The organism is Butyricicoccus pullicaecorum, from assembly GCF_002160355.1.
Classification (GTDB): Bacteria; Bacillota; Clostridia; order Oscillospirales; family Butyricicoccaceae; genus Butyricicoccus; species Butyricicoccus pullicaecorum.
Genome location: NZ_NFKK01000002.1, coordinates 1 through 57671, shown reverse-complemented (window position 1 = coordinate 57671; position 57671 = coordinate 1). Strand labels below are relative to the sequence as shown.

49 protein-coding genes, 2 tRNA genes and 1 other annotated feature (1 of these 52 running past the window's edge) are annotated in these 57671 nt (G+C 54.3%); of the genes, 8 read left to right on the top strand and 43 right to left on the bottom strand.

Annotation, left to right across the window (positions count from 1 at the left end; genetic code table 11):
• Window positions 1-3517: the 5' portion of a DNA-directed RNA polymerase subunit beta' gene (gene rpoC / locus B5F17_RS01970; RefSeq protein ID WP_407922584.1), read on the bottom strand. Its footprint begins 14 nt before the window's first position; the window shows 3517 of its 3531 coding nt (coding positions 1-3517); its start codon is at window positions 3515-3517; its stop codon lies beyond the left edge, outside the window.
• Between the two features lie 25 nt (window positions 3518-3542).
• Window positions 3543-7268, bottom strand: a complete 3726-nt coding sequence (rpoB, locus tag B5F17_RS01965; RefSeq protein ID WP_164470495.1) for a DNA-directed RNA polymerase subunit beta — start codon at window positions 7266-7268, stop codon at window positions 3543-3545.
• A gap of 265 nt (window positions 7269-7533) precedes the next feature.
• On the opposite strand from rpoB, the gene B5F17_RS01960 reads away from it, so the two are divergent.
• Window positions 7534-8673: a polysaccharide deacetylase family protein gene (locus B5F17_RS01960; protein WP_087370223.1), complete on the top strand. Its 1140-nt coding sequence runs from the start codon at window positions 7534-7536 to the stop codon at window positions 8671-8673.
• A 101-nt stretch (window positions 8674-8774) separates the two neighbouring features.
• Here the strand turns inward: B5F17_RS01960 and B5F17_RS01955 are convergent, their stop codons facing one another.
• The 5 genes from B5F17_RS01955 to B5F17_RS01935 all read right to left on the bottom strand — a co-directional run bounded on the left by B5F17_RS01955 (window position 8775) and on the right by B5F17_RS01935 (window position 12344).
• Complete coding sequence (locus B5F17_RS01955; RefSeq protein WP_087370222.1) at window positions 8775-9170, bottom strand: hypothetical protein; 396 nt, start codon at window positions 9168-9170, stop codon at window positions 8775-8777.
• 18 nt (window positions 9171-9188) lie between these two features.
• Window positions 9189-9644 (bottom strand): hypothetical protein, encoded by a 456-nt coding sequence (locus B5F17_RS01950; protein WP_087370220.1) that lies wholly within the window; start codon window positions 9642-9644, stop codon window positions 9189-9191.
• A 296-nt stretch (window positions 9645-9940) separates the two neighbouring features.
• Window positions 9941-10663 carry an amino acid ABC transporter ATP-binding protein gene (locus B5F17_RS01945; protein ID WP_016147584.1) on the bottom strand — a complete coding sequence of 241 codons (723 nt, stop codon included), beginning with the start codon at window positions 10661-10663 and terminating at the stop codon, window positions 9941-9943.
• Window positions 10650-11435 carry an amino acid ABC transporter permease gene (locus B5F17_RS01940; protein ID WP_242968689.1) on the bottom strand — a complete coding sequence of 262 codons (786 nt, stop codon included), beginning with the start codon at window positions 11433-11435 and terminating at the stop codon, window positions 10650-10652. Before B5F17_RS01940 ends, B5F17_RS01945 begins: the two co-directional genes overlap by 14 nt.
• Window positions 11436-11534: 99 nt before the next feature.
• A complete protein-coding gene (locus B5F17_RS01935; protein WP_087370218.1) occupies window positions 11535-12344 on the bottom strand; it encodes a basic amino acid ABC transporter substrate-binding protein in 810 nt (269 codons plus the stop codon).
• Between the two features lie 332 nt (window positions 12345-12676).
• Between B5F17_RS01935 and B5F17_RS01925 the strand changes: the two genes are divergently transcribed.
• Window positions 12677-14104, top strand: a complete 1428-nt coding sequence (locus B5F17_RS01925; RefSeq protein WP_162608048.1) for an MBOAT family O-acyltransferase — start codon at window positions 12677-12679, stop codon at window positions 14102-14104.
• A 12-nt stretch (window positions 14105-14116) separates the two neighbouring features.
• Window positions 14117-15175 (top strand): phosphoheptose isomerase family protein, encoded by a 1059-nt coding sequence (locus B5F17_RS01920; protein ID WP_087370212.1) that lies wholly within the window; start codon window positions 14117-14119, stop codon window positions 15173-15175.
• Between the two features lie 65 nt (window positions 15176-15240).
• On the opposite strand, the gene B5F17_RS01915 is transcribed toward B5F17_RS01920, so the two are convergent.
• From B5F17_RS01915 to B5F17_RS01870, 10 genes are all read right to left on the bottom strand, one after another.
• On the bottom strand, window positions 15241-16998 hold the full coding sequence (locus B5F17_RS01915) for a [FeFe] hydrogenase, group A (RefSeq protein WP_087370210.1): 1758 nt from the start codon (window positions 16996-16998) through the stop codon (window positions 15241-15243).
• Window positions 16992-18827, bottom strand: coding sequence for an NAD(P)-binding protein (locus tag B5F17_RS01910; protein WP_087370208.1), 1836 nt, complete (start codon window positions 18825-18827; stop codon window positions 16992-16994). The genes B5F17_RS01915 and B5F17_RS01910 overlap by 7 nt, the downstream gene beginning before the upstream one ends.
• A 75-nt stretch (window positions 18828-18902) precedes the next feature.
• Window positions 18903-19580: a Crp/Fnr family transcriptional regulator gene (locus B5F17_RS01905; protein WP_087370206.1), complete on the bottom strand. Its 678-nt coding sequence runs from the start codon at window positions 19578-19580 to the stop codon at window positions 18903-18905.
• Between the two features lie 512 nt (window positions 19581-20092).
• Window positions 20093-21427 (bottom strand): MATE family efflux transporter, encoded by a 1335-nt coding sequence (locus B5F17_RS01900; RefSeq protein ID WP_242968688.1) that lies wholly within the window; start codon window positions 21425-21427, stop codon window positions 20093-20095.
• A gap of 45 nt (window positions 21428-21472) precedes the next feature.
• Window positions 21473-21982 carry a hypothetical protein gene (locus tag B5F17_RS01895; RefSeq protein WP_087370204.1) on the bottom strand — a complete coding sequence of 170 codons (510 nt, stop codon included), beginning with the start codon at window positions 21980-21982 and terminating at the stop codon, window positions 21473-21475.
• Window positions 21983-22055: 73 nt separating this feature from the next.
• Window positions 22056-22646, bottom strand: coding sequence for a hypothetical protein (locus tag B5F17_RS01890; RefSeq protein WP_087370202.1), 591 nt, complete (start codon window positions 22644-22646; stop codon window positions 22056-22058).
• A 21-nt stretch (window positions 22647-22667) separates the two neighbouring features.
• Window positions 22668-23039, bottom strand: a complete 372-nt coding sequence (locus tag B5F17_RS01885; protein ID WP_016147595.1) for a type II toxin-antitoxin system PemK/MazF family toxin — start codon at window positions 23037-23039, stop codon at window positions 22668-22670.
• Window positions 23040-23137: 98 nt separating this feature from the next.
• A complete protein-coding gene (gene alr / locus B5F17_RS01880) occupies window positions 23138-24262 on the bottom strand; it encodes an alanine racemase (protein ID WP_087370200.1) in 1125 nt (374 codons plus the stop codon).
• An 18-nt stretch (window positions 24263-24280) separates the two neighbouring features.
• Entirely contained in the window at window positions 24281-24829 is a 549-nt protein-coding gene (locus B5F17_RS01875; protein WP_087370198.1) for a hypothetical protein, read from the bottom strand.
• 27 nt (window positions 24830-24856) lie between these two features.
• Window positions 24857-25705 (bottom strand): NAD(P)H-hydrate dehydratase, encoded by an 849-nt coding sequence (locus B5F17_RS01870; RefSeq protein ID WP_087370196.1) that lies wholly within the window; start codon window positions 25703-25705, stop codon window positions 24857-24859.
• Window positions 25706-25832: 127 nt separating this feature from the next.
• Here B5F17_RS01870 and B5F17_RS01865 point away from each other — a divergent pair.
• Window positions 25833-25909 (top strand) — tRNA-Pro (locus B5F17_RS01865).
• 376 nt (window positions 25910-26285) lie between these two features.
• Here the strand turns inward: B5F17_RS01865 and B5F17_RS01860 are convergent.
• Window positions 26286-26918, bottom strand: a complete 633-nt coding sequence (locus B5F17_RS01860) for a class I SAM-dependent methyltransferase (protein WP_087370194.1) — start codon at window positions 26916-26918, stop codon at window positions 26286-26288.
• Window positions 26919-27147: 229 nt separating this feature from the next.
• Window positions 27148-27410 (top strand) — a binding site (T-box leader).
• Between the two features lie 75 nt (window positions 27411-27485).
• Between B5F17_RS01860 and B5F17_RS01855 the strand changes: the two genes are divergently transcribed.
• Window positions 27486-28871 carry a TrpB-like pyridoxal phosphate-dependent enzyme gene (locus B5F17_RS01855; protein ID WP_087370192.1) on the top strand — a complete coding sequence of 462 codons (1386 nt, stop codon included), beginning with the start codon at window positions 27486-27488 and terminating at the stop codon, window positions 28869-28871.
• A 40-nt stretch (window positions 28872-28911) separates the two neighbouring features.
• On the opposite strand, the gene B5F17_RS01850 is transcribed toward B5F17_RS01855, so the two are convergent.
• A complete protein-coding gene (locus tag B5F17_RS01850; protein ID WP_087370190.1) occupies window positions 28912-29778 on the bottom strand; it encodes a DMT family transporter in 867 nt (288 codons plus the stop codon).
• A 120-nt stretch (window positions 29779-29898) separates the two neighbouring features.
• Between B5F17_RS01850 and B5F17_RS01845 the strand changes: the two genes are divergently transcribed.
• A tRNA-Leu gene (locus tag B5F17_RS01845) sits at window positions 29899-29985 on the top strand.
• 87 nt (window positions 29986-30072) lie between these two features.
• Here B5F17_RS01845 and B5F17_RS01840 read toward each other — a convergent pair.
• The 16 genes from B5F17_RS01840 to B5F17_RS01765 form a co-directional block, all read right to left on the bottom strand.
• Window positions 30073-30771 (bottom strand): N-acetylmuramoyl-L-alanine amidase, encoded by a 699-nt coding sequence (locus B5F17_RS01840; protein ID WP_087370188.1) that lies wholly within the window; start codon window positions 30769-30771, stop codon window positions 30073-30075.
• Between the two features lie 14 nt (window positions 30772-30785).
• Window positions 30786-36881: an LPD38 domain-containing protein gene (locus B5F17_RS01835; RefSeq protein ID WP_087370186.1), complete on the bottom strand. Its 6096-nt coding sequence runs from the start codon at window positions 36879-36881 to the stop codon at window positions 30786-30788.
• Window positions 36882-36927: 46 nt separating this feature from the next.
• Window positions 36928-39513 carry a hypothetical protein gene (locus tag B5F17_RS01830; protein ID WP_087370184.1) on the bottom strand — a complete coding sequence of 862 codons (2586 nt, stop codon included), beginning with the start codon at window positions 39511-39513 and terminating at the stop codon, window positions 36928-36930.
• Window positions 39514-39519: 6 nt separating this feature from the next.
• Window positions 39520-39966 (bottom strand): phage holin family protein, encoded by a 447-nt coding sequence (locus tag B5F17_RS01825; protein WP_087370182.1) that lies wholly within the window; start codon window positions 39964-39966, stop codon window positions 39520-39522.
• 12 nt (window positions 39967-39978) lie between these two features.
• On the bottom strand, window positions 39979-40407 hold the full coding sequence (locus B5F17_RS01820; RefSeq protein ID WP_087370180.1) for a putative ABC transporter permease: 429 nt from the start codon (window positions 40405-40407) through the stop codon (window positions 39979-39981).
• A complete protein-coding gene (locus B5F17_RS01815) occupies window positions 40373-40930 on the bottom strand; it encodes a hypothetical protein (protein WP_087370178.1) in 558 nt (185 codons plus the stop codon). The genes B5F17_RS01820 and B5F17_RS01815 overlap by 35 nt, the downstream gene beginning before the upstream one ends.
• Window positions 40931-40938: 8 nt before the next feature.
• The gene (locus B5F17_RS01810) at window positions 40939-43140 is read right to left on the bottom strand and encodes a glycine-rich domain-containing protein (RefSeq protein ID WP_087370176.1); all 2202 of its coding nucleotides are present in this window, start codon (window positions 43138-43140) and stop codon (window positions 40939-40941) included.
• Window positions 43141-43307: 167 nt separating this feature from the next.
• A complete protein-coding gene (locus B5F17_RS01805) occupies window positions 43308-45185 on the bottom strand; it encodes a hypothetical protein (protein WP_087370174.1) in 1878 nt (625 codons plus the stop codon).
• Complete coding sequence (locus tag B5F17_RS01800; RefSeq protein ID WP_087370172.1) at window positions 45182-45589, bottom strand: hypothetical protein; 408 nt, start codon at window positions 45587-45589, stop codon at window positions 45182-45184. Before B5F17_RS01800 ends, B5F17_RS01805 begins: the two co-directional genes overlap by 4 nt.
• A 155-nt stretch (window positions 45590-45744) precedes the next feature.
• Window positions 45745-46830 carry a chitobiase/beta-hexosaminidase C-terminal domain-containing protein gene (locus B5F17_RS01795; RefSeq protein ID WP_087370170.1) on the bottom strand — a complete coding sequence of 362 codons (1086 nt, stop codon included), beginning with the start codon at window positions 46828-46830 and terminating at the stop codon, window positions 45745-45747.
• 170 nt (window positions 46831-47000) lie between these two features.
• Entirely contained in the window at window positions 47001-47960 is a 960-nt protein-coding gene (locus B5F17_RS01790; protein ID WP_087370168.1) for a hypothetical protein, read from the bottom strand.
• Window positions 47961-48142: 182 nt separating this feature from the next.
• Window positions 48143-49819: a hypothetical protein gene (locus B5F17_RS01785; RefSeq protein WP_087370166.1), complete on the bottom strand. Its 1677-nt coding sequence runs from the start codon at window positions 49817-49819 to the stop codon at window positions 48143-48145.
• Window positions 49819-50160 carry a hypothetical protein gene (locus tag B5F17_RS01780; RefSeq protein WP_143287649.1) on the bottom strand — a complete coding sequence of 114 codons (342 nt, stop codon included), beginning with the start codon at window positions 50158-50160 and terminating at the stop codon, window positions 49819-49821. The genes B5F17_RS01785 and B5F17_RS01780 overlap by 1 nt, the downstream gene beginning before the upstream one ends.
• Complete coding sequence (locus tag B5F17_RS01775) at window positions 50147-51526, bottom strand: phage terminase large subunit (RefSeq protein WP_087370162.1); 1380 nt, start codon at window positions 51524-51526, stop codon at window positions 50147-50149. The genes B5F17_RS01780 and B5F17_RS01775 overlap by 14 nt, the downstream gene beginning before the upstream one ends.
• Window positions 51523-52023 carry a hypothetical protein gene (locus B5F17_RS01770; RefSeq protein WP_087370160.1) on the bottom strand — a complete coding sequence of 167 codons (501 nt, stop codon included), beginning with the start codon at window positions 52021-52023 and terminating at the stop codon, window positions 51523-51525. Before B5F17_RS01770 ends, B5F17_RS01775 begins: the two co-directional genes overlap by 4 nt.
• A 193-nt stretch (window positions 52024-52216) precedes the next feature.
• Complete coding sequence (locus tag B5F17_RS01765) at window positions 52217-52792, bottom strand: Uma2 family endonuclease (RefSeq protein ID WP_162608047.1); 576 nt, start codon at window positions 52790-52792, stop codon at window positions 52217-52219.
• 497 nt (window positions 52793-53289) lie between these two features.
• Here B5F17_RS01765 and B5F17_RS01755 point away from each other — a divergent pair, with 497 nt between their 5' ends.
• Window positions 53290-53511 (top strand): hypothetical protein, encoded by a 222-nt coding sequence (locus B5F17_RS01755; protein ID WP_087370154.1) that lies wholly within the window; start codon window positions 53290-53292, stop codon window positions 53509-53511.
• The gene (locus B5F17_RS01750; protein WP_242968687.1) at window positions 53508-54245 is read left to right on the top strand and encodes a BRO-N domain-containing protein; all 738 of its coding nucleotides are present in this window, start codon (window positions 53508-53510) and stop codon (window positions 54243-54245) included. The genes B5F17_RS01755 and B5F17_RS01750 overlap by 4 nt, the downstream gene beginning before the upstream one ends.
• 12 nt (window positions 54246-54257) lie before the next feature.
• Here the strand turns inward: B5F17_RS01750 and B5F17_RS01745 are convergent, their stop codons facing one another.
• The 8 genes from B5F17_RS01745 to B5F17_RS14765 form a co-directional block, all read right to left on the bottom strand.
• Complete coding sequence (locus B5F17_RS01745; RefSeq protein WP_087370152.1) at window positions 54258-54851, bottom strand: recombinase family protein; 594 nt, start codon at window positions 54849-54851, stop codon at window positions 54258-54260.
• Between the two features lie 180 nt (window positions 54852-55031).
• Window positions 55032-55337, bottom strand: coding sequence for a hypothetical protein (locus B5F17_RS01740; RefSeq protein ID WP_087370150.1), 306 nt, complete (start codon window positions 55335-55337; stop codon window positions 55032-55034).
• Between the two features lie 33 nt (window positions 55338-55370).
• On the bottom strand, window positions 55371-56207 hold the full coding sequence (locus tag B5F17_RS01735) for a rolling circle replication-associated protein (RefSeq protein WP_087370148.1): 837 nt from the start codon (window positions 56205-56207) through the stop codon (window positions 55371-55373).
• Between the two features lie 57 nt (window positions 56208-56264).
• Entirely contained in the window at window positions 56265-56453 is a 189-nt protein-coding gene (locus tag B5F17_RS01730) for a hypothetical protein (protein WP_087370146.1), read from the bottom strand.
• A gap of 162 nt (window positions 56454-56615) precedes the next feature.
• Complete coding sequence (locus B5F17_RS01725; protein WP_087370144.1) at window positions 56616-56816, bottom strand: hypothetical protein; 201 nt, start codon at window positions 56814-56816, stop codon at window positions 56616-56618.
• The gene (locus B5F17_RS15195; protein ID WP_275532104.1) at window positions 56816-56950 is read right to left on the bottom strand and encodes a hypothetical protein; all 135 of its coding nucleotides are present in this window, start codon (window positions 56948-56950) and stop codon (window positions 56816-56818) included. The genes B5F17_RS01725 and B5F17_RS15195 overlap by 1 nt, the downstream gene beginning before the upstream one ends.
• Before the next feature lie 177 nt (window positions 56951-57127).
• Window positions 57128-57445 carry a nucleoside triphosphate pyrophosphohydrolase family protein gene (locus B5F17_RS01715; protein ID WP_087370140.1) on the bottom strand — a complete coding sequence of 106 codons (318 nt, stop codon included), beginning with the start codon at window positions 57443-57445 and terminating at the stop codon, window positions 57128-57130.
• Window positions 57442-57671 (bottom strand): hypothetical protein (locus B5F17_RS14765; protein WP_162608046.1); only part of this gene is annotated, 230 nt, incomplete at its 5' end. The genes B5F17_RS01715 and B5F17_RS14765, both read right to left, overlap by 4 nt.

The following is a 57671-nucleotide window of genomic DNA, read 5'->3' as shown; positions in this document are numbered from 1 at the left end:
CGGTCTGCTCGTAGTGGCCTTCGCAGTACTCGCTCATACCGGAACCAGCCGGGATCAGCTTACCGATAATAACGTTCTCCTTCAGGCCGAGCAGCGGGTCAACCTTACCCTTGATCGCAGCCTCGGTCAGGACACGCGTGGTCTCCTGGAAGGAAGCGGCAGACAGGAAGGATTCGGTTGCCAGCGATGCCTTGGTGATACCCATGAGGGTCGGGCTGCAGGTTGCCAGCTTGAGATCGGTCTCGCCAGCGTCGATGCGTGCCTGTACCTCATTGTTGTAATCCTCGAACTCGAGCAGGTCGATGACAGAACCAGGCAGTACCTTTGCGTCGCCTGCGTCCTCAACCTTAACCTTGCGCATCATCTGACGAACGATAACCTCAATGTGCTTATCGTTGATGTCTACGCCCTGCTGGCGGTAAACCTTCTGGACTTCCTTAATCAGGTAGTCATGAACGGCACGCGGATCGCGTACACGCAGGATATCGTGCGGGCTGAGTGCGCCGTCGTTGAGCTGCTCACCCTGCTCGACGTACTGACCATCCTCGACACGGATGCCGGAGGAAGAAGCCAGCTGATAAGAACGGGTGTCGCCGTTCTCGGTGTTGACGATGTTGACCGTCTTGAGCGTGGTACGCTTGGACTCCTCGATGTTGACACGGCCGGAGATCTCTGCCAGCGTTGCAACCTTCTTGGGCTTGCGTGCCTCGAACAGCTCCTCGACTCGGGGAAGACCCTGGGTAATATCCGAACCTGCGACACCACCGGTATGGAAGGTACGCATGGTCAGCTGGGTACCGGGCTCACCGATGGACTGCGCAGCGATAATACCAACTGCCTCGCCCAGGCCGCACGGATCGCCGGATGCCAGGTTCATGCCGTAGCAGTGGGTGCAGACGCCCTTGCGTGCGCGGCACTCCAGAACCGAACGAATCTGAATGCGGGTGATGCCCATTGCGATGATCTTGTCAGCGTCAGCCTCGGTCATCATGTGATCCTTGGAGATGACCAGGTTGCCGTCGTTATCGTACAGGTCGTCAACCAGGTAACGACCGATGAGACGCTCGTGGAACGGCTCGATGGTCTGGTTGCCTTCCTTAATATCCTCAACCCAGATGCCCTTGGTTGCGCCGCAGTCATCCTCACGGATGATGACATCCTGCGAAACGTCAACCAGTCGACGGGTCAGGTAACCGGAGTCTGCAGTACGCAGTGCGGTATCGGCCATACCCTTTCGAGCGCCTCGTGCAGAGATGAAGTACTCGAGTACGGACAGACCCTCACGGAAGTTCGACTTAATCGGGATCTCGATGGTTTTACCGGAGGTAGATGCCATCAGGCCGCGCATACCTGCCAGCTGACGAATCTGGTTGATCGAACCACGCGCACCGGACTCTGCCATCATGTGAATGGGGTTGTAGCGCTCCTTCTTCATGTTGTCCTGAAGCTTTGCGGCAACCTTCTTGGTGGTCTCTTCCCACTCGTGTACAACCAGACGGTATCTCTCATCGTCAGTGATGAAACCGCGCTTGTACTTGCGGTCGATCTGTGCAACCTTCTTCTCGGACTCCTGAACCATGAGCTGCTTCTCGTCCGGAACCAGCATGTCGGCGACGGCTACGGTCAGTGCACCCTTGGTCGAGTACTTGTAGCCCATTGCCTTGATGGAGTCCAGAACCTCAGCGGTCTTGTTGAAGTCGTGTACACGGATGCAGCGGTCGATGATCTTACCGAGCTCCTTCTTACCGCAGGTAAACATAATCTCGAGATCGAGCAGGTTCTCGTCGTTTCTCTCGACGAAGCCCAGATCCTGCGGGATGCGTGCGTTGAAGATCAGACGGCCAACGGTTGCGTCAACCACGCGGGAGACAGTCTGACCGCCGATGACGCGGGTCATACGAACCTTGATCGGTGCATGGATGCCAACGACGCCGTCGTCGTATGCCAGCATAGCCTCATCAGGCGATGCAAAGATCTTGCCTGCGCCCGGCTCGTCCGCCTTGTCGATGGTCAGGTAGTAAGAACCGAGGACCATATCCTGCGACGGAACGGTAACCGGCTTGCCGTCCTGCGGCTTGAGCAGGTTGTTCGCAGACAGCATAAGCAGGCGTGCCTCGGCCTGTGCCTCAGCGGACAGCGGTACGTGAACTGCCATCTGGTCGCCGTCGAAGTCCGCGTTAAATGCAGTACATACCAGCGGATGCAGACGGATTGCACGACCCTCGACGAGCTTGGGCTCGAATGCCTGGATACCCAGACGGTGCAGGGTCGGTGCACGGTTCAGCATGACCGGATGGCCCTTGATAACGTCCTCAAGAACGTCCCAGACCTCGGTCTTTGCGCGCTCGACCATCTTCTTAGCCGACTTGATGTTGGATGCCAGACCGTCCTTAACCAGACGCTTCATGACGAACGGCTTAAACAGCTCGAGCGCCATTTCCTTCGGCAGACCGCACTGCCAGATCTTCAGATCCGGACCGACGACGATAACCGAACGGCCAGAATAGTCAACGCGCTTACCGAGCAGGTTCTGACGGAAACGACCCTGCTTACCCTTCAGCATGTCGGACAGCGACTTGAGGGCGCGGTTGTTCGGGCCGGTAACCGGGCGGCCGCGGCGGCCGTTATCGATCAGGGCGTCAACTGCTTCCTGCAGCATACGCTTCTCGTTGCGCACGATGATGTCGGGCGCACCCAGCTCGAGCAGACGCTTCAGACGGTTGTTACGGTTGATGACTCGACGGTACAGGTCGTTTAAGTCGGAGGTCGCAAAGCGGCCGCCGTCCAGCTGTACCATCGGACGGATTTCCGGCGGGATGACCGGAACAACGTCCATAATCATCCACTCGGGCTTGTTGCCCGACAGGCGGAAGGATTCAACAACCTCCAGGCGCTTGATGATGCGCATGCGCTTCTGGCCGGAAGCGTCGCGGAGCTCATTGCGCAGCTCCACGGACAGCTTCTCAAGATCCAGCTGCTGCAGCAGCTTCTTGATGGCCTCAGCACCCATCATTGCCTCGAAATCCTCGTCGTACTTTTCGCGCATGTCGCGGTACTCGGTCTCGGTCAGGATCTGCTTGAGCATGAGCGGGGTGTCACCGGGATCGGTGACGATATAGTTTGCAAAGTACAGCACCTTCTCCAGGATGCGCGGGCTGATGTCCAGAATCAGACCCATGCGGGAGGGGATGCCCTTGAAATACCAGATGTGGGAAACGGGCGCTGCCAGCTCGATATGACCCATGCGCTCACGGCGCACCTTGGCACGGGTGACCTCAACGCCGCACTTATCACAGATCTTGCCCTTGTAGCGTACCTTCTTGTACTTACCACAGTGGCATTCCCAGTCCTTGGTCGGTCCAAAGATGCGCTCGCAGAACAGGCCGTCGCGCTCGGGCTTCAGGGTGCGGTAGTTGATGGTCTCGGGCTTCTTGACCTCGCCGTAAGACCACTCACGGATCAGCTCGGGCGAAGCCAGACCGATTTTAATGGCATTGAACGTGTTATATCCCATAATTTAGAAAGCTCCTCCTGTATCCGCGTTATTCGTCAAAATCGCCGTCGCCGTAGTTGTCCTCTCCGGCGAAATCATCGTCTTCACCGGCTTCTACAGCTGCGCTGTCGAATGCGTCGAGATCGGTGTCTCCATCTTCCGCGTCGTTGATGGCAAAGCCCGCTGCTGCGAACTCCTCATCCGAACCGCTTGCCGGAACCTCAGCCATCGGACGGCCGAAATCTACCTCGTCGTCCTCATCCTCGGACAGCTCGATGACTTCCATGTTCTCGTCGAGTACCTTGATATCCAGGCACAGCGACTGCAGCTCCTTAACCAGAACCTTGAAGGACTCCGGTACACCAGGCTGCGGAACGTTGTGACCCTTGACGATTGCCTCGTAGGTCTTGACACGGCCGGTGATATCGTCCGACTTAACGGTCAGGATCTCCTGCAGGGTGTAAGCGGCGCCGTATGCTTCGAGCGCCCAAACTTCCATCTCACCGAAACGCTGGCCGCCGAACTGTGCCTTACCACCCAGAGGCTGCTGGGTAACGAGCGAGTACGGACCGGTCGAACGTGCGTGGATCTTATCATCAACCAGATGGTGCAGCTTGAGATAATACATATAACCAACGGTAACGCGGTTGTCAAAGCGCTCACCGGTACGGCCGTCGTACAGCCAGCTCTTGCCGTCTGCATCGTAGCCAGCCTTGACCAGCATTTCCTGAATGTCTTCCAGAGTTGCGCTGTCGAATACCGGGGTCTCGACCTTCCAGCCCAGCTTCTTAGCTGCAAAGCCCAGATGCACCTCAAGTACCTGACCGATGTTCATACGCGAAGGTACGCCCAGGGGGTTCAGGACGATGTCAAGCGGGGTGCCGTCTGCCAGGAAGGGCATATCCTCCTGAGGCAGGATGCGCGAGATAACACCCTTGTTACCATGTCGGCCTGCCATCTTATCGCCGACCGAGATCTTACGCTTCTGAGCGATGTAGCAGCGGACAACCATGTTAACACCGGGTGCCAGCTCATCGCCGTTTTCACGGGTGAATACCTTAACGTCAACGACGATACCGGACTCACCGTGCGGTGCACGCAGCGAGGTATCACGAACCTCACGTGCCTTTTCACCGAAGATTGCGCGCAGCAGGCGCTCCTCGGCGGTCAGCTCGGTCTCGCCCTTCGGGGTAACCTTACCGACCAGGATATCACCAGCGTGAACTTCCGCACCGACGCGGATGATGCCGCGCTCGTCGAGGTCGCGCAGTGCGTCCTCACCGACGTTGGGCACGTCACGGGTGATCTCTTCCGGTCCGAGCTTGGTGTCACGTGCTTCGGACTCATATTCCTCGATGTGGATCGAGGTGTAAACGTCATCACGTACCAGACGCTCGTTCAGCAGAACGGCGTCCTCGTAGTTGTAACCTTCCCAGGTCATAAAGCCGATCAGTGCATTCTTACCGAGTGCGATCTCGCCCTTATCGGTCGAAGGACCGTCAGCCAGAACGTCGCCCTTCTTGACACGCTCGCCCAGATCAACGATCGGACGCATGTTGATGCAGGTCGACTGGTTGGATCGCAGGAACTTGGTCAGGTGGTAGGACTTCTCCTCACCGTTGTCGTAGCGGACAGCAACCTCGCGAGCGGTCGAACGGGTAACGACACCGTCGCCCTCGGCCAGCGGGATGATACCCGAGTCAACTGCTGCCTTGTACTCCATACCGGTTGCAACAACCGGAGCCTCGGTCTTGAGCAGCGGCACAGCCTGACGCTGCATGTTCGCGCCCATCAGTGCACGGTTTGCGTCATCGTGCTCCAGGAAGGGGATAAATGCGGTTGCGACCGATACCATCATGCGGGGCGATACATCCATGAGGTCTACATCCTTGCGGTCGACCTCGATGATCTCGTCGCGCATACGGCAGGTGATACGCTCGTTCTTCAGGCAGCCGTTCTCATCGAGCGGCTCGTATGCCTGACATACGATGAACTCATCCTCGACGTCAGCGGTCATGTAGCGAACCTCGTCGGTGACGCGGCCGGTTGCCTTGTCGATGATGCGGTAGGGTGCTTCGATAAAGCCGAAGTCGTTGATGCGCGCATAAGTTGCCAGGTACGAGATCAGACCGATGTTCGGACCTTCAGGGGTCTCGATCGGGCACATACGGCCGTAGTGGCTGTAATGTACGTCTCGAACTTCCATCGATGCGCGGTCACGCGACAGACCGCCGGGGCCCAGTGCGGACAGACGGCGCTTGTGCGTCAGCTCTGCGAGGGGGTTGTTCTGATCCATGAACTGCGACAGCGGAGAAGAACCGAAGAACTCCTTGATTGCTGCGGTCACAGGACGGATGTTGATCAGAGACTGCGGGGTGACGGTATCCATATCCTGGATGGTCATGCGCTCGCGGATGACGCGCTCCATACGGGAGAAGCCGATGCGAACCTGGTTCTGCAGCAGCTCACCAACGCAGCGCAGACGACGGTTGCCCAGATGGTCGATGTCGTCGGTTACGCCGACACCATTGCCGATGTTGAGCAGGTAGCAGATGGTTGCCAGGATATCGTCGACGATGATGGTCTTGGGGATGAGGTCGTGAATGCGGGTCTCAACCGTCTGCTTGAGCTCATCGCCGGTCACGCCGGAATCGATGATCTCCTTGAGGACGGTGAAGCGAACCTTCTCCTTGATGCCCAGATCGTCAGCCGTCATACCGCCGAGGTAATCGCTGAAATCATTGACATCAACCATACCGTTGCCGAATACATGTACCGGACGGCCGTCGGAGGACTCCAGAATGACAGAGTTTACGCCGCGTGCAGCAACGTTGACTGCCTGCTCACGGGTCAGGATGGTGCCTTCCTCTGCCAGAATCTCGCCGGTCATCGGATCGACTGCCGGGGTCAGCAGCTTGCGGCCAACCAGACGGCGTGCAATGTTCAGCTTCTTATTATACTTGTAACGACCAACCGCAGAAATGTCATAGCGGCGGGTGTCGAAGAACATAGCATCCATCAGGCTGGTAGCCGACTCAACAGAGGGCGGCTCGCCCGGACGCATCTTCTTGTAGATCTCGATCAGTGCTTCCTCAGCGGTCTTGGACGGATCGCGCTCGAGGGTTGCCAGAATGCGCTCGTCCTCACCGAACATCTCGAGGATCTCGGCGTCGGTCTTGACGCCCAGCGCACGGATGAGCGAGGTAATCGGAATCTTACGGTTTTTATCGATACGAACGTAGAATACGTCGTTCATATCGGTCTCGTACTCGAGCCAAGCGCCGCGGTACGGGATAACCGTTGCCGACAGGATTGCCTTGTCGGTCTTGTCGAGCTCACGGCCGTAGTATACGCCGGGAGAACGAACGATCTGCGAAACGATTGCGCGCTCCGCGCCGTTGAAGATGAAGGTGCCAGACTGGGTCATGCGCGGGAACTCGCCCATGAAAATCTCCTGCTCCTTGATCTCGCCGGTCTCCTTGTTGCGCAGACGAACGCGCACCTTGAGCGGGCATGCATACGTTGCGTCTCTTGCCTTGCATTCCTCGATGCTGTACTTCGGCTCGTCGAGCGAGTAATCAAGGAAGGTCAGTTCGAGGTTGCCGGTGTAGTCGGTGATCGCAGAGACGTCCTCAAAGACCTCGCGCAGGCCGGTGGCCAGGAACCACTCATAGGACTTCTTCTGGATTTCGATCAGGTTGGGCATCTCGAGGATTTCCTCGATGCGCGCGAAGCTCTTTCTTGTGGTCTTGCCGTGCTGTACGTCTTTCACCATCATGTTGAACCCATCACTCCGTTTCTGAATTTCCGTGGACTTCATACGCCCGGAGGCGTGGCTATTTTTTCTCAATAACTCTTGCGCTCTTTTGAAAAGCGTGCTATTATGAAAATGGTTATCGGAAAATTTATCTTCATTTCGATAAGCGATTTATTATACCATATTTTCCAAGGTATAGTCAAGTGTATTTTAGACAAAAATACAGACGGTTTTCTTGCGGAAACCGTCTTTTTTGTTGCATTTTCAGGAGGTATGAACTGTTTTGCGTCTTTCCCGTCCCCTTGCACTGGTCTGTGCAGCCATCCTGACAGTCTCTTCGGCTTCTGCACTGACCGCTACCCGTTCGAATCAAAACATCTACGTTTATAACCAAAAATCCGACCTTTCTTCCTACGATGTAAACGGAAATAATTACGTCCGCGCCCGCGATTTTGCACGCGTCACCGGCTGCTCGCTCGTGTATGATCCGGACACCTCTTCTATCTCCCTGACCTCGGGTGAATCTTACGATGCGTCGGTCGAGAGCAACCCGGTCGAGACCGCATCCAAGGCCTACGCCCGTCCAACCCTGCAAACGGTCTATATCAACGGCCAGAAAACCGACATTCAGGGATACAGCATCTCGGGCTATAACTACTTCAAACTGCGCGACCTCGGCCGTGCGTTTGACTGGTCGGTAGTCTACAACGGCGCGCAAAAGCGCGTCGAGCTCAACCCCGAACGTCCTTATTTTGAAAAGCAGGGCAACACCATCGTCTATATGTATCACGCTTTCACCGAAGACCCCAACCTGCTCGCTGCACACCCCGATCTGTACACATCCCCGTGGAAGCTGCGCTGCGATATCCGCGACATGCGTGCGCTGGGCTACGAGCTGATTTCGCTCGAAGATTACTATGAAGGCAAGACACAAGCCAATAAAAAATACTTTATCATCACGATCGACGACGGTTATATGAACAACTACACCCTCGCCTATCCGGTTCTGGTCGAAGAGAAGGCTCCGGCTTCCATCTTCACCATCGTCCGTGAGATGGAAAACGAGCAGGGCAACTACTTCACCGCCGCACAGGCCAAGGAAATGGAAGAAAGCGGCTACGTGAAGGTGTACAGCCACAATATCGATCACATCGACTGTACCACGGTCAGCGGCCCGGAATTCAACCGCGAGCTGGAACGTGCTTACGAGTCGCTGCGCTCGGTACTGGGCGCGAAGGAGTTGTTCTTTGCCTACCCCTACGGCGCGTACAATACCAGCACCTACGTCAACGTCCGTGACAACGGCTTCCGCTTGCAGATGGTGCAGAAGCGCAAATTTGCAGCCGATGATATTCTGGTACGCCAGAATGTATGGTACACCAGCAATATGGCATCACTGGTCAAGAAAGCACCGAAAAACTAAAGACAAGAAAAGAGCGTGGACGCAATCAGTCCACGCTCTTTCATTTATACCAAATGTCTTTTCGTCTGTCCAACCTCCTGGCAGACATTCACCTCTACCGTTTACGGATTCCCGATTTGTTTACTACCGATTACAGTTTTACCATCCGATTCATAGATCGGAATTTCACCTGTACGCTGCATATCTTCTCGCAGGACATACCCAGTCTTTCCATCATCGGTTACCGTCGCAATCAAATCTGGTCTCTCATTGTAAATATCCGGTCCATATGTTTGTCCACTTTCATTTACCTGCCACTGTGGATAATCACTCAAATCAATCACCGCAGTATCCGAGTTGCGAATCACTACAAAAGATTGCGCATCCCCCTCACTCTGCGCCTGTCCTGTACTTTCAGACGATGTATGCAACATCGTCATTGATGCAACATGAACACCAATATCTACACACAGCAACACGCAAAGTACGATACCTAAGATAGCAAATCGACGGTTCATATCCATCCCTCTCTATTATCACTTAACATCAAAATACGGTGTCTTTTTACCCTGAATGATACGTGTTTTTCCTGTTGTTGGATCATAAATATCCGCATGTGCCTGACTATAGTAGGAACCAGGCTTGGTTACATTTTCTGTGATAGCATTTGCATTTTTATTATAACTTGCATTAGGAACCACATCCGACCATGCTACCTGATTTCCTCTACCATCATACAGAACCGCTTGTACTCGCATATATCCCTCCGGCATCCCTTTACTGCTAGAACAAGATGCCCCTGCATAAACACCGCCATTAGAGGAGTAATTGATATGAGAGTACAGGGTATATGTAACCCCATCAACAACAATCTCAGTAGCACCACTCACCGATCTCGTATCCACACCAGTTGCTGTTGCAGTTACGACTCCCAAAAACGCACATGTTAAGATACATAATGCAATGAATCTCGTCTGAAAAAACTTTTTCATCAAAAACACCTCCTATTCTTTATATCCTGCCACTATATCAATTTTACATACTAAGACCTCATGTTCACCTCTTTTCTCATAAGCTTAATTTTATATTTATCTTTGTTAGGTTTAGGTTATCACAGCGCAAAATCTATGTCAATATTTATTTCTCTTCATTTCTCTTTTTATAAGCTTTGTACAAAGAAACTTTTCTATTTTTATATAAATTTACATATAACATCACTAATCATATGGAGTATAAAAAACCGCGCTCCGATTACTCGAAGCGCGGTCTATCAATACAAGAAGAAAAATTAGAGCACCTGGGACAGGAATTCCTTGAGTCTGGGGTGCTGAGGATTTTGGAAGAAGGTCTCAGGGTCGTTCTGCTCTGCAATCACGCCGCCGTCCATGAACAGCACACGGGTTGCAACCGAACGCGCAAAACCCATCTCATGGGTAACAACGACCATGGTCATACCCTCGTCTGCGAGCTCCTTCATCAGGTTCAGAACCTCACCGACCATTTCCGGGTCAAGTGCCGAAGTCGGCTCGTCAAACAGCATCACGTCAGGATTCATCGCCAGCGCACGTGCGATCGCGATACGCTGCTGCTGACCACCGGACAGCTGCTTAGGGTAAGCATTCGCCTTGTCCGGCAGGCCGACACGCGCGAGCAGCTCGAGTGCACGCTTGTCCGCCTCTTCCTGGCTCATCAGCCCCAGCTTAACCGGTGCCAGCTTGATGTTTTCCTTGACGGTCAGGTGCGGGAACAGGTTGAACTGCTGGAACACCATGCCCATCTTCTGACGCATCTTGTTGATATCGTTCTTGGGGTCGGTGATATCAACACCTTCAAAAGTGATGGTACCACCGGTCGGCTGCTCGAGCAGGTTCAGGCAGCGCAGGAAGGTCGACTTACCCGAACCGGACGGCCCGATGATAACGACCTTTTCGCCCTTTTCGATGTGCTCGTCGATGCCCTTGAGCACGCAGTGCGAACCATAGGCTTTTTCCAGCTTTTTAACGTCGATCACTTTCGCGCAGCCTCCTCTCAAAGATTGCCAGCAGCTTGGTCATAATCAGAACGATGACCAGATAAATCAGCGCAAGGCTGATGTAGGGTACCAACGGCAGATAGGTCTTGCTGGCAATAACCTTTGCTGCCTGGGTCAGATCCTGTACCGAGATGACCATAACAACCGAGGTCTCCTTGACCAGGGTAATCATCTCGTTGCCCAGTGCGGGCAGAATGTTCTTGATTGCCTGCGGTACGATAATGTAGCGCATGGTCTGGACGTAGTTCAGACCGAGCGAACGGCCGGCCTCCATCTGTCCCTGATCGACAGACATGATACCCGAACGAACGATCTCAGCAACGTAAGCGCCCGAGTTGATACCGAACGTAATGACCGCGCAGACGGTCGCCTCAGCCGAACCCAGCTTGGGTACCATGATAACAAAGCCCATCAGCAAGAGCTGAACCATGACAGGGGTACCACGAATGACCGTCAGGTACAGCTTGCACACTGCATTGAGCACGCGGAGTACAACACCCGGACGGGTGCGCTTGGAGTCGTGCGCCGAACGCACAACCGCAATGAGAATACCGACAACAACGCCCAAAATCAATGCGCCGAGCGCAATGATAAAGGTCGTCTTCAGGCCATTGAGCCAGAATACGCGCCAGCGGTCTTCAAAGACAAATGTCTGAAAAATCTGATAGATGATATTTTGCAGACCCTCAGGCAATCCCTGCACCCAAGCGGGCATGGTCGTTACCCAATCTGCAAACGTTACAAATCCCACCGATTCATACCTCCTTTTTTCTATTTCCGGGAAATGTTAAGGGACGGAACAAGGGGCGGCATGAGCCGTCCCTTGTTTTTGCTGCTATTTTTGTGCAAATTACTCGTGGATGTAGTTTGCAATGATCTCGTCGATGGTGCCGTCAGCCTTGAGCTCTTCCAGAGCGGAGTTAACCTGATCGAGCAGCTCGGTGTTGCCCTTCTTGACAGCTGCTGCATAGTCCTCAACAGCGTACTCGGTGTCCAGAATCTTCAGACCCTGGTTTGCCTCAACGTAAGCCTTTGCCGGCTCGTTATCGATAACAACTGCATCGATCTGACCGTTTACCAGAGCCTGGGTTGCAACAACACCGGACTCAAAACGCTGTACATGCTCCTCACCCAGATCGCCGGTGCAGTAGATGTCGCCGGTGGTACCGGTCTGTACGCCTACGGTCTTGTCTGCCAGATCCTCAACGGTTGCAATGGTGGAGTCTTCCGGAACGATGATGGACTGGATACCGGTTGCGTAGGACTCGGTGAAGTCAACCTGCTCCTGACGCTCGGGGGTTACGGTCATGCCAGCCAGAACGATATCGATCTGATCTGCGCCCAGTGCCGGAATCAGGGAGTCAAACTCCATGTTGACGATCTCGAGCTCCTTGCCCAGCTTATCTGCAACTGCCTTTGCAATGTCAGCGTCGATACCAACAACGTTGTTGTTCTCGTCTACGGTCTCGTAGGGCGGGAAAGTTGCGTTGGTACCCATGCGCAGGGTGCCGCCCTCAGCGCCGGTGTTTGCCTCGGTGCCCTCGGTCTGGGTCTGATCTGCGGTGCTGTCCTCAGCCGGGGTCTCGCTGCCGCCGCAAGCGGTCAGTGCACCAGTTGCCAGCAGGGACATTGCGAGCAGTGCTGCTAACTTCTTCTTCATTGTATTTTCCTCCTTGATAACATCCTCAATGTTTGATCGAGTATTATTATACACCCATTTACATAAATTGCAACCGCTTTTTGCACAAGTTTTACCGCCAAAGAGACAGTTTTTACAAGGAATTTCCGGTCAAAATCGGCGTTTTTTACAAACATCCCCGGCTTTTTTCCGGAAACCGCATTTTTTCTGTATAAATATTCATTCGTTGTATTCTTTTCCTCACCGTATGCGTGCACAAAAACCTATCCCTGCACCCAGTTTTATGATATAATGAGAAATATTCTGTAAAATACGCGCCGGAGGAGATCATGTTATTCAATTCTTATTTATTCATGCTGATTTTTCTGCCGCTGTGTACCGCAGGCTGGTATTTTTGCGCAAAGCGCGGCACGCCGCGTCTGGGCACACTCTTTCTGTTGGCACTGTCCCTGTGGTTCTACGCCGCAAATGACGTGCGCGGTCTTATCCTCCTGCTCGTCAGCGCTGTGGTCAACTGGCTCATCGGACGTCGGCTGACCCAATCGCCCAAAAAGCCGCTGCTGGTTTTGGGACTGATCTTGAACCTTGGCACGCTGGGTGTGCTCAAGTACACGAACTTTGTGCTCGAAAACGTGTCCAGCCTCACCGGTACCACGATCGGCCCGGTGTCCCTGCTGCTCCCGCTCGGCATCAGCTTCTTCACTTTCCAACAGGTCGCCTATCTGGTCGACGCCTATCAGGGCAAAGCCGAGCGCTATACATTAGATGAATACGCGCTCTTTGTCTCCTTCTTCCCCTATGTCACGAGCGGTCCGATCGCCTTTCACAGCGAGATCATCCCGCAGCTGCGCGATCCCAAGCGCCGCACACTGGATTGGGAGAACATCGCACGCGGACTGACGCTGGTCAGCTACGGTCTGGCTAAGAAAGTTTTGCTGGCTGACACGCTCGGCAAGGCAGTCAGCGCTGCCTGGACCGATGTCAGCAGCCTGTCCACCTCAACTGCGCTGGTTGCCATGCTGTCCTACACCTTCCAGCTCTACTTTGATTTCTCCGGCTACTGCGATATCGCCACCGGTGCCGCCCGCATGATCGGTCTGGATCTCCCGCGCAACTTCGATTCCCCCTATCGTTCGTGCTCGATCACCGCATTCTGGAAGACCTGGCACATGACCATGACCCGCTTTTTCACCCGCTATCTGTACATCCCGCTCGGCGGTTCGCGCCGCGGATTTGTGCGCACCTGCATTAACACCTTGGTTGTCTTTCTGGTATCCGGTCTGTGGCACGGTGCAAGCTGGACGTTCATTATCTGGGGCGGTCTGCACGGTCTGGCGCTGACGCTGTCCAAGATTCGCGACCGCTACACTGACAAGCGTCTGCCCCGTCCGCTCGGCTGGCTCATCACCTTCCTGTTTGTCAATATCGCATGGGTCTTCTTCCGTGCACCCAGCCTGACCGCAGCGCTGACCTTCCTGTCCAAGTTCTTCTCCGGCTGGACACGCCTGCCCTATACCTTATATTCCTGCTTTATGACCACCGAACTCAAGGTCGTCAATCAGGTGCTCGGTCTGCAAAGTGAGACGCTCGGTCTGACCGCAACCGTCTTTTTCCTGGTTCTGTCGCTTGTGCTCTGTCTCATGCCGCGCAACGCACTCGACCGTACCCTCGGCGAGCGCTTCCAGCCATCCGGCATCCAGCTGGCCGTATCGTCCATTCTGCTCGTCTGGGCAATCCTGTCCTTCACCGGCGTGAGCACCTTCCTGTACTTCAATTTCTAAAGGAGGCCAACCATGTATCGAAAGTATGTCCTTCGCCTGATCGGTGTGGTCGTCGGCCTGCTTTTGCTGTCCGCGGCGACCGTCCTTGTGCTCGACCCGGCGTTCCAGTATCACCTGCCCCTGCCCGGCATCGAAGCAACCTATACCAATGAGCGCTATCAGAATGCCGGTCTGATTAAAAATCAGGACTATGACTCGGTGTGCATCGGCTCATCGGTCACCTCCAACTTCCGCGCAAGCTGGTTTGACGAACGGTTTGGCGGAAAAACACTCAAAGCCAGCTATCCCGGCGGTACATTCGCGGACTTCGACATTGCACTCGAAACCATCTACGCCACCCACGACATTGAGCGCGTCTACTGGAGTCTCGACCCCCGTCTGCTGGCTGCCGACCCGCAGGACAGCGAGTCCATGCCCACCTATCTCTACGACTTCAACCCGCTCAACGATATCCAGTATGTACTCAATAAGGATATCCTGCTCGAGTCCTGTGCACAGACCGTCCTGGCTACACTGACCGGAACCCATACCGATCTGGACGAGGCCTTTGTCTGGGAGACCGAGGACACCAAGTACGGTCTGGATGTCGCCATCGCGTCTTACGAGCGTCCCAAGGATATCGGATTCCAGTACGACCGCCACGTCTTCAACGAGGACCTGCGCAAGAATCTGGAAATCATCGATAAATGGGTAGACGGTCACCCCGAAACCACCTTCTACCTCTATTTCCCGCCGTACTCGACGCTGTACTTTGACAGCATCAAGCGTCAGGGTCAGATCGACGCCATGATGTTCCTGCTCTACGACACAGCAAACCGCTATAAGGATAAGGAAAACGTCAAGTTCTACAGCTTCATCGATCAGAACGCCATTACCACGAACTACGACAACTACACCGACATGGTGCACTACCGCAGCGAGGTCAACCGCTACATTGTCGATTACATGGCCGACAATCCGCCGCTTGACGCTTCGGGTGTCGAGGCGATGGCAAGCCATCTGCGCTCGCTCATGGCAAACTACGACTTTGACAGTCTCTATCCCCCGTCTGTACAAGATAAATATAAGTAAACGCAAAAGGAGTGCCGCACAATCTCGTGCGACACTCCTTTTTGATAGGAAGTAGAAGTAATCGATTAGCGCTTGTTATAGTCGGGATGGGTCGGCATGAACCAGCCGCTGTGCTCGGTGTGCAGCAGCGTCTCGGCCAGTTCGGACAGCGGCCGTCCCAGATACTCGCGGTAGAGCGCCTGCACATCGGGGTTTTCATGCGAGAAGCGCAGGTTTGCGACCTCGTCCAGTCCGTACAGCACCGAACCACGGCTGTAGGCCAGCTCTTCGCCGTCGTGGATGGGCTGACCGCCGCCGCCCGCGCAGCCGCCCGGACATGCCATAACTTCGACAAAGTCATACCGGACGCGCTTTTCGCGCATGGCTTCGATCAGTCTGCGGGTATTGCCCAGTCCGCTGACCACTGCAACATGAATGGGTGTGCCTGCGATGTCAAAATCGGCTTCACGCCAGCCCTTGTCACCGCGCACATCGCGGAAGGCATCGGCAGGCGGGTTTTCACTGGTAACCATATAATAAGCGGTACGCAGCGCGGCTTCCATAACACCGCCGGTCGCGCCAAAGATCACGCCCGCACCGGTGCCCGTGCCGAGCGGCGAGTCGCACGCCTCCTCGGGCAGATTTTTAACGTTGATCTGATCGGCACGCAGCATGCGGTCGACCTCACGCGTGGTCAGTACCAGATCGACGTCCTTGCCATAGTCCTCATTCTGCATGGTGCTGAGATCGCACTCGGACTTTTTCGCCAGACAGGGCATGATGGAGATGCAGAACAGTTTCTTGGGATCAACGCCGATCTTCTTGGCAAACCAGGTCTTGGCCGTCGCGCCGAACATCTGCTGCGGCGACTTGGCCGAGGACAGAAGTGCGGTCATGTCGGGATACTGCGACTTGAGGAAGCGCACCCAACCGGGACAGCACGAAGTAAACATGGGACCGTTGCGCAGTGCGCCGCTCTTGAGGCGCTCGAGGAATTCTGCGCTCTCCTCCATGATGGTCAGGTCAGCCGAGAACGTGGTATCAAAGATATAGTCAAAGCCCATCCGACGCAGGGCCGCAGTCAAACGGGCAACCGTCGCCTGCTCAGGTGCCAGACCAAAGGCTTCGCCCCAAGCTGCACGCACAGCCGGTGCAATCTGGACAACGGTCACGATATCCGGATCAGCCAGCGCATCCAGCGCGCGCTGTACGTCGTCGCGCTCGCGCAGCGCACCGACCGGGCAATGGGTGATGCACTGGCCGCACAGGGCACAGTCGGCATCCTTGATGCGGCGGTTATACGATACGTCGATGGTCGAGCGGCCGCCCGAACCGGTCAGCTCCCAAATGCCGAGTGACTGCATTTTCTCACACACCTGCACACAGCGCATGCACTTGATGCACTTCTTGGCATCGCGGTACAGCGGGAAGGTGGTCGTCCACATGGCGTGGATGCCGTGCGGCAGGTCTTCCTCGTAGGGATTGACCAGAATGCCCAGATCGTTCGCGAGCTCCTGCAATTTGCAGTTGCCCGAGCGCACACAGGTTGCACAGTGGCAATCATGCTGGGACAGGATCAGCTCAACATTGACTCTTCTGGTCTCACGAGCGCGGGGCGAGTTGGTATGTACGACCATGCCCTCACGCACCGGATTGTTGCAGGCGGTCACCATACGGCGTTCGCCCTCGACTTCGACGCAGCACACACGGCACGCGCCGATCTCGTTTAAGTCCTTGAGGTAGCACAGGGTGGGAATGACGATTCCGGCCTGCGCCGCCGCTTCCTTGATGGTCGTGCCTTCGGGCACGGATACGGTGATTCCGTTGATCGTTACGTTTACCATCTTTCCTGTCTCCCTCCCTTGAAATTGCCGTAGCCAAAGTGATCGCATCGCAGGCAGCGCGAAGATTCCTGCATGGCCTCGCCCTCGGTCATGCCGAGAGACGCCAGCTCAAAATCGCATACGCGCTCGGCTGCCGGACGGCATCCGGGCTGCACGCGGCCGCAGGCCGGGGTGTTGGTCAGACGAGCAGGCGGAACGGTCACGTCCGCGCTGATCTCGTGATGGAAGCCCAGGAATGCGTCGATGTTGGCCGCCGCGACCTTGCCGGCAGCGACAGCGCGAATAACGGTTGCAGGGCCGGTGACTGCGTCGCCACCGGCAAAGACCTTGGACTTTTCCTTGACGAAGGAGTCGGGCAGCGCCGAAATCGCGCCGCGCACAGTCGGAATACCGGCCTCCTCGAAGGTCTTGGAGTCAATACCCTGACCGATGGCCACGACCACGATGTCGCAGGGCGTGTGCAGGTCGGGCAGACCGGCGTTAACCGGACGCGGACGGCCATCCTTGCCCACCGGGCCGATCTGCTGGGGACGGGTGACAATCGCGCAGACGTTGCCCTGTTCGTCGGCTTCAATGGCAACCGGTGCCTGAAGCGGCATGATCTCGCAGCCTTCCTCGGCTGCCTCGGCGATCTCGTCGGCCAGCGCGGTCATGTCCTCTACGCGGCGGCGGTACATACAGGTGACCGAAGCCGCGCCCAGACGGCGCGCGGTGCGGGTTGCGTCCATAGAGACGTTGCCGCCGCCGATGACGACGACGTGTTTGCCCGTGAAGTCGGGTGCTTTTCCGCTGCCGGTTGCGCGCAGCAGCTCGACTGCCGACAGCACACCCTTGCTGTCCTCGCCCGGAATGCCAATCTTTTTATCGTTCTGTGCGCCGATGGACAGATAAATTGCGTCAAACTCATCTTCCAGACGCTCAAAGGAGATATCTTCGCCAATGCTCACACCGGTATGTACCTCGACACCGGTGGACAGGATGCAGTCAATGTCGGCATCGAGCACAGCCTGCGGCAGGCGGTAATCGGGAATGCCGTAGCGCAGCATACCGCCGAGCTTTTCCAGACGGTCATAGACCACGACCTGATGCCCCATCAGCGACAGGAAATACGCTGCGGACAGACCGCCCGGGCCGCCGCCGATGACCGCGATGCGTTTGCCCGTCGAGGGTGCGCAGGCCGGAGCCGGAACCACACCCGCGTGCTCGACCGCGTAGCGCTTGAGGCCGCAAATGTTGATCGGTGCGTCCACCATGCTGCGGCGGCATCTTGCCTCGCAGGGATGCTCACAGACGAATGCACAGGTGCTCGGGAACGGATTGTCCTTGCGAATGAGGCGTACCGCATCGGCGTAGCGCTTTTCGTTGATGAGCGCGATATAGCCCGGAATATCCACACCTGCCGGACACAGAGAGACACAGGGTACCGGCTGCGTCAGTCCGGTGATACAGCGATGATTGACCACGTGCTCAACGTAATCCTCTCGGAAGCCCTGCACGCCGCGCAGCACCATCTCGGCTGCCTCGGCGCCGATGGCACAGTCGGACGAAGCGGCAATGACACGTGCGGTCTTTTCGATCAGGTTGATGGTTTCGAGGCTTGCCTCACCGTCGAGTACCGACTCGACCAGTCGGGTCAGCTGACCCAGACCGATACGGCAGGGCGAACACTTACCGCAGGTTTGCGCGTGGCACAGGCGCAGGAAAGAGAGCGCCATGTCGACCGGACACAGTCCCGGAGGGCTGGCGGCAATGCGGCGTTCTACGTCACGGTAGAGCCCTTCCACCACGGTCTGTGCGCGGCTGGGCGTCTCGATGTACATTCTGCTCATAAGCCAAAGATTTCCCCTTTCGCTCTAAAATATTTTCTCTCCATTCTCGTTGTGATAAACAGAACACCGGCACAATCAGGACTCTGATCGGTCGGTGAACAACGTAAAATGACTGCGCTGGAAATCCAGCAGTCCTTCCCGTTTCATACAGCTGAGCACCTGAGACAGGGCGCTGCGGTCAACAGACAGGTAGTCGGCCAGCTCCTGGCGGTTAAACGGAATATCAAAACTGGAACTGCCCTGCGCTTCAGCCTGATCGGACAGATAAGCGAGCAGTTTCTCTCGGGTCGTGCGTCGGGAAAGGTGATCGATCTTGCGGGAAAGCATCAGATTTTTGCCTGCAAGAATGTGCATGAGGTTGTTGACCAGACGCACATGGAATGCACAAACGTGGGTGCACATGGTCAGTGCCTGCGCGATGTTGATGAAGAGCACCTCACAGTCCTCGGCTGCAATGACGCTCACAGTGAGCGGTGTGCCGGGTGCACAGGCGTAGGATTCTCCGAACAAGTCGCCCGCAGCAGACTCGCCCAAAATACTCCGATTGCCCCAGAAGTCATCGCGCAGGATGACCGCTCTGCCGCTCAGCACCAGTCCCACACTCTGTACCCGCTCGCCCTCATGCCAGATCACCGCATCCTTCGGATAGGTACGGCGCACCGGCCGCAGACAGCCGAGCAAAGCCTCTATTTCCTGCTGTGTAATCCCTGCAAACAGGGCACAGTGCTGTAAACGCTCGATCATATCGCCCATCTCTCCCTCTCGCTCTGACCTGTTTTTCCCAGTATACCGCGTTCCCGCAGGCATGTAAAGTAATTTTTGACCAAATGGTAAAATTCTTTGTGAGAAACAAGCGCTCATCTGTTAAATTTGCAACAAAGTCTTTGCAGCTGTCCGCAGCATCTATACGCGGCACAGTCTCAAAATAGACAGTAAGATGCAATCGATTCCCCATTGTGAAAGACCTGACAAAAACGAACAAAGCCACCGGGCAAACCGGTGGCTTTGTCACAAGGATTTTAGAATTTGAGGATGATTCAGGGGGTAGAACATGTTCCCACGCGTTCATACAGTGGGAGCATATCAAAGAGGGGGATGGTCAGGAGTTGGCACGCATCCGATTCAAGGGGTTCCGGACGCCTCCTGACTACGGTTATTATTATATCATGTCTTTTTCTTTTTGCAAGCGCTATATAACCAAATATTCTCCAAAATTTTTGCACGCGTTTTTGTTATATTGTACAACATTCGTGTATTTCCTCGACTTAACCACCATACGGGTATATCCGCCGATAGCGCCACACGCAGAAAATGGACACGCAAAGCGCCAATCCCTCGGCAATCGGTGCGGCAAACCATACGCCCGTCACGCCAAACAGCGCTGCCATGAGGATGATACTGCCCGACAGGAAGAACAGCGTGCGCAGGAAGGACAGGAACGCCGAGACGCGCCCATTGCCGAAAGCAGTGAACAGTGCCGAAGCAAACAGGTTGCATCCCTTACACAGATAGCTCAGACCATAGCAGCGCAACCCCTCGACCGCAAGTACATATACCGCGCTGCCTGCCGGCGTGAACACGGTTGCCAGCGTACCACCGAATAAACGCGTGCCCAGCGTCATACAGACACCGACACACAGGCATAACAGCACGCTCAGACGGAAAATCTTGCGAATATTGGCCTTGTCCCCTTTTCCGTAGTTGTAGCTGATAAGCGGTGCAACGCCCATCGCATAGCCTAGACTGACTGCGACCAGTACAAAGTCTAGGTACAGTACGATCGCGACCGCGGCCACGCCGTCCTGTCCCAGCAGGCGCATCATGGTGATGTTAAACAAGAAGGTGGTCACGCTCTCGGATAAATAGCTGACCATCTCGGACGATCCGTTTGCCGCCGCGTGCGCCAGCTGCTTCCAGTTGCGGGTCGGACGCACCAGACGAAAAGCTGCCTTGGAGTAAAAGCGGAAATAGCACAGGCCGAAAATCGCCGGAATGCAGAAACCGATTCCAGTCGCGAGGGCTGCGCCAGAGATGCCCCATCCAAAGACACCCATAAACACCAGATCGAGCACGACATTGACAATGCCGCTGCCGACCGTCAGAATCAATCCGATCTGCGGCTTGCCTGCGGCCACGATCAGGGTCTGAAACTGAATTTGCAGCATGCTCATGGGCAGAAAGCAAACGACCGGGAATGCGTAACCGTAGCAGTACGGGAACAGCACGTCATTGGCACCCAGCATGCGGATGATTGGCCGCAAGAAAATGAGCACCAGAGCGGCGAAGGCAATGCCGATGACGATGGTGACCGACAGGACGAAGGAGAAAATCTCATTGGCTCCCTTCTGGTCGCCCTGTCCCAGTTTGCGCGAGACAATCGCGGTCGTACCCGTTCCGAACATGGTGCCCAGGGCGACCACAACGCCCAGAATGGGATACACAACATTGATGGCTGAAAACGCCTCGGTTCCGACCAGATGCGACACCAGTGTACCGTCGACCACGGTGTACATGGACAGTACAATCATCATAACGATGGATGGCAGCGTAAAGCGCAGCAGAAATGTCGGTGTGATCGGGTGATCCATTGCATGTTTCACGGAGGCTCCTCCTTTTCTTTCTGTTCTGTCCTCCTATTCTATCATCTACCGCCCTGCTTGAAAAGGGACAGACTTGCGGCGTACATGCAAAACCGCCTGACCGTCTGCAACCGTGCAGGCGGTCAGGGCAAAGGCCAACGGACACGCCTGCCCTGCGGCAAAAGGGGCTTGTATGCAGAATCCTCCGTCTTCCGGCTGACAACGCACCACACCGTTCATAATCAGCGCGTCCAGCTTGACATCTCCGGTCACAGCCGGTCGGCTTTCTGCCAGTTCACTGCCCTCCCCGGTATCCAACACATAGCGCGTGGGCAGGCTGTCTGCCGTGTATCCTGCCGTGCGCAGCGCATACCATGACAGCGTGCGCTGGACGCGCAGGCTGTCCCCCACCGGTTCGGCCACGTCAATGCGCAGCGGCGCACAGCCATCCCGCAGACCGTATAACCGCAAAATGTCATTGGTCTGCACCCGGCATTCGGCCACAAAGCGCACGCCGTCATCCTGCACCTCGACCTGTATCTGGCCTACCGTCTGTCCTCGGTACGATACCTCCATGCGCCGCCCTCCCCTTTCCGCGCATACAAAAAGCGCGTATCTACTTCTCATAGATACGCGCCTTGCATTCTTTTTATGCCACCGAATAATCGCCCGAGATCAGCACCTTGGTGCGCTCGGTCGCCTGCAAGCCCGCCGACTGGGTGGTCGCCGTGTACAGGGCGTACAGGTCAAGCGCCTCGCCCTCGGACAGCTCGCCCACCTCGGACAGGTTGACCAGTCCACGGCCGCCGCTCTCGACACAGGTCGCCGCACCGCTGCGTAGTACGACCTCTGCCCCGGCTGCGAGATAAACCTTCTGTCCCGCCGACAGCGTCAGCGACTGCCAAGTGCCGCTGTCCGCCGCCGTGCCGCCGCCTGCGGCCGACACACGCTTTAAGAAGGTCTCATCCGACGCAACCGCTGCCGCTGCCGCTGTGATGCTCTCGTTGAGCTTCTGTGACAGCTCATTGATGCGTGCCGACAAGGTATTGGCCTGTGCGTTTGCCGCGTTCTCAGCCGTCTGCATGGCCTTGGGCGTGATGACCGCATCCAGATAGCTCTGCGTCACCAGCGGATCGTCCGATGACCCTGACTGCGCCACCGCGAAATAACCCGATACCAGCAGGCAGACCATAAGCACGGCTGCGGTCGAGGTGATAAATCTCTGTTGTTTTATCTTCATCCCATTCACTCCGTTGTCTGTTTATCCCTGCGGCGCGCCCGATGCGCCCAGCCCAAAGCTGACCGCCAGTGCCTGATCGATCCGCCGCATGTGATCTGCGTCCAGTGTACCCATTTTCTCGCGCAGGCGCTTTTTGTCCAGCGTGCGGATCTGCTCCATCAGGACAACCGAATCCTTGGTCAGTCCGAACGAGCGCGCACCGAGCGAGATATGTGTGGGCATTTTTGCCTTGTTGACCTGCGAGGTGATGGCGGCTGCAATGACGGTCGGGCTGTATCGGTTGCCCACGTCATTCTGGACAATAAGTACCGGCCGGATACCGCCCTGCTCACTGCCGACCACCGGACTGAGATCAGCATAGTAAATATCTCCGCGTTTGACTTTATGTTCCACGCTGTTCAACCTCCGTTTTCTCAATAGGACTTTGTACTCCTATTTTCCCCGCATCGGAGGCAGATATAACCGTACCAAACCGGAATTTTTTAGGTGTCTTATAAGTACACACGCGGGATGCGGTGCGACACCGCGCACAGCACCTCGTAGGAGATCGTACCCGCCGCTTCTGCGAGGGTGTCTGCGGTCACTGCCGCGTCACCGAATACGGTCACAACGTCGCCGCGTGCCGCCTTCACGCCCTCAGGCAGGCGCACCATGAGCATATCCATGCACACACGTCCGATGACCGGAACGGCCTGTCCGTCCACGACAACAGCCGCACGGCCCGAGCAGGCACGCAGATAACCGTCGGCGTAGCCGATAGCAACAACCGCCTCACGGATGGTCTCCTCGGTGCGGTAGGTGCAGCCGTAGCTGACCAGACGATCCTTTTCCAGCTCACGCACCTGCACGATGTGGGTCTTGACCGTCATGACCGGACGGACGTTGATGCGCACCGGATTTGCCGGGTCGGGCTGATAGCCATACAGGATGATACCCGCGCGCACCATGTCCAGATAGCTGTCGGCATACTGCACGACACCGCCGCTGTTGGCACAGTGCTTGATGGGCAGCGGCAGACCGGCCTGTTCCAGACCGTCGCAGACCTTACGGAACAGATCGAGCTGCTTGTGAGTGAATTCAATGTCCTCGGGCGCTGCCGTATCCGCAACCGCGAAGTGCGTAAACGCACCGCTGACCTCGATGCCGGGCAGCTTGGCGATCTCCAGCAGCTCGTCGATGGTCTGCTGGGTGCGGTTTGCCTGGAAGCCCAGACGAGACATGCCGGTGTCCAGCGCAAAATGTACCTTGATCGGCTTGCCCTCTGCGACAGCCGCCTGTGAGAACAACTCGGCGGTCTCACGGTCATAGACCGGGACGGTGATCTCATGGCGCACGATGGCCGGCATATCAATGACATCGACATAGCCCAAAATAAGAATCGGCGTGCGGATACCTGCCGCGCGCAGCTCGAGTGCCTCGTCACCGGTTGCGACGCCAAAGTACGCCGCACCGCGCCGTTCTAGACAGTGTGCGACCGGCACCGCACCGTGTCCGTACGCATTCGCCTTGACGATGCACAGCACCGGACGGCCTGCATGTTTTTGGATGACGTCAAAATTATGTTCCAGAGCGGACAGATCAATCTCTGCCCATGCCCGGTTCTGATTCATTGCCATTTCGGTTCTCCTCGTTGTTCACTGGAATTGCTCAAAATACAGCGTCAGCTGTTTGTCCCCATCGCAGTACAGTTCGGCACAGACCGGCGCCATGGTGTCAGGATTTACCCAGACGGTCTTGGCGATAGCCGGGCTTTGGTCGGCGGTCTCGTAGTGCAGGCGCACTGCAGTGATGTCTCCGACCGGCTCGGTGCTGACCTCGGTCGGCTCACCTGTGCGCAGATCGTACAGCAGATCGGCGATGGCATCCGCCGGTGTCAGTCCGGGGATGTTGTCCCCGCCAAACATCAGCTCGGCCTCGGCATAGCGCAGCGTAAACGCGTCCGCATGCTCGCCCGAGATCTCGACCTGTACGCCCGCAATACTCTCCGGGGCAGTGATTGTCAGTAAATCGTTATCCTCTTTATTATACTCGTAATCGACCTCGTATTCCAGCGCAGAATCACCGAAATCTGATAAAATTTTAGCGTGTGTTTGCGCTGATTGTAACCCCTCATAATACGCACGCACGGTCTCCCCTGCCGGCGGGGCAGAACTGCCGCAGCCTGTGAGCAGAACGAGCAGCAAAACACACCCAAATAATCGCTTCAGCCGTCACCACTCCCTTGTATTGTACTCGTGCAGTACCTCGGGCAGGACACCCAGCATGTCAGTCGGTGTCATGCCGTATTCACTCAGGCGATTGGCGCACACATCACCACAGCGTCCATGCAGCCATGCACCGACTCGCGCTGCGTCTGCCGGACGCAGTCCCTGACCGATGAGCGACAGGATCATACCAGCCAGCACATCGCCGCTGCCGCCCTTGGCCATACCCGGGTTTCCGGTCGTGTTGCACGTCACCGTACCGTCTGGCGCGGCTACGACCGTCCGGTGCCCCTTGAGCAACATTACACAGCCGTAGCGCACGGCAAACGCCGCCGCGTCCTCTGCCGTCGGATGGTCAATGCCGGTCAGGCGTGAAAACTCACCCGCGTGCGGTGTCAGCACAACCGGGTACGCGGTACTGCACAACTTATCTATATGTCCGCCCAGCGCGTTTATGCCGTCGGCATCCAAAACGATTGGACAAGGAAGCGAGGTTAGTGCAGTCAAGGTCAGTTCCCGGAACGCGGCAAAGTGTCCCAGACCGGAACCGATCAGACAAGCTGCACTGCGCTCTGCGCGATGCAGGGCGTCCTGCCAGCGATCTTCAGTATAGGGATAGATGACCGGCTCGTTGAGCTTGACTGCCAGAATGGGATAAATGTCTGCGGGAACGGCCAGCGTCACAATGCCGCTGCCCATGCGCACCGCACCTTGGGCGGCAAAGTACGGCGCACCGGTATAGCCGCTCGAACCGCAGAACGCCCACACCCGACCATAATCATTCTTGCTCGTCTCCGGCTTTCGACCGGGCAGTAAGGCATCTGCCTGTGCCTTGGTAAAGCGCTCTATTTGCATCAAAAATCGCCCTCCAAAAAAATCCAAAAAAATTTTAAAAATAGTGTTGACAAAAAGGCCTGTTATAGATATAATAAAGAAGCTGTCAGCGAGAGTCAAGAAAAAACGACAGCGAACAACAAAAAATCGAGGTGTGGCTCAGCTTGGTAGAGCGCTTCGTTCGGGACGAAGAGGCCGCAGGTTCGAATCCTGTCACCTCGACCATCTTAACAGCATTCAGTAAATCTGGATGCTGTTTTTTCATTTCTGCATAAATTTTTCGTCAGGATTCGAACCTGCTTTTAATCGCGCCGCGAGCCGAAACCACACCGAAGGTGTGTGTTTCGAATCCTGTCACCTCGACCTCGTCGCTGTGGACGTCGTATCCCTCGCAGCGACTTTTTCAAAGTCACTTCTCGCTCACTTTGTCACAGCTCCTCTTCCAACACGACCCGCTGCGCTGGGCTCGTGTCGGAGCCTATTACAGCATTCAGTAAATCTGGATGCTGTTTTTTCATTTCTGCATAAATTTTCGTCAGCATTCGAACCTGCCTTTCAATCGCGCCGTGAACCGAATTCACACAAGCGCCATTTTTACGAATCAGGAGTCTTCCCGCATCGCCAACACACAAAGCCAATGTTTTTTCTGATTGTGATATACCGTGACATCGGAAAATCCAGCTTCTTTCAGAAAGCCTGACAGCTGCGCTTGGTTGAAAATTCGCAGTCCATCGATCGCAGACAACCACTTGTCATCTCCGGCCTTCATCCCATCCGACTCATTCACGATCAGGAATGTTCCACCCGGCTTTAAAATCCGATACACTTCCCGAAAACTCTCGGTCGGACCAGGCCAGAAATACACCGTTTCAAACGCGGTAACCAGATCAAACCTTGCATCCTCAAAAGGTAATTTGGACACATCCCCCTGCACAATGCGGCAGCGTCCTTTTTGTATCTCGCGCCGATTGACCCGTCTGGTTTTTTCCACGGAGATTTCCGAGTAGTCCAGCGCAGTCACTTTGGCAGTCGAATATCTCTGCAAAAGTGCCCTGACATTTCGTCCACCGCCGCAGCCTAACTCTGCGATCTCCGCAATTCCTGTTTGCGGCAGATATTGCATTCCCCAATCCGCAACTTCAGCATGTGCACGATTCATACCGGCAACCATCCACCTGCCCAACAAACCTTCCGGCTTGCGGGTATTACCGAAAAATAATTTCAAAATTTCCATAATAACCTCCAAAAATTATTTTTAGTTAGTCCCCGCTAACTTATATTTACTATACCCTCTTCCCGCAGAAAAAGCAACTAAATATACGCTGTATGTGATGCAAACAATCTTTTATGAACACTTTCAGTATTTGCTGTCAATTTATAAATTCTTCTGTTATCTCTTGAATTTTTTCAAAAAAATGCTTGACAAATCATGTTTCCGCTTATATACTGTACTCAATTAAATTCCTAAACCGATGAAAAAGAAGAGTACCCGAAATTCGGATTCGCACAGAGAGCCGCGGCATGGTGGGAGCGCGGTCGAGGATGGTTCGGGGAATGGACTTTGGAGGGCAGATCGAACGGGTCAAATTTTGACCTCAGTAGTGCGACGGGGACTCCGCCCGTTATCAGTGGAGCCTGCATTGATCTCGATGCAGAATTTGAGCGGACGTATTTTATGCGTCAATCCGGGTGGCACCGCAGAGGTTTCAGCGCCTTTGTCCCAGAATTGTTCCTTGGGACGATGGCGTTTTTTTCATGCCTTCTTCCCACAATCAACTGATTTTCAAAGGAGTGTATGAACATGACCAAGATTCCCCATCGCCTGTATTTGACCGAAGACCAGATGCCCAAGCAGTGGTTCAATCTGCGTGCGGTCATGAAGGAACAGCCCGACCCGATGCTACATCCGGCAACCCTCCAGCCCATGACCGAGCGCGATCTCTACCCGATTTTCTGCGAAGAACTCGCCCGTCAGGAGCTGGACGAAACCCATGCTTATATCGATATCCCGGAAGAAATCCAGGAAATCTACAAAATGTACCGTCCTTCCCCGCTGATTCGTGCCTACGCACTGGAAAAAGCACTGGGAACTCCGGCTAAGATCTACTACAAGTTCGAGGGCAACAACACCTCGGGCTCACACAAGCTCAACTCGGCAGTTGCACAGGCCTACTACGCCAAGCAGCAGGGTCTGTCCGGCGTGACCACCGAGACCGGTGCCGGTCAGTGGGGCACCGCGCTGAGCGAAGCGTGCAGCTACTTCGATCTGACCTGTGACGTGTTCATGGTCAAGTGCTCCTATGAGCAGAAGCCCTTCCGCAAGGCAGTCATGCGCGTCTTTGACGGCAGCATTACCCCTTCCCCGTCCACAACCACCGAGGTCGGCCGCAAGATTCTGGCCGAGCACCCGGACACCACCGGCAGCCTGGGCTGCGCGATCTCGGAGGCCGTTGAGGCTGCTGTCAAGAGCAACGGTTCCAAGCGCTATGTATTGGGTTCGGTGCTCAATCAGGTACTGCTGCACCAATCCATCATCGGTCTGGAGAGCAAGATTGCCATGGAGCAGCTGGACGAATACCCCGACATCGTCATCGGCTGCGCAGGCGGCGGCTCCAATCTGGGCGGTCTGATCGCGCCGTTCATGGCTGACAAGATCACCGGCAAGTCCAATCCCCGTATTATCGCCGTCGAGCCCGCTTCCTGCCCGTCTCTGACCCGCGGCAAGTACGCATACGACTTCTGCGACACCGGCAAGGTCACCCCCATGGCGCGCATGTACACGCTGGGCTGCGGCTTCATCCCCTCTGCCAACCACGCAGGCGGTCTGCGCTATCACGGCATGAGCCCCATCCTGTCTAAGCTGTATCACGACGGCTACATGGAGGCGGTCTCCTACGAGCAGACCAAGGTATTCGACGCCGCCGTTCTGTTTGCAAAGCGCGAGACCATCCTGCCCGCGCCCGAGTCCGCACACGCCATCCGCTGCGCGATCGACGAAGCACTCAAGTGCAAGGAGAGCGGCGAGGCCAAGACCATTCTGTTCGGTCTGACCGGCACCGGATACTTCGACATGGTTGCCTATGAAAATTATCTGAATGGCAACATGAACGACTATATCCCGACTGACGCTGATCTTCAGGTTGGTTTTGACTCCCTGCCCGACATCCCGCAGAACAAGAATATTTGATAGAAAAAGCGCACGGTCTAATGAGCCGTGCGCTTTCGTTTTAATAAGATTTGATTGCCCGTCGATTGTAGCAGAACATACCGATGGACACGCCGCAAATGATGCAGTAACCCAGAACACTCAGCCAGTCGGGAATCTGACCGAACAGGAAGAATCCCAAAATGGCGGCAAAGACGACCTGCGAATAGTCGAAAACCGAGATTTCGCTCGCCGGTGCGTTGGAATAAGCCGCTGTGATCGAGAACTGACCGCCAGCCGCTGCAAAACCTGCACCCAGCAGGCTGAGCGTCTGCGCCAGCGTCATCGGCTCGCCGTGCATGAGCAGCCAGGGCACGACCGACAGGCAGGAAAAACCGGAAAAGAAGAATACAATATATGCACCGCGTTCCTCACGCTGGCTGAGCGCACGTACTGCCGTATACGCTGCACCCGCACACACGCCACCGACAAATCCCACCAGTGCCGGGAAAAATTCGGTCAAATCAAAGCTGGGCTTAATGATACACAGCGCACCGCCAAATGCGACGATGATCGCAGCCGCCTGCACCGGCTTGACCTTCTCATGCAGGAAGATCAGCGAAAAGATAATGGCTGCAAACGGCGACAGTTTGTTGAGCATGGACGCATCGGACAGCAGCAGATGGTCGATCGCATAGTAGTTACACAAAATACCGATCGTGCCAAAGCTTGCACGCACGATCAGAAGCGGTAAATTGCCCTTTTTCCAGCGGAATCCACCGCCCTGCCGCATCAAAATGATCAAGGCGAACACAAACGCAACTGCATTGCGGAAGAAACTTTTCTGCACCTGCGGCAGGTCACCCGCCAGCCGAACAAACGCGTTCATCAGGGCAAAACAGAATGCCGAGCACAGAATAAACAGGATACCTTTGGTTTTTGAGTTCACGTTTCCCACGCCCTCCCCGTGTTTTCATGGTATATTTTATCTATATGTATGATACCACGCAGATGTTTTTTTCTCAAGGCTCTTGCACGCCTTCTAAAAATCTGCTATAATATTTTAGACGCCGGTATGATGGAATTGGTAGACGTAGCGGACTCAAAATCCGCCGGTGGCGACACCGTGCCGGTTCGACTCCGGCTACCGGCACCAAATAATCCGAAAGCGTATGTAATATCGCCATATTTATTCGGAATTATATTGAAAAGGGACTGATTTCATCAATCAGTCCCTTTTTTCTTACTCCATTGCCTTTGCCAGTTTCTTGACCAGTGCTTCACCATACTGATAATTCAGTAAATAGCGAATGGTCTGGTCTTCCAGTCCGGCCTTCTTCTTGATCGTCTGAGCGGCAATCATCGTCTCTGCATCCTCGGATGCAATCGGCGCTTCCGGTACGCCCAACGTCTTGAGGATACCCCTCGCATACGCTCTGCCGAATGCCTGCTGCTCTTGGGCCGTATCGAAAGCTGCGCGATCCTTGGCATTGTCAATAAATCCAATCTCAGCAATGACTGCCGGACAAGCCGTATCCCGAATGAACGCATAATAGTCACGGCCCAAGCTGCCCTCTCTGGTCTTACAGCCTCGGCTATTCTGCCCCAAGGCTTTGACTTCCTGCTCGATAGCCAGGGCAAGCGATTTACCCTTGCCGCCGTGGGTCGTATAATACGCCTCAAAGCCATCGCCGCTACCGGCATTGACATGAATATCAAGCGCCAGGTCAGGCGCATAGGCGTTGCACTCGCGCACCTCCTCGTTGACGGGGTCGTTCTCATCCTTGGTACGGCTGAGCCTCACCAATACGCCATGCCGTGCAAGCTCTTCCTGGCAAGCCAGCGCCATTGCAAGGGTCATATCTTTCTCACGATAACCGTCTGCCACCGCGCCGGTATCCGTGCCGCCATGACCCACGCCCAAAAATACCTTATATGCCATTTTACATACTCCTTTCATTTACCTAACTTCGGCAGTTTCGGTAAGCCAGTCAGCCGACGCAGCGTATTTTCAGTGCTGCTGCTCGAAGATGACTTTGATTTACTGCCGCTGGACGAAGTTTTTTTGCTGCTGGAAGATTTGCCGCTGCCGCTGGATGACGGTGCTTTCCATCCAAATGCCCCGCATACCGCGCCTATCTGTGCCGTGGTAAAGCCCTTATCACGCATTTCCTGCACAATATCATCTTTTTTGTAAGTATACGAACCGTCTGCATCCTTGGCATTCTTCATATCTTTGATCTCATAATACGTCTCGATCGACAAGCCGGACTGTTCCAGTGCGTCTGCATAAGCCTGCTCATTTTTACCGCCGTTCTTGCGCATCATTTCAAACGTATAGTTCTCCGATTTGGCTGGATTCATATTGAAATATTTAAAGTCATTCTCAACCTGACTGCGCACATCATCCGACAGTCCCATTCCATCCAGATACATAGAGAACGCAGTCGCCTTGGCCTGTGCCTTTCCTTTTTCCAAATCATCCAGCTCGTCACCAATCTGACTGTACTCGTTTGCGATCTCAAAGAACAGGGACGGCGCAACCTTACCCTTGTATGTCTTGTCCCAATCCTCTTTTCGGCTATCGCTCAGATAGGGAATCAGCAAGTGTTCATAGAGACCTTCCTTTTGCTCGTCTGTGAGTGTATCATCTCCTTCCAGATACCCCGCAAGCTTTGCCCGATCTGCCGCAGAACTGGTCTCCTTATCCTTTTGCAGCAGCCGATACCGGTCATCATACCGGACAAAGTCGGTATACGGCGTTCCGTTTTGCTCGTATGCCGTGCGGGCTTCCCGCTGCTTTTCGTCGGTCAAGTGGGAAATTTCCGGGACATAGGTTTTCGCCCAGGCATCCCGTTCCTGTTCTGCCTTCCCCTTTGCACCCAGCGCAATGCGGTTGATTTCTCTCCGGATTTCGCGCGTCTGTGCTTCCTGTTCCTGCTTGCTGATCGTAGTGTCGGACAAAATCTCACGTTCCCGCTTGCGCAGCTCGGAGATTTCGCTGCTGGATGCTTGCAGCGCGGACAGATATTTTTCTTCCGGTGTGATGACGCGCGATTCCAGACCTTCGGTTAGATTTTTATCGTTTGCCGCGGTCTCAGCCTCCGAAAGTTCCTTGTAGAACGCATCGGTCACGCCGCTTTGATAGAGCGGGTCAGCGGTCATTTTTCGAGCCACCGGTTCGGCAATGACTGCCTTTAGCACATCCTTCACGCTCTTACTTCCCTGCTGCGTACTGCCCAGAATCATATCACCGACAAATCCCAGATTGGAGTCGATCAGATAATCTGCCTGAATGGGTGCCATCTTGGGGAACAATCGTCCGAGTGTGGCATTCCACGCCTTGGATGCCGCGATACCCGCCTTGGATGTCGTATAGTCGTATTGATTTTCGGGCGACAGATTGGCGAGTCGTTCCGGGATGATGCTACGCCCAGCAAAATCCTGATTGGTCGGCAGGTCAATAAAAATGGTCTTTGCAATATTATCCGTGAACGGGTTTGACGGTGCAATATTGGTGAGAAATTGTCCGCCGATCCCATCCAGCGCGGTTTCCGGATCTTCGCCATCGCGCAGCCGCAGGAACCGTTCCAGCAGTGCACCCATCGCCACGCCGTACTCGCGCGACTTCGGGATCTTGATAAAGGTGCCCTTACCGGTTGGGATACAGTAGTAGTTATCCTTTGTACGGTCATTGAGATGCTGATAGTCCTCATCGTCCCGGTTGAGCATATAGAGCAGTATGGTGGGCAGCGCAATGATCTCTGCCGCACGCCGCGTGGTTAAGAACGGATGGTTCTTGAGCTGCCGTGCCATCTTGTCCAATCCTTGTAGACTGGCATTGAGATAGGCGCAGTAGTTCTCGGCTGCCTTCGCCATGGGCGCCGATCTGGAGAAGTTGGTCGTGACATCTGCCGCCGCCTGCATGGCTTTGGCACGTCCTTCCTGCGTGTCTCCATATTTGCGGATGGCCGCACGGTACTCGTTGAAACGCCAAAGCGCTTCGGTATTTTCGCTGACCATCTCGAACGGCGTACCGATCATATCGACGGCACGGCGCACGCCGCGGTGCTCTGCCGTCTTGGCGCTCTCACGGAATCCCTTCTCGTTGTGATAGAATCCACTGTTCTTTCCGCCCAGGGCTTGGAACGTCTGCCATTCCGCAGAATTCTGCTGCATGCTGCGGATAGTTCCGCCTACATCCAGCAAATATCCCGCAAGAGTTTTTCGACCGGATGTGGTATTGATGTACGCAGTCTGAAAATCCTTAGGGAAGTTTGATAGGAAAAACAGCGGATTGCGTCCGGTTGTCAACTGCTTGAATGGATTTGTCACCCATTTTGCAATTCTTGCGCCGAATGCATCCGACGCACCCCGATCCTGTCCGTACAGATTTTGTAGTCCGGCATAAATTTCAGCATTAACTTCCATCTGAACCGGCTTTCCGTCGATCATCGCTATGATCTGATAGCTTCCGTTCTCTGTCCGCATGGCGTTCTGTGTGACGTTCTCTATGATGCTGTCATACTCGCCTGCCATGGTTTCCAGCGTGGCACTGTTCTGAGCTTTGATGCGAATGAACGGCGCAGCCTGTTTAGGATGCTCAGTTGCGAAGTCATACAGATTGCGGAACAGTTCATTGCGTCGTGCCGCTTTCACAATGGCATTGACCTGCATCATTTCCGCGTCCTCAAACGGGATGATTTCGCTGATATCACCCACCGCCTGCCGGATGGGACTCATACTGTCTACCCGTCCGCGCCGCGTAATGTCTGCATTTCCCCATTCGTCCCTTGCACGGAAGGTCTGCACATAGTCCGGGTACTTGTCTTTGAGTACCTGCCATTGTGCCTGGCTCATAAGACCCGAACCAACCGCCCACTCCTGCATAAAGTCGTCGTGGAAACGCTGTATTGCCTCAGCCTGTTTCTTCAGCTCCGGATGTGCCTGTTCCAGCTCCTGCACAATTTTCCGGCTCTCCTCGGCTGTATAGGGTATCGTCTGGCTTTTGCCCTCCTCGCGCCTGCCAAGTACCGGTTTATCGGTGACCGCTGCCAGTTGTCTCTCGCGCTCGATCACGTCCAGAAACTCCAATGCAGTTACCTGTAAATAACCGTGCTCAGTGCGTGCGATCTCCTGAAGCTGGGATTCGGTCAATGTTGCCATGCTCGGATGCTGTGCCCGCAGCGCAGCCAGCTCATTCCGGACGGTTTCCAACCCGGGCGCGGCCTTTTCTTTCAGACTCATTCGGTCAATGTTGTGCTTATGCTGTCGGTACAAGTTCAGCAGCTCGCTATGCTCTGGTGTGAGCGCTCCGACCAGATCGTTCCAGCTGTCTCCCATGCGGTTTCCCGCCCGATCGACCATATGACCTGCCGCGATCATGTCCACGGTCGCATCTGCCGTGCGCGACATCTGCACAAGGTCTTCTGCATTGGCGCGGTTGGGGTTGATCTTCTTCTGTGCCTTGGCCACCGCCTCCAGCTCTGCCTGACCGCTGATGAAGTTGCGGTAAAGGTCTTTCGCGGCAGCTTTCACCCGTCCGGGACTTGTCTGCCCGGTCGTGTCCTGCGCATCTGCCTGTATTTCAGCCTGCGGGATACCATTCTGCGCCGCGTTCTGCTCTGCTTCCGCGTTCCATGCCTCCATATAGTCCATGGACTTCTGCATACCTGCCTGGGCGCTCTGCTCCGCTGCCCGGATTTCCGCCGCAGTTTCAGGCGGATTTTCGATTCCGGTCACCCGTCGCAAAACGTCCCCGGTCTGGTTGTTTCTCACACCCGCTTGTGCTATACTATAAGCAACAAGAGTATCATCAGCCATCGCATTCGGCAATTGGAGCCTACTTGAAAGAAGCTGATTGATGCTCTTGTTATTTTTTGTGTACAGAATATTTTCCCCATTTTCGCCAAAAAGCGCTTCCAGATTGCGCTTACCGTATGCACTCGGGATGGCATTTTCTACGGTTAATGTACCGTCTTTTCCAAAATGTACCGGGATAATCACCGGATTACCCTGTGTGTCATTCCATGCGGTCAGCACAACGACGCTGTCGCCTTCCGTCTTGGATTTCAGAATTGCGATTGGGTCTGCAAGCTGCTCCGGCAGATGCTTGAGCGCTGGGATGCCTAGATTGTGCTTACCACCAAGATATCCAGGTGGATAGGCAATTTTTCGTGCAGTCGTCTGTGTCATGGTCAATGGTGCTTGCATTCCATATTTCGCAACAACATCCGGTGTATCCCCTAAGAATATTTTTTTACTTGTTGGCATATTTCCAGAGAAAACCGCATCAATCTGTGCGCGATAAGCATTTCTCTGTTGAATTTTCGGATTTTTCAACGTTTCTCCCATCGCCCAGCGCAATGCTTCTGAAACCGAGTTGCTTTTCGCGTCCTCTTGTGCTATACTATGAGTAACAAGAGTACCGTCAGCCATCGAGTCAGGCAATTGGAGCCTGTTCAAAAGAAGCGGATCGGTGCTCTTGTTATTTTTTGTGCTAATTTCGGATTCTGCCTGTGCAAACCTTTCATCCCCCAACGCTTCATGCACGCTGTCCCATATGCTGACCTGTCCCCGATTTTTCTGGGTATCCATCAACATATCTGCGTCGACCGATCTTGCCGCACTTCCCAGTCCTCCAAACACCGCACCAGACACCGCGCCCATTCCCATATTCTGCGCAAGCTCAGCCAGTGAAAATGTCGCATTCGGGTCTTTGGCTACCTTATCCGACAGATAATTAAGCGCATAACTCGCGCCTTCTTCGCTGGCTTCCACGCCCATCTGACGCAGCATATTCTTAATCATCTGCCGTGCCGTACCTGTGCCCTGTACCGATTTCAAAAAGCTGTCAATGGAAAACTTTTCAGTCACACCCTCGATGAGTCCAGAGACAATACCGCGCGTCAACGCCTCGTTTGCGCTGCCGCCATTTGCCTGAACTTCGTATGCTTTGCTGCCGGCTGCACTTGTACCCATATACGCCGCGCCAGCTGCCGCACCCAACGGGCCAAGCGCAGCAAGAGCCATACTAGGTGCATTCTGCGCAATGCTAATACCTGCATCGGTCAAAAACTTTCCGACTGTTCCCATGTCATCGGTTGCCAGCTCACGCATTCGAGCAGACTCCCGCATCGCACGCGACGCCGCGCCGTCAAAATTGATCGTCGCATCTCCATACTTGCGTTTATAATCACTGCCCAAGTCGGACAGATCGCGCGTCAGACTGTTCTTGCCCTGATCCAGCAAAAACGCAAGCTCATTGCCGACCGACGCTTTCGCAGTCTCATAAGCAGAACCCAAACTGCCTTTTGTTCCCGCAATCGCTGCCCGCAGCGCCTGTTCGACAGACGGCAAATTTTCTTCCATCTGCCGCTTATATGTCCGCTGCTCGGCCAGCTTATCATTCAGCTTTTGCATTTGCAGCGGGCCTTGAGTCAGATTGCGCAGCGCATCCGCAACAGGAATTGCCGAAAACGGCCCTGCCTGGTCTTTGGCCAGCATAGAGGTCTTAGGCAGCGTCCCTTGAGCTTGTGCGCGTTTCTGAAGCAGCTGATTGAGCGTGCTCGCCCGCTTTGCATCGACCGCTTTCTGCACGCTGCTCTTCGTCAGCCCGTCGGTCTTGATCGGCCCTCGCCCAAGTTCCAAAACCTTGTTTGTACTTGGTGCAGCCTTTTTCTTTGCAGCTGTATCCGCAGCCTTTTTGGCCTGCTGGACGCTCGACTTACTTGCCGGGCTATTGGTCAGGATACTGCTTTTCTTGGCTGCCTGCTGTACCGCCTTTACCGGATTGGCTCCGGCCTTCGCCATTGAAAGATTTTCTTTGCTGTTGACAACAGTACCTTTCTTCTGAATGGGCGAAACTTTCTCATAAGTCGTACCGGTTTTTGCGTCATAGCTCCAACCGGCTTCCTTACGAATCTTGTCTGCCGTAGCATGCGCCGCCGCCATCGCCCGCTTATCGCCCTTTGCCTTCGCCTGCAAATATAGCTTACCCTGACGATTCAGTTCTTCTTGCTTTTTCTTCTTTTCAGCACTTGTCAATGCCATTTCTGCTGCCTCCTATGCAGAAAGGGCGGTATGAGCCGCCCTTCTGTTATCCATACAAACCGCTCTGCCTCTGCTGATGCAGGTTTTTCCACATATTATAAATATCCGTGTCATTCAAACCTGCCTGCACAATCAGGGTGTGTGACGGCAAAGTGTCCGTAGCCAAAGCCTGCATAACCGCATCATAAGCTCTCTGCTGAATGGTATTTCGATTCTCAAAATCCTGCTGTTGCTTATTCCAGTCAAACTGATTCTGCTGGAACTGCTGATTCCATGCATTCTGTGCGGCCTGCTGCTGCATCTCATACATCCACTGCTGCAACTGCTGTTGCTGTGCCTGCTGCTGCTGACGATATGCCAAAACGGTATTGGCATCGTTCATCATCTGACTTGCGATCTGAGCATAATACTGCTCAAGTGCCTGCGCCGCTGCGATATCGCCCTGGCTCTTAGCCTGCGTAATAGCAAGATCAATCTGCGCCAGCTGATTGTTGACGTTCTGCAAATTGCTGTTGATACTGCTCTGCAAGGTGTTACCCGCCGAAATCATACTGCTTTCGGTCAGACCGGACGAGCGCAAACCAAGCGCTGCCAGCTGCTCGGCTGTCGCACCATTGGGATTGATGGCATCCATGTACGTCTGCTGTGCCGCCTGATTTGCGATATCACCCGCCTGCTGGATGGTGCCCTTCTGATTATTAAGACCAGCAACAGCATTATCTACGCCCGCCTGAATAGCATTCTGGGCGTTCTGCGCCGCCTGCTCCATATAATCCCGGTAATCCTGCTGAGCTGCGTAATACTCATCCAGATAATCGTCCATCGTGAGCGTAGGCATTTCCTGTACCGGTGTTTGTGTCTGACCGGCAATCAAGCCCGGAAGAAGCTGGCCGAGCGTACCACCAACCACATTGCCCACAATATTAGACGTAATATTTCCGCCCATTCCCGGCAAACTGATCTTCTGACTGCCGTCCGGGCCGCCCGAATAACCCTGCGACTGCCGGATTGCCTCCGCCGCTGCATGTGCTGCATCCATCGCTGCTTGATCACCTCTTACCTTCGCCATTTCAAAATCGGACTGCAAATCGGGAATCGTCCAGCCATTGACATTCGGCCACAAATTGCCGTTTGCGGGAATTCGTGGCTTGCCCGAAAGCAGGCTTTCCGGGTTGTCATACCAGTTCACGCCGTCGCTGCCGTAGTTATCACGTGCTGTCAGTCGATCCTGCTGCAGCTGCCGTGCAAGTGCCTGTGCCGCATCCCCGGTCATACTGCCATTGGTCATCGCACCATAGCTATACGCGCCGCCAGACGAACCGTAGTAGTCCTTCACCGGACTAACCGTAGAAGCCGAAAACTGCCGTGTGTCCGCATCCCAGGCGCGTCCCAGCATACGGTTATAGCTCGCCAGATCCTTCCAGATCTCTTCTCGCTGATAATCATTCGTGGCCTGCTCGAAAGCGTTTTGCAGCTTGGCGGCTGTCTGCTCATACCCTGCAATCTGTTCCGCAGAAAGCATACCGGCGCCATTGCCCACATCGTTAAAATCCTTCTCCCAGCCCCTGGTGCTATGAGAATACGCCTGCCAGTCATTGGTAACCAGATCACCGCGCCCCATTGCCATAAGTTTTGCATTGCGCTGATTCTCATAGTTTGCCATGGCATTGTACATGCCCGGCAGGTGCGAGCGCAGCACCGGATCGCTGGACGCTTCATAGACAGCGATTCGCGCCGCCATATCGTCCATGTACTTCTTGAAATCCTGGTTGTATGTCGCACTGCCCTTTGCCCACGTCAAATCAGCCTCGGTCAGTCCCTTACCGGCTCCGGTGTTTTTGCTGTTTGGGTCATCTGCCGTGATGTGGAAGGTTTTTGTTACCGGGTCATACAGATCGGCAATGCTCTTGAGACTTGTCCCACCCAAATAAGAACTGTACTTATTGGTTTTGTCCGCATTCAAGCCGAGCGAGTCGATCTTATTGTTGCGCTGCTGCTCTAAGATAGCAGCCTGCGCATAATTGTTGTTTTTGACGGCATCATTGATGAGTGCCTGATAATCAACGTTATCCTTCCAGCCCTTGCTGTCATCCTTGCCGTACAGCGGCGCTTCATTCGGATTCCAGTTAATGACCGGATGACCGACAGACTGCTGATTATTCGAACCGGAAACCAGGCTGCCGGCTGTCTGACCAAAGACGTTGCCCATCACATTGCCCATTACACCGCCGACCAAACCGCCGCCTAAACCGGGCAAACGAATGTTGGAGTTGCCCGAATTGCCCGCGCTCGTACCCGATCCGCCGTTTAAGTACTGACTGTACTTGTTAGTCGTGCCGTAGTTCAGCCCCATGTCCTTGATTTTATTGTTTCTCTCCTGCTCCAGAATGGCAGCTTTCGCGTAATCACCATCCGCTACCGCTTTGTCAATGTCCGCCTGATAGTCGCGATTGGGGTCATAACTCGGTTTCGAACCGGGTTTACTCGTTGTCGTGCTCGGGTACTTGGTCAAGCTGGAAGACGAACCACCCAAACTACCAGAGGACGAAGACGACCCCTTGTTCTGGTTTTTGATTGCATTCGATACAGCGCTGCCGATCGCGCCGCCAATCAGACCACTTAAAAAAGACATTTTCTGTCACCTCCTATTTTCCGTCTGCTGATTCTCCTTGTTTTGCAGCTGCTCAATGGCGCTCATAATTACGTCCGGAATTGGCAAGCCCATAAGCCCTGCATTCTCAACAATACTGATTGTCTCATTGACGATGTACGCAATAACCACCGCATCGCGCACAAAGGCTGTGCCCAGCACAGTATCCAGCTGGGCCGCGACCAGAACGATGATTAACGTCATACCCTTTTTGAATAACCCTTTCCAACAGGCAATGCTGTTTAAGCTGCCCGACTCGGTCTTGTCGCTCGCCTTAAATACTCCGGCGACAACCAGCCCAGAAAGATAGTCGATTGCCATAAAAACCAGCAGCGTTGTCATTGCGGCATTCCACCCGCCGAAGGCTTGTCCGATCACGCCGCCAACTACTGCCGCTGCGCCCATCACAGCGGCTTTTGCTTCACTCAAATGCATATATGTACCTCTCTACATGTGATAACGTGGTCTTTCTTCGCCAAAGAAACGCCACCGAATGACATCATCTAACACGATGGCAAGAGCGCTCAGTGCCACCCACAGAAGCGCAAACTGCGGGCAGATCTGACCCAACAGGTTGCCCGGCATATCCGAGTAATCCCAAACACGCCACCCGAGCCAAATATTAACGATACATCCGGTGACCAGCTCAGCAGCCGTGGCAATCAGCGCACCAGCGATCGCTTGAGGAATCAGCCGCCAGCTTGTCCAAATTTCGTTGAGACCGCCAATCACGAGAAACAATAGCGCCGCCAGGACAAACATCGTCCAATGACTACGCCCCCGCCAGAACACTTCCAACGTAACGTACAGCGAACCACCAAACCAGGCAAGGTAGATGTATTTAGCGACTAACGCTCGCATAGTCGATTTTGACATTGGCGACCTCCTCTGCTGTCTGTGCCTGATAAATAGCCTCTTTGACGCTCTCTTGATATCTTAAATACGGATATACATAATCCGCAATAGCAAGCGACAAGGCGACGTATTCCTGCTGCTCAAATGTCCGACAGCTCTTCTTCTGCTCGTGCCATTCAAGCACCGCAGGCCGTCCGGCCTGTACCGCTACCTGATACTGCATCAAGTTGAGTGCCATTTCCCGTTGATCCTCTTCGGTCACGCCATAAATTTTGCCGTCCGTCCATTGCAGAGGGTGTGCGTCCAGCCATTCGGCGAGGGCTTCCTTGTTTTCAGTCTGGCGAGCCTGCTGGGCAATAGAGAGGTCTACAGGTTCCGGTTCAGGCGCAGGTGCATGACTCCAAGTTTCTCCATCGTACAAGTCACCAATACCGTATCCATCAGGAATCAAGACAGGATAACCCAACTCAACAGCGGTTTCTTCATCTTCAAATACAGCAGTATTTACGCATACGCCATCTTTTATTTCTGCGTAATTTTTCATAGTTTACCTCACACATAGATAATTACAATGCCGGGAGAACCATTTCCTCCTAGTGCATCTGCATTTACATCATCTTTGAGTAGACAAGCTCCTCCACCGTTTCCATAACCTGTTGCATTTCCACCTTTATATTTGACATGATATTCCGGACGTTCCACAACCGTTACTTCTCCTCCTTTTCCCATGTTACCTAAATCAGAAGGTGCAAAAATTTTAATATTTCTGCTTGTATCTCCAACAACACATCCCCCTAACCCAAAAACTTTCATATTTGGGTCAAATATGTTTCTTTCATTGGGAGTCAAAACAGAAGCCCACGAAGTATAATATGTAGTAGTAGAGTATGTGTCAAAAAAAGGAATGGTTGCAGACACACCTCCATACGGAGCAGCTGTCTCCATCACATTAAGCATTACATAATGACTTAAATTGGACACATCTTGTCCACCATACAGCCCCCTAGAAAGCTTCCCTCCACCTAAAGCTGTATACGCTCCAAATTTCGTATCCCCGCCTGGAGAAAATATCGTACCCGTAGGGACTCCGCCAGCGCCTATAACTACATCAAAAGATTGTCCCGGAGTAACATTAAGTATGACAGATAGCCCCCATCCAGATGGCCCACCTCTCACAGCAGCACTTCCATATGCACCTCCACTTGGGTTAATCTCTCCACCTTCACCGGACGCCCCGGCACCAAGTATGAACACGCCTATTCTCGTTACTCCAGATGGAACGCTCCATTTGGTACTCGATGTAATTCGTGTAAGCTCAGTCCATCCCCTCTTTGTAATGACCGCAGCATCCACATAATCCTTAGGTACTGCATCTCTATTATTCTTTGGCGTAGGCAGATTGGTAAGCGCCTTGCCGTTCATATTAAGAGCACCCGTCATCGTACCACCACTAATAGGCAGCGCACCGACTTGTGCCGCAGTATGCGTATGCGTCCCCGGAGCCTTATTGTTCCATGCTTGACGTTCTTCATCGGTCACATGAAGCGTGTTATTCGCTGCATGGGTGTTAAGCTCCTGCTGGACGGCCTGCGCACTGCCCGCCGGATCATAATTCATTTCCGGCAGCTGATCCGCTATAACTTTCCCATCCGCGTCCAGACTGGCAACACCACTTGCCCGGCCCTTTTCGTTCTGGTCGATCGCACCGACCATCTCAGCCGTATAGTCGCCCTCCTGCGGTTTCACCGCACCGCCGCGTCCGTTGAAGCTGGTCACACCGCCGCCTGCTGCCGACGCGGCCTCTTCCGCGCTTCTGGCCGCAGCCGCTGCACTCTCCGCAGCCGCATTCTTGCTTGTATCGGCATTCGCCGCACTGCTTGCCGCCTGTCCTGCGCTGTTCTGTGCCATCTGAGCATATTCCTTTGCGCCTGTCGTATGCTCGGGCAGCAGCGTACCGCCCTCACCCATCAGCTGACCGCCTTCTGTCCAGGTCTCGGCGTTGTGCGCGTCAATGCCTGCATCTACTGCACTACCCGCCGCATTCGTGGCCTGCGTCTGCGCCTTCTGTGCGTAGGTCTGGGCATTCGCTGCGCTGCTCTCAGCAGTCGAAACCGCTGTATCCAGCCTAGAAAACAGCGCCGGATTCAGCTTGTCTTCCGCAATGCTGCCGCTCTTGATACCGGCCTTGACGGTATTCCCGGTCGTTGAAAACTCGATCTCATCCGAGCCTACAAACTCCAAAAAGCGAACAAAACTCGAAAGACTAACGCGCTGCTCAGTACCGTCTGCCAGCGTCAATACAAATTCCTTGGTTTCCGAATCGAGCTTCGCATCCAGCGCGATCTTCTCCAGGTTAGTATCCACCGTGACCGTCTGGCCGTTCTCCTTGGTAAACGTCCAGATACCGGTCTGCGGGTCAAGCTTAACACTCTTGATGAGCGGATCGGTCTTATTTTTCAGGTTCGCGTCAGACTGAGACTTGGTGTACCGGTCATCAATCAATGTCTTCATGCTGCTGAGCACTTCTTTGACTGTCGTACCCGATACACCCGGTACACTTACGCCGATATCTGCACCGCCTGCACTGGTCAGAGAATCGATAAGCGCATTAAAAGCAGGAATGATGACCTCTTTCGCCAGACGGTCAAACAGATATTTATTCTGCTGCGCCGTGCCCTGCGGCTGATCGGGCGCATCCGTGACCCGCTTGTTCTCCATCATGTTCTCTGTGATTTTATGATCTGTCATTGCCATTTCTGTCACCCTCTCTCAAAATATGATTTCAAAAACCACGGGCTTTGCCTGTGGTTTTTCCCTTGACCCCGCGCCGCAGTCCGGCGCGGATATTCCGGGGGTATCAAAAAGGTTTCGAGTGCCCGCAGGAACCTTTTTGTATCCAGGGGGACTGGGTTCCCCTGGACCTATTTCACGGGGTTTCCTGCCGTCGCCCGCAGCACAATTTCCAGCACACCAAACGCCTCGTCCAGTTCTTTTCCCTTCAAAATCACCTGTAACTGCTGGAACTTCTTGACCTTGCTCTTGAGACTGCGGATATTATTGGGTAAGGTGTTAAACGTCCATTTCTCAAAATCGAGCTGTTCAAAATCCAGCTGCCGCAGCGATTCCGAACGCTTCTTAACCCCGAAATCCTTTTCGGTGCGCAGGTAGATATCACAACTGGACTGCACCGCCGTCTTAAACTGGATGACGCAGCCGCGCTTGGTAAGGTTCTTAAACATACCGATATTACCGAAATCATCCATCTTGGTTGCCCAGACCCATTCGATCGGCTTGCCATCGTCGTTATAGGCATCCATCTGGATGTTGCCTTCCTTATCGGTCACATCATTGTTGAGCCGACACAGCCGACCGTCTGACGTGCCAAACCACAAAACGCCGGTTTCCTGCGCAAACACTCGCGCGGGAATGTTCTTCCAGTAATACCACTCATAGCCACCATTCGACTGCGGCTGGTTAGAGTCAGCAACAAAGCACTCGCCGGTTGCTGGAAAACACAGAATGAAATAGCCGTCCCAAACCACACTCACCGCGTCTTTGAGATCGGTACGGCTCAGAATATCGCGGTTAATCCGGTTAGATCGACATTTGACACCCTGCTCGACCTTGACCAATGCCACCGAATTGACACGCGCAAATACACCGCGCGGAGTCAGAAACATCGCGTCGTCCAAAAGCTGCTGTGCGCCGCGCTTGGCGACCGCGCCGATACCGGCCACGCCAGGACGCAGCGGAAACGCTGCTACACCGCTAAGCAGTTCGCCCGACTGGTGCCAGACGGTATATTCCTGTGCGTTATGCTCTTTGACGATGACAAGATCGCCCTGAAATTTCAGATAATTCAAGATCGGCCAGTCAGAGGAACCAACTTCGACATAGTTAATATCCGGGAAATAGCTGGGATCACCCAAACCCGAATAATACTCGGTTGCCGGGTGCTTGGGATTGCCGGTCACGAATACACGGTCTTCGGTGCTTACACCGTAGGTCGTGCAGATCGTGCAATTCAAAATCAGCGACTCGGCTTTTTCGGTCGAATCCTTGAGCTTGGAAGTCTTACAGAACTTGATTTCCACATTGTCCAAACCGTTTGCAGGCTTTGCCGGAGCTGTGGTGAATGTAATCTTGCCCTCGCTGTAATTGACCGAAAACTCGCTGCTTTTCAGCTCAGTCTCGCCCACCTTGACCGTGACCGTCTTTCCGTCATCCAAATCCTTGACATCCAGCTGGTAAACCTTAGTCTCACCATCCCCGGTGAACTTGTTGTATCGCCACGGCGACAGCAAATTGACCTTCTCATAGGCCGTACCGCCGCCTGCGGGCTTCATACCGTAACTGGTGGTCGGTGTATAAGCATCATCGGACACGTTCTTGACGCTCGACCCGTCATACACCAAATACTGCGCACCGGTCAGGATATACAGCTTATTTGCCATGTAAAAACTGGTGCTGTAATCATCTTTCAGAGAGTCGCGCAGCTTGACCGGCGAAGATGCATCCCGATAGATCGCCGCGCCCGCATGAACAATCAGCTCGATTGTGCCATCGTCTTTGCGGTACGGGTAAATTCCGTTGATTCGTCCGGTATAACGTCTGAGCACGCGCCAACCCAGACGCTTCTGCGGCCAGCCGCCCGCGTCCGAGATCATGTTGACCGCCAGTGGTGACCGGCTGCCGTCAATCTGGCTCTCGTCTGCCGAGTAATCCAAGCCCTTAAAGCTGCGGTATTGCCGCGTAATAACCGATGGGCTGGAAAAATCCGGAACGCTTACCCGCTTCATTCGTCTTCTTCCTCCTCGCTCGTGTACAAGTCCTCAAAGACTGCCGGACAAATATCGATGCACGCCTGCACATACTTGTTGTACTGCAAGACAGACTCAGCCTTTTTGCTGTCATCGTCTGCCATAAACAGACCGGCAATGCCGTCCGGAATGGCCGTGCGCAGAAAGCGCTCGTCATAGGGCAGCGTTGTATCGTCAATCTCTGTGATAACCGGTACATCTTCCGGACTAAGTGCCTCGCGCTTCTGAAAACGCCGCACCTGGTTCTCGTACGGCAAAATTTCCATCAGCAGCTTGCTGAGGAAAAATGGAAAACTGCGCTTAAAATCCGGGTCATTGTCCTCTTCCTCGAACAGAATGGACAGCGACGCACGGTAAATATCGCGCACAGTGGTTTTCGCCATGCAGGTTTCCTCCTTTTCAAAAAAGAGGGGAGAATCACGCTCCGTTCTTCTCCCCTCCTTCTTAGCCTATTACGTATCCCTGCTCACGCTCCGGCAACATGCGGGGCCGGAATCGCAGCACGTTTTGAATGTTATGTTTGATAGATGTTTATTGTTTAAGCGATCGTCTGCTCGACCACCGCGCCGGGGAACTTGCCTTCATCAGTGTTGCTTTTACCCCACTGGGCATACGCCAAACCGACCGCACGTACGGTTGTACCAGATTCGATATTCAGCGGACTGCCGCTCGTAGCGATTTCCGCATTATCAGAGAATCTGGGGTCGCTGCCGTCTACCGTGTACTTGATGAGCTTTGCACCAGCACAGGTCAGTGTAACCGCACCAGAGCTGCCGCCGATCTCTACATCCTCAATTACCGCACTCTGTGCGCAGGCAGCGTAAACCGCATCGGCCTTTTCACCGCGTACAAACGCATCATAGTAATAACGACCTTCAACCAGTGCGCCAGAAATACCCGGTGCATTCTTATGAATACGGGTCTCAGAAATCTTATACGGCAGTTCGGTTGCACTTGCATGAACACAGAGGAAATAGCAATTCTTCGGCAAATAGCCATCCGGAACTTTAATCATACGGAAGCTATATGCCTCACCCACATGTCCCTTGGTCAGTGCCTTGGTTCCCAGCTTTTCGAGCGAGAAAAACGGGTCTGAGCGAATGATAAACTTAAAATTGGACGCAGGCATATAGCAAATACGCTTCTCATTCGGAATCAAATGATTATCGTACCAAACTTGCGCATCAGCGAGCGCATCCAGAATGGTATTCTTGCCAGGAGCGGATTCCAACTTTTCGCAGTGACCGAAGTTTGCCACCTTGCGGAAATAGTACTTGTCCGCATTGGGCGTGGACTGCTCGCGGATCTGCTGGTTGAGCCACTGACCAGCCTTGCTCTGGATGGTCTGGTCTTTCTCGTCGCCCTTATCGACCACGCCGGTAAATGCCTTGTCGCGCTCCATGGTGTACTCCAGTACAATATCGTCGATATCTTTGGGTTCACCAAAGCGATTGCTGCCGCTGCGCTTATAGTCGTTTTCCGGCACAGTTACCAGCTGATACATGCGCACGGTCTTTGCGCCGGTAAAGTTCAGTTTATTGCTGGTATTGGGCTTTACGAACGAATTCGCAGTAAAACGCTTAGCGATTTCTTTCGTATACTTGCTTGCATAATTTACAGCCATGCTCTATCATCTCCTTTAATTTATTTGCAAAAATCACGGGCTTTGCCTGTGATTTTTACCTTAACCCCGCGCCGCAGTCCGGCGCGGATGTTCCGGGGGTATCAAAAAGGTTTCGAGTGCCCGCAGGAACCTTTTTGTATCTAGGGGGACTGGGTTCCCCTAGACCTATGTTAGTCTTCCGAGAGCAGACCGGACAGAAATGCGTCGGCTTCATCGCCTCCGCTTGACCCCATACTGCCGACAGCAGACTGCCGGTTCTGCTCGTTCTTTTTCGTTGCAGCCTGCATCTGGCGCATCTGTGCCTGCGCCTGCTCCGCCTGGAAGCGATAGTGCGCTGCAATCGGGTTCATACCCTGATCGGCAAAGGCCAGCACTTCTTTCGGAATATCCTCCATGCGTGTAATGCCAAACTGCTGAATATAATCGCGCCAGGGCTGCACCTTGTCATTAACGGCCTGCTGTCTGGCTCTGGCCGCCTGCTGTGCCTGCGCCTGCCGTTGCTGGAACTGCTCGAAAGCTCTGCGGTTGTTGGCATCCTCCACTCTCTTCTGTGCAATGATGCGGATCGCCTCATCCGGCGTGCCTTCCTGCAGTTCTGCGCGAACGTTCTGCATTTCCCGTTCGACCTGCATCTGGATCATCTGCTGTTCAGCCTCCTGCATGAAGGTTGACAGGTCTTTACCAGACACCTCGGCCAAACGGGTTAACAGTGCCATTTCGCGTGTGTTCTTGTTGTCATACTCCAAACCACGCCGGATGACTTCGGCAGCATTGCCGCCCAACGCATTCGAGAGCGCGTCTACCGCACTTTTAGGCAGACCGATGGACGTATTACCAACCGCGACCGAAACCAATTCCTGCGCAGCCTGCGGCGGCTGCTGTACCTGCTGCGGTTCGCTCTGACTCTCTTGCGGCGTTATCTCATCTTCCTGCTGGGCGGTGGGCGAATCCGTACCGGCCTCCGGCTCTGCCGTAATCGGCGTATCGCTGTCCATACCTTCCTCGAAGGAATCCTCGTCTTCCAGAAACCCTTCCAGAAAGCCATCGACGGCCATACCGTCATCACCCGCCCCATCCGCCTCCGCGGCAGCTTCTGCGAAAAACTGCAAACCGATCTTTTTCATTTCCATGATTGGTCTCCTTCCTAAAAACGCGCCCAAGCGCTTGTGCTTTTGGATTTTCAGCCGTCCGGGGCTGTGCCTCGGACGGCTACCCCGACCCCGCGCCGCAGTCCGGCGCGGATGTTCCGGGGGTATCAAAAAGGTTTCGAGTGCTCGCAGGAACCTTTTTGTATCTAGGGGGTTGGAATCCCCTAGACGGTCATCATCTGTCCCGGTGCAGGCGGTTCCGGCCCTGCCGCTGCCACAGCCTGTTGCTGCTGCGCCTGCATCTGTTCGCGCTTCTCAAGCTCCTGCACAAGCTGGTCACGGTTTCTGACCAGACCTTGCGGCAAATCCTTGAGATAATCGCTCATCTTGTTATAGAAGCCCTTGGCAAACAAGTTATCCGCAGTTTGCAGCTGCATAATGCGGCTCCAATAACTGGCCTCGCCGACATCGACATTGATCTCGGTCACGTCCAGATCGAGCGTGCCAAAATCCAGCATGACCGGCATTTCCTGCTGGATAGTTTCGCCGGTCATCGGGTCTTGCACGTCCTGCTGAATGACAACCTCTCGTGTGCCGTAATAATTGCGCATCATGTCTACCACAACCCGTACACAATCCTCGACGAACTGATAGAACGCCAACTTTTGCAGCGCCAGCGGCGCAGCCGTAGCTTCCTGTACCGCGACAATCGCAGCCTGGTTGTCTGGACGGACATTACCCAATGCAGTATCCGAAATGCCCATCATTTCCATGGCTTTCTGCATCAGGCTGTCAATAGTACTGATGATCTGCGGGGGCAGCGTCACACCGCCGATGACCGAGGTCTGCGCTTCGCGCACATCGCCTGCCACAGCAACCGCCTTGCTCGGATTGGTGTCAAAGCCTTTCGGGAACATATTGCTGTTGTACACGATCTTCGGGAACGCAGCCGATTGGACATATCTAGTAACCGCTGTCCAAAGCTGATTCACGGCAATCTGGGTCGGAATAACCTCGGTCAAGGGGCTAACGCCGTGATAGCAATTACGCCGCTCGACCCAGCTCCACCATGCCGCCGGATACAGCGATAAACCGGTATCCTTGGCGTGCTCAGTCACGACCTTTCCGATGACGCGCTGCACATAGACATGCTTCTTCCCGTCCGCTGCCCGTTCTTTCCAAAATCGGACGATCTCGGTGCAGAGGTTGTCATCCTGCTGCTTGTCCTCTCCAACATAGCTGTCTTCGCTCTCGCTCTCGATGGAATCCCATTCCGGGATGCCGCGCATTTTGGCTTCCTGCCGCGCCTCGCGCACCGTCCTGCGTCGGACGATCAGGATATACGGCTGGTCTTGAATGTGGCGGCTGTATGAGTTACCGAAGATGACATTGGTATTCATCACGAGTTCGGCGCGAATGTCGCCCTGCACGTATTCCTGCCCTGAAGGCTCGTCCGGGTCAAAGTAGAAATAGAGTAGGCTGTCGCCATCAACCGCCGTGTCGCGTAGACTTTCACGCAGCAAACTTTTCAGTTTCGTGCGCTCCATCACCCGCTCGACCGATTTCTCATATACCTGTCCGATCACCTCACGGTTTTCGGCCTTACGAAAGGGTAGAATCTGTACCGCAATGTCATCGGACACAATCATTGCCTGGAAATAGCTCAGACAGCGCCGCAGAAAATTGAGCGTTACCGGGGTGAAGCTCTTGACCTTTAAGCCGCTCCACTGATCGCCCAGATAGAATCGCTCATTTTTCTTGACCTGCTCATACAGATCGAGGCTGGTGTTGTAGGTCTGGCCTTTGCTGTACTCTGCCAGCACCTTGGCAGCCGGTACATCTTTCACCCGCTGTTCGGGCGGGTTGCGGCTCTTCGGGGTCTCGGTTAAAAGCTCATCCATCAGCTAACCTCCTGCTGCCCATCACCAGTACCGGTGTAATTCCAGATATTCTGCACTTCTTTAAGGGCGTTCTGCACCGCCTCGGTGCGCTGGCGTGCTTCTTCGGCTTCTTTCCGAGCCTCTTCCAGCTCGGTTGCCGCCTCTTCATAGTCGGCATAAACCCGCTCGCATCGCTTGCAGACCGACGCATAGTTTTCTTTGAGCCCCTCACACTCACGCTCTTTCCTGCTCAAAGCGTCATAAGTGTTCACAAGCTGCTGTTCCAACTTGCCGCGCTGAACGATATTCCACACAGCAACAGCTGCGCAACAGGCAGCAGCCAGAACGCTAACCGCCGTCATAATCATAGAAATCTTCGACCTCCTCGTCGTAATCCAAGGGTGTATCTTCATCCCACTCGTTCGGGGTCTGTGCTGCAAGCGGCTGACCGGATACGAAATAGCGCAGCGCATCGGGCGCGTGCGTCACCTCATGCGGGTCTTTCGCCACGTCATCCGGGTTCTTTTCGTCATGCTGACAAAGTGGAAGCGTGCGGATGAGATTTGCGCAGGTCTCAAAGATGACAATGCGCGGTTTTTCCGTCTCCGGCCTCACCTTGAGCCAATCTTTCAGCTCCCACCAGCCCTGTACACGGTCATTACTGACCTTGTACAACGGCACGCCATACGCTGCGAAGATCTCCGCCGCACTGCGTCCGGTATCTCTCTGCCGATTCCACATATCCGGCGGTGCAAATGTGCAAAAAATTTCCTCATTCCTCGGTGTTAACCTGTTAAGCCGCTCAGCGGCCTGCGCGATCGTCAGCCCCTCGCCCGGATTGCCGTACTGGTCTGCCTTGTCCTTGCCCTCGTACACCTCACGGTACACATAGGCCGTTCCGGTTTCATCCATCGCCACCCAGTAGGCCGCGAACATGTCGAATCCGTAGTCGAACACGCGGTAGCGCGGCCAACTGGACGGAATTCCGAACGGTGCGCAAGTGTGCAGCCCCGTCCGGAACTCCGGGAAATACTGCCCCTCGAATACATTCCAATCGCCGTACAGCATCGCACGCTTTCTGTCTTCCGGCAGGTTTTCCAGCGCACGCACATAATCCGGCGAGTGCTTCATCAGGTATTCGTTGTCGTAGACCGTCGCCTGAATCATCGTGTAATCGTCTGGGCGCTCCTGATTGCGGTATTCTCGATCGATAAACAGACGCTTGAACCAGGCATGACCCACACCGCCCGGGTTGCAGGTGAAGTACATACGGGGTTTGAACGGCACCTGAATCAGCGGGCTGGTACGGTTGGACTCGGTCATAGTCGTGTACACGTTCTCCGGGAACTGTGTGCATTCCTCAAGGAAAATCACGTCATACGCCTGACCCTGATACTGCAAAAGGTCACTGTCATTGCGACAGTAGCCAAACTTCAAGCGGCTGCCATTCGGAAACTCAAACGCTTTGTCCATGCTGGAATACTTTGCAATGCCGTTCAGAATCTTCCGCGCCGGGAGCAGATGATTTTCTTTAAGTTCCGGGTATGTTCGACGCATGAAAAGCACCTGAATACCTGGATACTTGAGGCACAGCAAAATTGCCTTCATGCGAGCAATCTCGCTTTTACCGCCGCCACGCGCTCCGCCATAAGCGATACGCGCCGTCTTAGCACGCAAGAAAGCCTGCTGCTTGGGATACGGGCGCACAAACCGAACGCTTTTTTTCATTCGGCGTAATCCTCCGCATCTCCAAACTCGATCATGACCATCTGCCCGCTATCCGCACCCGTCAGACGGGATTCCAGCGCATCCTGCATCTCAAACATCGCCTTCGTAGCGCTGGTCAAATCACGAATACCCACATCTGCATAGTCTTTGATAATGTGCATCAGCAGTTCGCGGTCGGCTTCCTCCAGATCGCCGCGCTTGAGCACCTTAGTGATTACCTTGTCGATCTCAGCACGAGAACGGTTCGCCGCCTTGACCTGTCGGTTAATGGCATTGATACCAACTTGCACGCTCTGCCATGCTTTGTTGATCGCGCGGCGCTTTGCCTCGCGGCGAGCAGCAACGAAATCCTCGTCGCCCTCTTCTGCCGTATGAATCCAGTCCAGCGCCGTGGAGTACGGCACACCGACTTGTTTTGCCGACTTGAGCGCCGTCACGCCGCTTGCATACAGCGCAAGCACCCGTTCTTTGATTTCGGGGTCGTATTTGCTGCCCATCGTGCCGCCTCCTTTCCGTTTTGCTTGCCAGTAAGTCTAAACGGACAAAACGGACAAAACGGACAAGTTTGATTTTGGGCATAAAAAAAAGACAGGGATAAAATCCCTGTCTATATACACGGTTTGAAACAATTTTTATTTATAAACAGTCATAAACACAAAAAGAGCAGACTTTCTTGTCTGCTCTTTCGCTTTATTCCTGTGAGAACACGCTGGTCAGATCCAGCTTGCAGCCGGGGAGTGAAAACACTTCGGCCTCTTTGTCGGTCTCGTTGTATACCGCCCGCGTCTCGTACAAATCGCCGCGCAGCACAAAAACCGTGATCGTCCGCTCCTCGGGCGATACGATCCAGTATTCCGGCACGCCCGCCTTCTGGTACTTCCCCAGTTTGATAAAACGGTCTGCCTTCGCCGTGGAGGGCGAAAGGATCTCCATAATAACCGTCGGCGCACCCAGACAATATTGCTTTGTCAGCTTGCCCGGCTCACAAATCACTGCAATGTCCGGTACAAACAGGTTGCGCACATCGTCCGCATCCTGTGCCGCATGGTCTGGCAATAGTACTTCGATTTCTGAAAATACCCGGCAGGGCTTTCCATCCAGAAAATTTGCAATCTGCCGCACGATCTCGGTTTCGATCGCCTGATGCAGAATACTCGGTCGTGCCTGCATCACTGGCACGCCATCAAACAGTTCATATTTGTCCTCGGTCTCCCATGCGGCATAGTCCGCATAGGTGTACAGGGCTTCCTTCTTGGGTAACGGCATATCCATCCCTCCTTTGCTTTTATTGTATCATCTTTCGCCCACGCATACAATCGCTTTCAGTAATTGTCACGACCTCTCTAAACGCGAGGTACCTTGCCTCACAGGGAGTATCACCAATCGTGCCCCCCTATTTTCCATTTTTACCTTGACTTTTGTAATGACATAATATATAATGTAATTACAAAAGTGAGGTGATGAACTTGACTCCTCGCACAGGAAGACCAGTTGGCGAGGATGGCCGAAAAGACAAGCTCCTGCAAATCCGTGTTGATCAAAAGACGCTCAGCGATTTAGACGATTGCGCCGCAAAGCTGCAAACCAGTCGAAGCGATGTCATACGGAAAGGCATCCAACTTGTCTCGGAACAACTGGCAAAATAAAAAGAAGCAGCCCTCAACCCTAGCAAAGTTCCGGACTGCTCCCAAAACACCAAACCCCAAAGGATTTGATAAATCTATTCTATCATATCCTCCGGGGTGATTCAAGGAGGATTCTTTATGAACAACACCGCATTACAAATCATCCCTCTGCCCGCTCCTTCCGAGAGCACCCGGGCACAGGATGTCTTTTTCACCCGCTGCGATGAGCTGGCCGAACTCTGCCTGTCCATCGACCTCGGCAGCAGCGGCGACCTCTTTGACCTGCTCGACCAGCTTCGCCTTGTCTGTCTGAGCGGCGCACGCTATAAGCTGGCCGAGCGGAAGGAGGGGAGAAAATGAGCAGCGATATGATGACCTTCGAAAACGTCGAGTTCGGCAAACTCGACCTGATTTATGAGGACGGCAAAGTCCTGTTTCCTGCTCGCGAATGTGCACGTATCCTCGGTTACAGTCAACCGCAGAACGCTGTCAGCGCACATTGTCACGCGTGTGTGAAACGCACCCACGTCGACTCTAAAGGTAAAAAGCAAATTATGAACTTCATCCCCGAAGGCGACCTATACCGCCTGATCGTTCGTTCTCGACTGCCCTCCGCCCAGCGTTTTGAACACTGGCTCTTTGATGAAGTCTTACCCTCTATCCGTCAGACTGGCGGCTATCGTGTCCGTCCGATCTGTGACTTGCCCCACGTCTGGCGCGGCTGTCCGGCGATTCTCGTCGAGGATGCCGCTCATATGCTCCATGTCACCCGCGAAAAGGTGCGTGACACCATGAAGGGCAAACCTACCATCTATGTTCCCGGTGTGGACTTTGAATCCCTCTCAGGGGATTCGCTCGGTGAATACAAGTTCTTTAACCGATGCCAGATGTCTGCTAAGCGCCTGACCGTTATCTTTGAACCCGGCTTCCGCAAGCTTCAATGGGAATTGTGCGGTATCGGCGTACCCGAAGATGCCATGCAGCTTCCCACCCCTGTCCTCTCGCTGCCTGCCGCCGTGCAGGATAAAAACGATAAACTGGAACGTTGCTTTGCCCAAATTGCCCAAGCGATGCAGATGCTTGATGAATCATAATAGGAAGACGGCTCATTCCGAGCCGTCTTCTTTTTTTGCCTGAGGCGCCCCGGCTTTCTCATGCTCTTTAAACAGCCGGTCAAGGGACGGCCTGCTAATACGGTAGTCCCGCGCAATCTGCACCTTGCTCTTTTCGCCGCTCTGCCACATGGCATAAAGCTCGGCAACGTTGTCCAGCTGCCGTGGCTTACGCCCCTTATACTTGCCCTCGCGCTTGGCAATCTCGATGCCCTCGCGCTGGCGCTCCAAAAGATTCGTCCGTTCAAACTCGTTGATCGCGCCAACGATGGACAGGAACAGCCGCCCGGTCGGAGTCTCGGTGTTGACGCTCTCCTTCTCACTCACCAGATGCACCCGTTTCTTGTGCAGCAGCTCGACCAGATTCAGAAGGTCGGTCAGACTGCGCGAAATACGGCTGAGGTCATGGACATAAACCGTATCGCCCTCGCGGATGAAGTCCAGCATTTCCTGAAGCACAGGCCGGTCTAAATTTTTTCCGCTCTTCTTCTCAATGTAGATTTTCTCGACACCCAGTTTTTCCAGTGCTTCCACCTGCCGCGCCTCGTTCTGCTCCTCGGTCGAAACACGCACATAACCGATTTTCATGGTTTTCGCCCTCCTTGTAAATCTGATTTCTAGACATTGGTTTACATCTGTAAAATAATAGCGTTTTCAACTCTATTTTTACATTCTTTGCCGGTCTCACCACCCGTCACAATTGAGTGTACTCTATTTTGACACGAACGGGCACAGCAAAGCCGACCATCTAAAACTACACGCAAATGGTCAGCTATTTTCCAAATATCGCTCGCACAGTTTCCGCGCCCCGGACTCTCCCCCATAGCCAAGACGGAACGATACCGCCGCCCAGGGCAACCCGTCTATGTACCGCAGCCGAAACGCTCGCCGTGTCTGACTGTCTCCGATCTCATTGATCCAGGCCGCAATCTCCCGGAGTCGTTCCCGATACCGGACGGCCTGCTGGTCATCCTCAGCAAAAAGGGAATATGCCGCAAAAGTCTCCCGCCGTTTTGCGTCCTCTTCAATTTCCGCAATCAGGCTGCGTACCTGCCGCAAATCGTCTCGGTTCATTCTTCGCGTCCCTCCGTTTCTGCTGCTCAGATGTTAGACACCATTTCGTGCGAGATAGGGGCTGCTTGCCCCTCTCTTTTTCTGCCGTGCATATTTCGCCCAGTGTTCTTGTTCCATCACCCGACGCCGGTCTTTTTGCACCTTATCCCAATAGCGATCAAACGCCTTTTGATCGATGATTTTGCCAACCAGAATCTGATACCGCCCACAATCGGTATCGCGCCGATCGCGGTTTACCAGCTTCACGCCAGGCGGCACAATCAGATCGGCACTTTCTGCAACCCGTCGTTTCAGTGGTTCGGGCGGGCGTTTGAGATTGCTGCTCGTGTTGTACGACCGCTTATTTTTTGGCTTGCGTTCTTTGAGTAAATACTTGCAGGTATCCTCAAAATTGTCGGTCAACTCGCGCAGAGAGCGCACATCGACGCTGCCATACGGCCAGCCATCCCTCACCAGTGCCAAATCTCGCCCGGTTAGACCGGTCATAATCACATGATGGTGTAAACGGGTATCCGATCCATCACGCTTGTGCGTCTCGGTCACAAGTATGTATTTATATTCGCGTCCGGCCTTTTGGAACGCCCGCCGCATCCGCCGATGAAAACTTTTAAGCGCCTGCGCATCCTCTTTCTCATCCGGCTCGTGATCCCAGCCCAGCTCGACGAATAAATCACGCCCCGGCGTAAAATTCACGCTGACTAACTTCATCAGCTCAAATCTGCGGTTTAAGGCATTGATTTTCCGTTTGGCCTCACTGGTCACTTTACGCCGTTCTGCCCGCTCTCGTGGATTCTGACGGCGAATCACACCATAGCTATATTGATACGCGAGATACAGCTTCCCGCCGACTTCCTCTTTTCTACATTGCATAACATCACCTGCGCCAAAGCCGTGACGGTCTCCCCGTCACGGCTCTTTCTTTCTCTCTTACTTCCAAAACGGACGCATCGCTCGTTCGGCCTGCTCGATTTTACCGCGAAGCGCTGCGTTTTCGGCTTCCAGCGCGCGCACGCGCTCTTTTTTTCCTGCGATGATCATCCGGGCCGCGGCTACGGTCAACTTCAAAAATTCGTTCTCGCATCTGAGCTTTTTGCACTTGATCCTCATGTTTGACATTGCGAATCGCCCTCCCAAGCTTAAAATAACCCGCCTCATACAGCCCAGTGTACCGCCGCCGACCACAGCAAAGGCAGGTTTCCTTCTCTGTCTCTGTATGTAACCGCCGAAATGCTACCCGCATATCGAGCCGGTGAAAACACTGACCACAAAGCGCAGCAATCATGGGTTGCCACCTTCTTCCGTTCCGTCCTTGCCGTAAATCACGCCAGACGGCCCGGAATACTGATATTTACCGACATAGGTCTTGCGGTTGCAGTTCTCACAGGTTCCCTTCTGGCTATTATCTCCCGCCCGGGTGATCGGCCAGCCGCGCCCGGCGATCTGACAAAAACAGGTCGTACACAAGATAACTTCTACCATTATCGCGCCCCCTGAAACTTGGGCAGCAGCCGACGGTCTGCATCCTCCCGCATCCAACGAGCGGCCATCTTCTGACGTTCCCGCGCTCTGCGGCGCTTCCATGCCTCCGGGGTTCTCCGTTCCTGCTTTTTCATTTTCTCGGTCTCCCTTCCCTGTTCAAAATCACCGCGGCCTGCTGGCCGCAAAATTCCGGCGAATTCATGCAGCCGTCCTTGCACGTCCCGCCGTACTCCGGGTTTAAGCTGCAATCAGAGCAGCACACATACGCTTTCCGGCGCGTGCAGTAAAAGAGCTTGCAGCCATGTCTGCTATCATCCATTGGCTTTACCCTCATAATAACCGCTGGCGATTCTTTCCATGGTGCGCTCCATTTTGCGCTCTGCGGTATCCCGCACCTCGTCTTCACAATCCCACAGGATGCAAAGTTGATCTAGCATATTGTAAACGTCGGCCAGCTCCTCGATCCGTGCCGCACGCAGCGCCCGATCGGGTACGCTGTAATCACCAAGCAGCTCGGCAAGCTCGTCCATTTCCTCCTTGGTCTTTTGCTTCTGGGCATCCAAACCGAAATGCTTCGCCGCCGCGCACAGCCGGTCATAGTGACTGTTCTGGTATGCTTCCTGACTCATTGCATCGACTCCCCTTTCAGCGTCATAAACTGCCCGATCGTCGTCCGGAACTTCTCTGCCGTCTCCGGCTGTTCCTGGGCTAACGCTGCAAGCGCATTTTCAAGGCGACTTGTCATACTCTGCATATCCTCAAACAGCAAATTAACCTTCATCGCCAGCGGATTTCGAGCCTTGGCAAGCTTGCCCTCGGCGGCCTTCGCCTTTTCCTCGGCCTGTCTGACTGCCT

What these genes read in the sequence shown, in the direction of transcription:
- B5F17_RS01810 (WP_087370176.1), bottom strand. Translation starts at nt 43,140, where the DNA reads ATGGCAATGACAGATCATAAAATCACAGAGAACATGATGGAGAACAAG.
- B5F17_RS01740 (WP_087370150.1), bottom strand. Translation starts at nt 55,337, where the DNA reads ATGAACCGAGACGATTTGCGGCAGGTACGCAGCCTGATTGCGGAAATT.
- B5F17_RS01790 (WP_087370168.1), bottom strand. Translation starts at nt 47,960, where the DNA reads ATGGAAATGAAAAAGATCGGTTTGCAGTTTTTCGCAGAAGCTGCCGCG.
- B5F17_RS01750 (WP_242968687.1), top strand. Translation starts at nt 53,508, where the DNA reads ATGAGCAGCGATATGATGACCTTCGAAAACGTCGAGTTCGGCAAACTC.
- B5F17_RS01855 (WP_087370192.1), top strand. Translation starts at nt 27,486, where the DNA reads ATGACCAAGATTCCCCATCGCCTGTATTTGACCGAAGACCAGATGCCC.
- alr (WP_087370200.1), bottom strand. Translation starts at nt 24,262, where the DNA reads ATGGCAATGAATCAGAACCGGGCATGGGCAGAGATTGATCTGTCCGCT.
- B5F17_RS15195 (WP_275532104.1), bottom strand. Translation starts at nt 56,950, where the DNA reads ATGAAAAAGCAGGAACGGAGAACCCCGGAGGCATGGAAGCGCCGCAGA.
- B5F17_RS01920 (WP_087370212.1), top strand. Translation starts at nt 14,117, where the DNA reads ATGTATCGAAAGTATGTCCTTCGCCTGATCGGTGTGGTCGTCGGCCTG.
- B5F17_RS01860 (WP_087370194.1), bottom strand. Translation starts at nt 26,918, where the DNA reads ATGGAAATTTTGAAATTATTTTTCGGTAATACCCGCAAGCCGGAAGGT.
- B5F17_RS01895 (WP_087370204.1), bottom strand. Translation starts at nt 21,982, where the DNA reads ATGGAGGTATCGTACCGAGGACAGACGGTAGGCCAGATACAGGTCGAG.
- B5F17_RS01955 (WP_087370222.1), bottom strand. Translation starts at nt 9,170, where the DNA reads ATGAACCGTCGATTTGCTATCTTAGGTATCGTACTTTGCGTGTTGCTG.
- B5F17_RS01830 (WP_087370184.1), bottom strand. Translation starts at nt 39,513, where the DNA reads ATGTCTTTTTTAAGTGGTCTGATTGGCGGCGCGATCGGCAGCGCTGTA.
- B5F17_RS01825 (WP_087370182.1), bottom strand. Translation starts at nt 39,966, where the DNA reads ATGCATTTGAGTGAAGCAAAAGCCGCTGTGATGGGCGCAGCGGCAGTA.
- B5F17_RS01870 (WP_087370196.1), bottom strand. Translation starts at nt 25,705, where the DNA reads ATGCAAATAGAGCGCTTTACCAAGGCACAGGCAGATGCCTTACTGCCC.
- B5F17_RS01905 (WP_087370206.1), bottom strand. Translation starts at nt 19,580, where the DNA reads ATGGGCGATATGATCGAGCGTTTACAGCACTGTGCCCTGTTTGCAGGG.
- B5F17_RS01725 (WP_087370144.1), bottom strand. Translation starts at nt 56,816, where the DNA reads ATGGTAGAAGTTATCTTGTGTACGACCTGTTTTTGTCAGATCGCCGGG.
- B5F17_RS01800 (WP_087370172.1), bottom strand. Translation starts at nt 45,589, where the DNA reads ATGGCGAAAACCACTGTGCGCGATATTTACCGTGCGTCGCTGTCCATT.
- B5F17_RS01730 (WP_087370146.1), bottom strand. Translation starts at nt 56,453, where the DNA reads ATGTCAAACATGAGGATCAAGTGCAAAAAGCTCAGATGCGAGAACGAA.
- B5F17_RS01785 (WP_087370166.1), bottom strand. Translation starts at nt 49,819, where the DNA reads ATGGATGAGCTTTTAACCGAGACCCCGAAGAGCCGCAACCCGCCCGAA.
- B5F17_RS01915 (WP_087370210.1), bottom strand. Translation starts at nt 16,998, where the DNA reads ATGGTAAACGTAACGATCAACGGAATCACCGTATCCGTGCCCGAAGGC.
- B5F17_RS01840 (WP_087370188.1), bottom strand. Translation starts at nt 30,771, where the DNA reads ATGGCATATAAGGTATTTTTGGGCGTGGGTCATGGCGGCACGGATACC.
- B5F17_RS01775 (WP_087370162.1), bottom strand. Translation starts at nt 51,526, where the DNA reads ATGAAAAAAAGCGTTCGGTTTGTGCGCCCGTATCCCAAGCAGCAGGCT.
- B5F17_RS01715 (WP_087370140.1), bottom strand. Translation starts at nt 57,445, where the DNA reads ATGAGTCAGGAAGCATACCAGAACAGTCACTATGACCGGCTGTGCGCG.
- B5F17_RS01805 (WP_087370174.1), bottom strand. Translation starts at nt 45,185, where the DNA reads ATGAAGCGGGTAAGCGTTCCGGATTTTTCCAGCCCATCGGTTATTACG.
- B5F17_RS01835 (WP_087370186.1), bottom strand. Translation starts at nt 36,881, where the DNA reads ATGGCATTGACAAGTGCTGAAAAGAAGAAAAAGCAAGAAGAACTGAAT.
- B5F17_RS01735 (WP_087370148.1), bottom strand. Translation starts at nt 56,207, where the DNA reads ATGCAATGTAGAAAAGAGGAAGTCGGCGGGAAGCTGTATCTCGCGTAT.
- B5F17_RS01815 (WP_087370178.1), bottom strand. Translation starts at nt 40,930, where the DNA reads ATGAAAAATTACGCAGAAATAAAAGATGGCGTATGCGTAAATACTGCT.
- B5F17_RS01745 (WP_087370152.1), bottom strand. Translation starts at nt 54,851, where the DNA reads ATGAAAATCGGTTATGTGCGTGTTTCGACCGAGGAGCAGAACGAGGCG.
- B5F17_RS01755 (WP_087370154.1), top strand. Translation starts at nt 53,290, where the DNA reads ATGAACAACACCGCATTACAAATCATCCCTCTGCCCGCTCCTTCCGAG.
- B5F17_RS01820 (WP_087370180.1), bottom strand. Translation starts at nt 40,407, where the DNA reads ATGTCAAAATCGACTATGCGAGCGTTAGTCGCTAAATACATCTACCTT.
- B5F17_RS01770 (WP_087370160.1), bottom strand. Translation starts at nt 52,023, where the DNA reads ATGGGCAGCAAATACGACCCCGAAATCAAAGAACGGGTGCTTGCGCTG.
- B5F17_RS01935 (WP_087370218.1), bottom strand. Translation starts at nt 12,344, where the DNA reads ATGAAGAAGAAGTTAGCAGCACTGCTCGCAATGTCCCTGCTGGCAACT.
- B5F17_RS01765 (WP_162608047.1), bottom strand. Translation starts at nt 52,792, where the DNA reads ATGCCGTTACCCAAGAAGGAAGCCCTGTACACCTATGCGGACTATGCC.
- B5F17_RS01910 (WP_087370208.1), bottom strand. Translation starts at nt 18,827, where the DNA reads ATGAGCAGAATGTACATCGAGACGCCCAGCCGCGCACAGACCGTGGTG.
- B5F17_RS01780 (WP_143287649.1), bottom strand. Translation starts at nt 50,160, where the DNA reads ATGACGGCGGTTAGCGTTCTGGCTGCTGCCTGTTGCGCAGCTGTTGCT.
- rpoB (WP_164470495.1), bottom strand. Translation starts at nt 7,268, where the DNA reads ATGGTGAAAGACGTACAGCACGGCAAGACCACAAGAAAGAGCTTCGCG.
- B5F17_RS01925 (WP_162608048.1), top strand. Translation starts at nt 12,677, where the DNA reads ATGCTGATTTTTCTGCCGCTGTGTACCGCAGGCTGGTATTTTTGCGCA.
- B5F17_RS01795 (WP_087370170.1), bottom strand. Translation starts at nt 46,830, where the DNA reads ATGGCTGTAAATTATGCAAGCAAGTATACGAAAGAAATCGCTAAGCGT.
- B5F17_RS01950 (WP_087370220.1), bottom strand. Translation starts at nt 9,644, where the DNA reads ATGAAAAAGTTTTTTCAGACGAGATTCATTGCATTATGTATCTTAACA.
- B5F17_RS01890 (WP_087370202.1), bottom strand. Translation starts at nt 22,646, where the DNA reads ATGAAGATAAAACAACAGAGATTTATCACCTCGACCGCAGCCGTGCTT.